This window comes from Mycobacterium sp., assembly GCF_040509115.1.
GTDB lineage: Bacteria > Actinomycetota > Actinomycetes > Mycobacteriales > Mycobacteriaceae > Mycobacterium.
The window spans coordinates 1-55,506 of record NZ_JBEVLO010000071.1 but is presented as its reverse complement, the minus strand read 5'-3'; the positions used below and the strand labels follow the sequence as shown (position 1 = coordinate 55,506).

Here is a 55,506-nt window from a genome sequence, read left to right as displayed (position 1 = left end):
AAGGCCGCGGTCGGCGACGAGGTGATGAGCGGGCGGGGCAATCCCGACGGCATCCACTGGAACTTCGAGGCACACCGGGCGGTTGCCGATCTGATGCTGAAGGGCCTCGCAGAAGCCGGCGTGACCGCCGTGGACGCCGGCGCCTGAGCATGGCTGTCATGGTGGTCACCGATTCGTCGTCACGTCTGCTTCCGGATGAGTTGCAGCGGTGGGGAATACGACAGGTGCCGCTGCACGTGCTCGTTGACGGCGCCGATCTACTCGACGGGGTCGACGAGGTTCCCCATGACGTTCACGATGACGCCCACGCGACGACCGCGGGGGCAACGCCGGCCGCCCTCACCGAGACCTACCGCAAGGCGCTGGCCGACAGTGGGGGCGACGGCGTCGTCGCCGTGCATCTGTCGGCAGCTTTGTCGAGCACGTTCAGCTCCGCGGTGGCCGCGTCGCGAGAGTTCAGTTCCGCTGTCCGCGTAGTGAACTCGCGCTCGGCGGCGGCCGGTGTCGGCTTTGTGGCGCTGGCAGCGGCACGCGCAGCCGCGGCCCGCGGCGACCTCGACGCCGTCGAGGCCTCCGCGCGGGCGGCCGTGACGCGTGGACGTGCGTTCATCGTCGTACACCGCCTCGACAATCTCCGTCGCAGCGGCCGGATCGGCACGGCCGCATCGTGGTTGGGCACGGCCCTGTCACTCAAACCGCTGCTGTGCCTGGACGTCGACGGCCGCCTGGTGCTGAGCCAGCGGATCCGCACGACGTCGAAGGCGCACGCCGCGCTGATCGACGAGGTGGTTGGCGTGGTGGGCGAGCGGGGGGCGCAGATCGCGGTACATCACGTCGACAATCACGACGCGGCCGACGAGATCGGGGCCGCACTGACTTCGCGCCTGCCGCAGGTGGTCTCGCTGTCGATCACCGACATGGGGCCGGTGCTGTCGGTGCACGTCGGCGGCGGTGCCGTCGGGGTGTGCGTGACGGTGGACGACTGAGGAGCTCCTGTGACGTATCTGGAGTTGGCGCGAGCCGAGCGGGAGGGTTTCGCCGACTACCTGGCCGGCCTCTTGCCCGAGCAGTGGTCCAGCCCGTCGCTGTGCGACGGCTGGTCGGTACGCGACGTCGCGGCCCACTGCGTGAGCTTCGAGGGTGTCCCACCCCGCGGTCTGGTGTCCCGATTCCTCAAGGGCCGGTTGCAGACGGACCGCATCAATGCCCTCGCCGTCGCCGACCTTGCGGATCGGTCGACCGACGACATCGTCGCGATGCTCCGCGACAATGCCGAACCGCACGGGCTCGGTGCGGGGTTTGGTGGTCGGATCGCGTTGACCGACAACATGATTCACCAGCAGGACATCCGACGGCCACTGGGCGCACCGCGCACCATCCCGCACCAGCGCCTTGGCGTCGCGCTGAACTTCGTCCGGTACGCACCGACCATCCGCGGCGCCTGGCAGGCCAGGGGACTGCGTCTGATCGCCACCGACCTGGACTGGAGCTACGGCAAGGGGCCGGAGGTGCGGGGCCCCGGCGAGGCACTGCTGATGATCATGGCGGGCCGAGCCGCCGCGCTGCGCGACCTCGATGGCCCCGGCGTGCCGGAGCTGGCTCGCCGCCTGGGCCATCGGTGAGCACGACGCGGGCCAACCGAATGGCGCGAGCGACGGGGTCCGCGCTGATGGGGATGGCCATCGCACTGAGCATGCCGTCGTAGAGCAGGGCGATGTCTTGGGCCGTGCCTGCGGGGTCCACGGCGTCGGTTGCGGCTATCAGCGTGGTCAACCGTTCGATCACGTGTCGCTTGTGGTCGGCCGCCACGGCGAGTCCAGGATGGTGCGGCGGCAGCTGATTGGCGGCCGCGACGTGGGCGCAACCGCGTACGACGCCGGTCTCCCGATACCACCGGTCGGTGGCCACGAAGATCGCCAGCACCCGCTCGACGGGGTCCTGTGCGGCAGCGATGGCCGACTCCCAGACGTCGCGCCACCGCTGATCGCGGTCGGCGAGATACGCCGTGACCAGATCGTCCTTGCCGGAGAAGTTCTTGTAGAGCGAGCCCGTCGCGACCCCGGCCCGCTCGATCACCGCGTCGACACCGGTGGCCGTGATGCCGTGCTCGTAGAACAGTTCGCCGGCGGCCTTCAGCAGCCGGACGCGTGCGGGTTGCCGCGGGGCGGACACCGTGCCAATCTAACAGAGTGAAACGATCGTTCTACTTGATCAGTGCGGGAACGCTCCTGATCGCCTGCTGCTACGGTTTCGCCCGCTTCGCCTATGCCCTGTTCACGCCGGCGCTGTCCGAGGAATTCGCGCTGACGCCGACGGTGGTCGGTGCGATCGGGTCGGGAAGTTACGTGGGGTACTGCGTCGCCATCGTCGCCAGCAGCGTGCTCACCGAGCGGATGGGCGCCCGACGTGTCGCGGTCGCCGCGGGAATCGTTGCGACGCTGGGAATCTCACTGGTGGCCGTGGCGCCGTCGGCATTCGTTCTCGCCGCCGGAGTGCTGGTCGCGGGTAGCAGCACCGGTATCGCCTCGCCGCCACTGGCCGCTGCGGTGGCGAGGTGGGTGCGCTCCGACGTTCGGGACCGCGCCCAGACCGTGGTCAATGCGGGCACCGGAGTCGGGGTGGTGTTGACGGCGCCGATCGCCCTGTTCCTGTTCGGGCAATGGCGCCTTGCCTGGGCCGTCATGGCCGCGATCGCCGCAGTCGTGACGCTCGTGGTGGCCCGCGCGATACCGCCATCGGCGGGAACGGCCGACAGGCCAGTGCCGGACCACGCCTGGCGGGCTGGGACCGCCGGCCTTGTCGCCGCGTCACTGCTGACCGGGCTCGGCAGTGTGGCGGTGTGGAACTTCGGCCGCACGCTTACCGACGGCCTGGGAGACACCACGTCCGTCGTGGCCTGGACGGTGCTCGGCGCGGCGGGAATCGCCGGTGCCTTCGGCGGCGACGCGGTACAGCGGCTCGGACTCGCCAGCGCCTGGCGGGTGGGCATCGCCTCGATGACGGCCGCGACGCTGGTGTATGCGGTGTGCCCGGACGTCGCCGTCGCCGTGGTGGCCGCCGCGGGAGTCTTCGGGGCGGCCTACATCGCGCTGACCGGCCTACTGTTGCTGTGGGCCATCCGCGTCTATCCGGACGGCGCGTCGTTCGGCGTCGGGTTGTCCTTCTTCGTGATCGCCGCTGGGCAGGCCCTCGGCGCACCGGCGGTCGGAGCTCTGGTCGAAATGACCTCGGCCAGAACGGCCTTCCTCATCGTCGCGGCCGTGGGAGTCACGGCGCTGGCGGTCAGACCGGCGAGCGTCCCGTCACCGGTGGTAGATCCTTCAGTGTGACGATCCCCGGCGCCGCGGCGACCACGGCGGGCACCGCGTTCGTCACCGGCATCGCGGTGTAGATCATCCCGAGCCCCATGAAACCGGGCTCTGCCCAGTCCTTCGGCGGCAGACAGTGCAGCACGGTACGCATGTTGGGGACGCCGAAGACCTGAATGACGTGTCCGTGCTCCAACGGCTTGGGTGGGGTGACGTGGGAACCCATCGTCCAGTTGAATCCGACGCTGACGACGTTCTTGTCGCCGACCCAGCCGCGGTGGTAGCCGTAGACTCCGCCGACGGTGTCCTTGGGGATCTGCATGAAGCCGAGGTCGCTGTCGCCGGTCGCCGCGGTGAACTGGACGTCGAACGTCAACCGGTCGAGCTTCGCGCCAATGGCGTCGGCCATCATGGCTGCCGACTCCGCGAACACCTCGCTCTCCCTACGCACGCTCTCGGCGAGATCCGGGGTTTCTGGATCCCGGCCGAACCCCATGGCGGACTGGGTGCCTGCGGACTCGTAGGTCGAGCAGTCGACCGACTCGGTGATGCGGATCTCGTCGACCTTCTCGCACGCTCCGGACAGCACCATGCCAACCATGTTGGTCATGCCCGGATGGGCGCCGCTGCCGAAGATGCTGGACTTCCCTGCCAGGCAGGCCTTTTCGATTCGTTCGCGGTCTTGAGGGGTCTGCTTTCCGCCGGTGATCCAGGCCGCACTCGAGCAGACGTTGATGCCAGCCTCGAGCAGCCTGACCAGGTCGTCGACGTCCGGCCACAGGGGGTTGTAGCAGCAGGCGTCCGGCCGCAACGCGATCAACGCGTCGATGTCGTCGGTGGCCGTCACCCCGGTGGGCTCGGGCCAGTCGGCAAGCTCGGCGGCGTCGGTTCCCACCTTGTCCGCACCATGGGCGTAGACCCCGACCAGCTCCATGTCGGTGCGGCCGATGATGGCGTGCAACGACCGCTTGCCGATGTTGCCGGTGGTCCACTGAATCAGCCGCAGCGGTCGGTCGGTGCTCGTGCTCATGCCGTCGACACTATTCGCCAGATGTCCACCGTTTGGCATGATCGGAGCATGCCGCTGGCCGTCCGTGCGCTCGAATCCAGGTACGCCGAGAACGGATCCGAGGTCGACGCCCCGACGATCACCTACGTCGTCACCGAGCAGGACGACCGACTCGGGTTCTCCGTGCTGGTCGCGCACGGTTGAGTCCACCGGATCTGATTCATCCACAGACCGAGATCCATCCACACCCAAGGCACGTAGGCCTGACGACGGGGCCGCATGGTCCCCTCCCGGATCTAACGTCGCGGCATGCGAACCGAACGACCAGTCGACCGGGTCGAGCGCCGCCTCGGTGCCCGCCGCCACGATGGCGAGGACGCCTCGACCGATGGCGACTCGAACAATGGTGCCTCGACCGACGGTGACTCGACCGACGGTGAGGAATCCGACACGTCACTGTCGCGATGGTTGCCCGAAGCCCCCACGGGCGGGGCACCCGGTTGGCTTGCCGCCGTTAGAGCCGATCCGGGGCGAGCGGGGGTGATCGGACTGGGTGCGGTGGGAGCCATCGCGGTCCTGGTGACGGTGTTCACCTTGATGCGGGACGACACACCGACCGTGATGTCGGCCAAACTCCCTCCCGTCGAGATGGTTTCGTCCCAGGCGCCCACTCCGGTCGCGGCCGGGGCCGACGCGCCCGTCGTGGTCAGCGTGGTGGGCCTGGTCCATCAGCCCGGCCTGGTGACGCTGGAGCCGGGCGCTCGCATCGCCGATGCGTTGACCGCCGCAGGGGGCACGCTCGACGGTGCCGATCTCGTCGGGCTCAACATGGCCCGCAGGGTCGGCGACGGCGAGCAGATCGTCGTCGGCATTGCGGCGCCGCCGGGCTCCCCACCGGCGTTGGGCAGCTCGACCACGGCACCGCCGGAGGAGTCGCAACCCGCGCCGTCGATGGATGAAACATCGGCGCCGGCAGGCGGTTTGATCAATCTGAACACCGCGACGGCAGAGGAGCTCGACACCCTGCCCGGCGTTGGTCCCGTGACGGCGGCCGCGATAGTCGCCTGGCGTGAGGCCAACGGACGGTTCGCCGGGGTGGATCAACTGGGCGAGGTGGACGGCATCGGACCGGCCCGGCTGGCGAAGCTGCGCGAACTGGTTCAGGTGTGACCGGTCTTGCCGGCTCCTGATGGATCACCGGGCGACCGACCTGCGGCTCGTCCCCGCCGCGCTGACCAGCTGGGTGGTCACGGCGGCGGGAATCGTCTGGGGTCCCATCGCCGCCGTGTTCGCGGTGGTCGCCGCGATGGCGGTCGCGATGATCGTGGCGATGGTGACGTACCGGTGGTGGCGTGGCGGCGAACCGTCGACGCCGCCACCGCGATGGCCCGCCGTCGTGGCGGTGGCAACGGTTGGCGTGGCGTTCGCCCTGTCCGTCGGGCTCAGGGTGAACGACGTGCGCCACCATCCCATTTCGGCGCACTTCGGGGCGACGGCCGGCGTCGTCGTCACCCCAACCGAATCGCCACGCTTCCTGGCAGGCACCAGATTGCTGTTCCGGGGCACGTTGCAATCGTTCGACGGACTGCCGATGACCGGCCGCGTCGTGGTGTTCGCATCGGCGGTCGACTTCGGCGACGTGAGCGCGGGCCGCCCCGCGCGGTTTCGTGCAGACGTCGGACGCCCGACGCGCCAGGACCTCACCGTCGCCGTCCTCACGGCCACCGGCGCACCCACTCTGGGCACGGCCAGCGTCGTGCAGCGCGCGGCGGGCGCGGTGCGGGCTCGGTTTGCCGATGCCGCCAGGGCAGCGCTGCCCGCCGACCAGGCGGCGATGCTGCCCGCGTTGGTCCTCGGTGACACGACCGCGCTGGACGGTGTGACGGTGGCCGAGTTCCGTAGCGCGGGGCTGACCCATTTGACGGCCGTCTCGGGCGCCAACGTCACGATCGTGTGCGGCGCGGTCCTGTTGACGGCGGGGCTGGTGGGACCCCGGTTGGCCGTCGCGCTTGCCGCCGTGGCGTTGGTGGCGTTCGTCATCGTCGTCCAGCCCTCCGCGAGTGTGCTGCGGGCCGCGGTGATGGGTGCCATCGCACTGTTCGCGGTGGTGTCGCGGCGGCGCCGCCAGGCCATCCCTGCGCTGGCGGCCAGCGTGCTGGTCCTGATGGTCGGCTCGCCCGAGCTGGCCGTGGACCTCGGGTTCGCGTTGTCGGTGTCCGCGACGGCGGCGCTGGTGGTCGTCGCGCCCGGGTGGGCACGGCGACTCACCGAGCGCGGCTGGCCAGAGCCGCTGGCGGCGGCAGTCAGCGTCGCGACCGCCGCTCAACTCGTCACGGCGCCGTTGGTCGCCGGGCTGTCGGGCACCTTCAGCGTGGTCTCGATTGCCGCCAATCTGCTTGTCGCCGTGGTGATTGCGCCGATCACGATTCTCGGCACCATGGCCGCGGTGCTGTCGACGTCGATCCCGGCCGTCGCACGATTGGTGATCCGTTTCACCGGACCCGAGCTGTGGTGGTTGATGCGGGTCGCGGACGTGGCGGCGGCGGTGCCGGGCGGTGTGGTCCCCACGCCGTCGGGCCTGGTGGGAGTGCTCACCGTGGCCGGTGCCGCCATCGTCGCGGTCGGGGTGTGGCGGCTGCGCGCCGGGCGCCTGGTGGTGGCAGCCGCTCTCGCGGGTCTGATGGCGTGGACGATCGCGGGCCACGGGGACGGACACGGTGTCGGGGCCGTCGGTGGGCCGTGACACGATCGACGGGTGAGCCAACTGCACCTCGTGCTGGGTGATGAAGACCTGCTCGTCGAACGAGCCATTGCCGAGGTCCTGCGAGCCGCGCGCAAGCAGGCGGGCACGGCCGACGTGCCCGTCGACCGCATGCGGGCGGGTGAGGTCAGCACCAACGAACTCGCCGAATTGCTGAGCCCGTCGCTGTTCGCGGACGAGCGGGTGGTGGTCCTCGAGGCGGCGGGAGAAGCGGGCAAGGACGCCGCTGCCCTCGTCGCCAACGCCGCCGCGGATCTGCAGCCTGGCACCGTGTTGGTCGTCGTGCATTCGGGCGCGGGCCGGGCCAAGGCGCTGGCCGATCAGTTGAAGAACCTTGGCGCCGAGGTTCATTCGTGCGCCAAGATCACCAAGCACGGCGACAGGGCCGACTTCGTCCGCCGCGAGTTCCGGGCACTCAAGGTCAAGGTGGGTGACGACACGGTGACCGCGGTCATCGACGCCGTGGGATCCGACATCCGCGAACTCGCCGCTGCCTGTTCACAACTCGTCGCGGACACCGATGGTGCCGTCGACGCCGCCGCGGTACGCAAGTACCACAGCGGCAAGGCGGAGGTGAAGGGGTTCGACATCGCCGACAAGGCGGTGACCGGCGACGTCTCGGGCGCGGCCGAGGCGCTGCGCTGGGCGATGATCGCGGGGGAGCCGCACGTGGTCCTGGCCGACGCGTTGGCCGAGGCCGTGCACGCGATTGCCAGGGTGGGCCCGCTGTCGGGTGATCCCTACCGGTTGGCCGGAGAGCTCGGCATGCCGCCGTGGCGCGTGCAGAAGGCGCAGAAGCAGGCCAGGCGGTGGTCGCGGGATTCCGTCGCGGAGGCCATGCGAACCGTCGCGGCACTCAACGCAGACGTCAAGGGCGCCGCCGCCGACGCGAACTATGCGTTGGAGGCGGCCGTCCGAAAGGTGGCCGAGCTGGCCGGGAGCTAGAAGCTCAGAGCTTGTTCAACGCGCTGGCGAGCGCGGACTTCTTGTTGGCGGCCTGATTCTTGTGGATGACGCCCTTGCTGGCGGCCTTGTCGAGCTTGCGGCTGGTCGAGACCAGGAGCTCCGATGCCTTGTCCTTCTCGCCTGCGTCGACGGCCTCGCGGAAGGCGCGGACAGCCGTGCGAAGGGCGGACTTCACCGACTGGTTGCGCAGTCGGGCGCGCTCGTTGGTGAGAATGCGCTTCTGCTGCGACTTGATGTTGGCCACGCGTAAGTTCCTTCGAGATGTCAGCTTGGGTTTGCATGAGTGTTCACGGGCGCCCGTCTGCGGGCAGCGAGGGTTCAGGTTACCAGCGGGGCGGGCAATTCCCCAAAGTGGTGGGGCTGGCCTGCCGAAACGAAGCGGTTGGGGCAGCATGTCAATGGTGAGCCTTCGAACCCTGCCCTCCGAAAACGGTCGATCCGCCCGAAAGACCGCATCCGCGCCCAAACGGCACAGCGGAGTGTTCGGCGGCTACAACAGCGTCGGAGACTACTCGAAGGCCTTCGACGAAATGTTCGACGCCCAGGGCAACGTGCGCGGCCCGTACAAGGGGATCTTTGCCGAACTGGCCCCTTCGGACGCCTCCGAACTCGCGGCGCGGTCCGAAGCACTCGGTCGGGCGTTCACCGATCAGGGCATCACGTTCTCGCTGTCCGGACAGGAGCGGCCGTTCCCGTTGGACCTGGTGCCCCGCGTCATCTCGGCCGCCGAATGGTCCCGGCTCGAGCGGGGCATCAAGCAACGCGTGAAGGCGCTGGAGATGTACCTCGACGACATCTACGGCGAGCAGGAGATCCTGCGCGACGGCGTGATCCCTCGCCGACTCATCACGTCGTGCGAGCACTTCCACCGCGAGGCCGCGGGCATCGTCCCGCCCAACGGCGTGCGCATTCACGTCGCGGGCATCGACCTGGTCCGCGACGGACAGGGCACGTTCCGTGTTCTCGAGGACAACCTGCGCTCACCGTCCGGGGTGTCCTACGTGATGGAGAACCGGCGGACGATGGCGCGGGTCTTCCCGAACCTGTTCGCCACCCATCGGGTGCGGGCGGTCGGCGACTACGCGTCGCACCTGCTGCGTGCCCTACGCAACGCGGCCGCCTCCAACGAGGCCGACCCGACGGTGGTCGTCCTGACTCCCGGCGTGTACAACTCGGCGTACTTCGAGCACTCCCTGCTTGCCAGGCAGATGGGCGTCGAACTGGTCGAGGGTCGCGACCTGTTCTGCCGCGACAACACCGTCTACATGCGGACCACCGAGGGTGAACGGCAGGTCGACGTCATCTACCGCCGCATCGACGACGAATTCCTCGACCCGATGCACTTCAAGCCGGATTCGGTGCTCGGCGTTGCGGGGATCGTGAACGCCGCCCGCGCGGGCAACGTGGTGATCTCCAGCGCCATCGGCAATGGGGTTGGCGACGACAAACTCGTCTACACCTACGTGCCGACCATCATCGAGTACTACCTCGGCGAGAAGCCGTCGCTGCTCAACGTCGACACGTTCCGGTGCTGGCTGGACGACGAGCGGGAGGAGGTGCTCGACAGGATCGACGAACTCGTCATCAAGCCCGTCGAGGGCTCGGGCGGTTACGGGATCGTGTTCGGCCCCGATGCCTCGGAGAAGGAACTCGCCGTCATCACCAAGAAGGTCCGCAGCGACCCGCGCGGCTGGATTGCCCAGCCCGTCGTGCAGTTGTCCACGGTCCCGACTCAAATCGAGGACAGCCTGGCGCCCCGCCACGTCGATCTTCGTCCGTTCTGCGTGAACGACGGCGACGACGTCTGGGTGCTGCCGGGTGGCCTCACCCGCGTCGCGCTGCCCGAGGGCTCGTTGGTGGTGAACTCCAGCCAGGGCGGAGGCTCAAAGGACACCTGGGTGTTGGCGTCGCGTTCGTCGGTGGCCGACCGTGAGCTCGCGGCAGCCGAGGTGGTGCGGGCCCTTCCCAAGGTCGCGAAGAACGGGAAGTCGGAGAAGGGCGACGGCTCTCCGCAACAGCAGCAGTCGACGGGTCTTCAGGACCAGCAGCAACAACAGCAGCAGACGATGGGCGGGCAGAGCCAGCAACAGCAACAACAGCAGCAGCAGGGCCGGGTGGTCGAATAATGTTGGCGCGCAACGCGGAATCGCTGTACTGGATTGGCCGCTACGTCGAGCGGGCCGACGACACCGCTCGGATCCTCGACGTCACCGTGCACCAGTTGCTCGAGGATTCGAGCGTCGACCCGGACCAGGCGTCGCGGACGCTGTTGAAGGTGCTCGGCATCGAACCGCCGAATACCGAACTCGACCTGTGGTCGCTGACCGACCTCGTCGCATTCAGCCGCGACACCCAGGGCGGTTGCTCCATCGTGGACTCGATCTCCGCTGCGCGCGAGAACGCCCGCGGCGCACGTGAAGTCACGTCGACCGAGATCTGGGAGTGCCTCAACACCACCTACAACGCGCTGCCCGAACGGGAACGAGCGGCCAAGCGACTCGGCCCGCACGAATTCCTGTCCTACATCGAGGGCCGCGCGGCGCAGTTCGCCGGGCTGGCCGACTCGACGCTGTCGCGTGACGACGGTTACCGGTTCATGGTGCTGGGCCGCGCGATCGAACGCGTCGACATGATCGTGCGACTGTTGCTCTCGCGGGTCGGGGACAGCGCGTCGTCGCCTGCCTGGGTCACGGTGCTGCGGTCAGCGGGCGCACACGACACCTACCTGCGCACCTACCGAGGCGTGCTGGACGCCGGGCGCGTCGTCGAGTTCATGATGCTGGACCGGCTGTTCCCGCGGTCGGTCATGTACTCGCTGCGACTCGCCGAGCACAGCCTCGACGAGCTGCATCACCGCAGGCTCAACCGCGTCGGTGCCACCGCGGAGGCGCAGCGCCTGCTCGGCCGCGCCCGCAGCGAGCTCGAGTTCCTGCGCCCGGGAGTGCTGCTGGAATCCCTCGAGGAAACCCTTGGTGGGCTGCAGAAGACCTGCGCCGACGTCGGAGAGGCGCTAGCCGTGGAGTACTTCTACTCGGCGCCATGGGTGGCGTGGACCGACGCGGGACGCAGCGGTTCGGTCGTCATCGAGGAAGGTGAGATCTAGATGTGGCGCATGCGGGTCATCCACGCCACCGGCTACGCCTACAAGTCGCCGGTCACCGCGTCGTTCAACGAAGCTCGACTCACTCCCAGGTCGGACACCCGGCAGAACGTGGTCCTCAATCGGGTCGAGACGGTGCCTGCCACCAGGTCCTACCGCTACGTCGACTACTGGGGGACGGCCGTCACCGCGTTCGACCTGCATGCGCCGCACGCCGAACTGGAGGTGACGGCGTCCTCCGTCGTCGAGACTGACAAGGATGAACTGCCGAAGGAGAAACTGGGGTGGGAGGACCTCGACACCGAGGCCGTGAAGGATCGCTTCGACGAGTACCTTGCGGTGTCGCACTACGCGCCGGGCAGTAGGCGCATGACGCGGGTCGGCCAGCGCATCGCGAAGTACCACGAACCCCAGCAGGCCATCATCGAGGCGGCGCAGTGGGTACACGGCGAACTCGCGTACGTGCCAGGCACCACCGGTGTGCACTCCTCGGGTCTCGACGCACTGCGGGAGGGCAAGGGCGTCTGCCAGGACTTCGCGCACTTGACGCTGATCCTGTTGCGCAGCATGGGAATTCCTGCCCGCTATGTGTCGGGATACCTGCATCCCAATGCCAAGGCCAAGGTCGGCGACACCATCGACGGCCAGAGCCACGCCTGGATCCAGGCCTGGACCGGTGGCTGGTGGAACTACGACCCCACCAACGACAAGGCGATCAACGAGCAGTACATCAGCGTCGGCGTCGGTCGCGACTACCACGACGTGACGCCACTCAAGGGCATCTACTCGGGCGAGGGGTCCACCGATCTGGACGTCGTCGTTGAGATCACCCGGCTGGCGTAGGGGCTGCGACTGCGGGGGCTATTCGCGCCCCGCCGACACCCAGGCGAGATCGCCGAAGCGGGGGCCCGACACTGCGTCCGCCGCGGTGTCCAGCGCCGCCAGCTGATCGTCGACGAGCGCGACGTCCAGGGAGGCGAGGTTCTCATCCACGCGGGCGGCCCGGCGGGTACCGGGGATCGGCACGGCGGACACCCCGAACTCGTCGGCGCGGTACCGCAGCCAGGCCAGGGCGACCTGCGCAGGGGTCGCCTCGCGCTGATCGGCGATGGCACGGATCACGTCGACCAGCGCGAGGTTGGTCGCCATGGCGTCGTCGGCGAACCGGGGCAGTTCGCGCCGGAAGTCCGCCGACGCGGTCAGATCGGCGGCCGACGTCACCGTTCCGGTCAAGAAGCCCTGGCCAAGCGGGGAGTAGGGGACGAACCCCACGCCGAGCTCGGCGGCCGCGGGCACCACGTTGCGCTCGACGTCCCGGCTCCAGATCGACCACTCACTCTGCACGGCGGCGATGGGATGAACGGCGACGGCGGCCCGCAACTCGTCGGCGGTCACCTCGGACAATCCGAGGTGCCTGACCTTGCCCGCCGCGACCAGTTCGGCCATCGCGCCGACCGTCTCCTCGATCGGCACCGAGAGGTCTCTTCGGTGCATGTAGTAGAGGTCGACGACGTCGGTCTGCAGCCGCTGCAGGCTCTCGTCGATGCATTGGCGCACGTAGGCCGCGTCACCGCGGATGCCCGGCGGGCCCGACGTGGGATCGGAGGGGTTGCCGGTGATGCCGAACTTGGTCGCCAGGGTCACCTCGTCGCGCCGGTCGACCAGAAGCTTGGCGATGAGTCGCTCGTTGGCGCCGCCCCCGTAGACGTCGGCGGTGTCGATGAACGTGGCGCCGACGTCGACGGCGTGATGCAGGGTCGCGAGGGATTCGGTGTCATCGACCTCGCCGTACACGGGGGTCAGAGCCATCGCGCCGAACCCGACGGCGCTGACCGTCAGCTCGTCTCCGAGTATCGCGATTTCGATCATGTTCGTCCCCTCGTGTCGGTCCATCCGCCGGTCGCTGCAACCGACCTCGGCACGAATGTGTTCCGCGTGTGGGCTTTCACCGCCGTATGATCGGTCCTAGCCTAATGTGATCCACGTCACCTAGGAGGCGCCCATGAGGATCGCAGACGTGTTGAGGAACAAGGGTGCCGGTGTGTTGACGGTCGCGCCCCAGACGCTGGTCAGCGACCTTCTCGCCGGTTTGGTCACCCGCAACGTCGGAGCGATGGTGGTCCTCGGACCCGACGGGCTGGTCGGCATCGTCTCGGAGCGGGACGTCGTGCGCATGTTGCACGAGCACGGCGCCGCCGCCCTGGGCCGCCCGGTCGCCGAGATCATGACCAGCAATGTGATCACCTGCACGCCGGAGGACTCGGTCGACAGCCTCAGCGGGCTGATGACCACGCATCGGGTGCGTCACGTTCCGGTCGTCGAGAACGGCAGGCTGGCCGGCATCGTCAGCATCGGCGACGTGGTGAAGACGCGGATGGAGGCGTTGCAAGCCGAGCGTGAACAGCTCGAGGCCTACATCACGCAGGGCTGACCTGCCGCGCGCCCACCTGGACTGGAGCAATCCCAGACAGGGTGCCGTACTACTAACGCCAGGAGTATCCGGTCCGCAGCCGCGCCGCGACCACCTCGAAGGTCTCGCGGTCCAGGATCGCGCCCTCGCGGCGGATGCCCTCCTCGGGGACGTCGAGCACCCGGTCGAGGCGTACCCAACTCGCGCGGCCCTCGTAGTCCCAGCTGCCGGTGCCGATGCCGACCCAGTCGCGGTCGGCGCCGTGACGTTCTTGGCTCGACAGCATCAGACCGAGAAGGGTGGTGTCGTCCCTGCCGACCACCAGCACCGGGCGGTCCTTGCCCTTCGAGGCGTCCTCTTCGTAGACCACCCAGGTCCAGACGATTTCGCCTGGATCGGCCTTCCCGTCCAGGTCCGGCGAGTACTGGATCGTCCGAGCCCGCTGCGCGGTCGGGACACTGCCCTTCGTGACGGGGCGGCCCACGGTGATGGCGGGCTGCGTCTCCGTCATCGTGCCGGTGAGCGCGGTGATGCCCGCGTCGGTGATCATCTTGATGCCCTGACCGATGGTGCGCGGCACGCCATCTGGTTTCTGCAACTGGCGGATGACCTTCGGTGCTCCGTTGAACACCAGGTTCTCCGCGAACCGCTGAAACGTCTTTCCGAGCGACGCCATGGGATCGAGCATAGGCACGATTGTGTCGTCACGACGGTTGGTCGATACGCTGGTGGCGCTTCGCGAACACGGGCCGATACACGTCCGGGCCCCACCGACCAGGAGATTCCCATCAGCAGCTTCGCCGACAAGACGTTCACTGCGCCGGCGCAGATTCGGAACTTCTGCATCATCGCGCACATCGATCACGGCAAGTCGACGCTGGCCGACCGGATGCTGGGGATCACCGGGGTCGTCGCGGACCGGGACATGCGGGCGCAGTACCTCGACCGGATGGACATCGAGCGCGAGCGTGGCATCACCATCAAGGCGCAGAACGTGCGGCTGCCGTGGGAAGTCAACGGCGAAGAGTTCGTGCTGCACCTCATCGACACGCCCGGTCACGTCGACTTCACCTACGAGGTGTCGCGCGCGCTGGAGGCCTGCGAGGGCGCCGTCCTTCTGGTCGACGCCGCCCAGGGCATCGAAGCGCAGACGCTGGCCAACCTGTATCTGGCGCTCGATCGCGACCTGACGATCATCCCCGTCCTCAACAAGATCGACCTGCCTGCCGCCGACCCGGACCGCTACGCGGGGGAGATCGCCCACATCATCGGTTGCGAGCCCGACGACGTGCTGCGCGTGTCCGGCAAGACCGGGGTGGGTGTCCGCGAGCTGCTCGACGCGGTGGTCCGGCTGGTCCCCGCCCCGGTGGGCGACGCAGAGGCCCCCGCCAGGGCGATGATCTTCGACTCCGTCTACGACATCTACCGCGGCGTGGTCACCTACGTCCGCGTGGTGGACGGCAAGCTCAACCCGCGCGAGAAGATCAAGATGATGTCGACCGGCACGACACACGAACTGCTGGAGGTCGGCATCGTCTCGCCCGAGCCGAAGGCCACCGACGGCCTCGGTGTCGGCGAGGTGGGCTATCTCATCACCGGCGTGAAGGACGTTCGTCAGTCCAAGGTCGGAGACACGGTGACCTCGGCTCGCAACGGGGCCACCCAGGCGCTGACCGGATACCGCGAGCCCAAACCGATGGTGTACTCGGGGCTCTACCCGGTCGACGGCTCGGACTACCCGAACCTGCGTGACGCGCTGGAGCGGCTGCAGCTCAACGATGCGGCCCTGACCTGGGAGCCCGAGACGTCGGTGGCGCTCGGCTTTGGTTTCCGGTGCGGCTTCCTCGGCCTACTGCACATGGAGATCACCCGCGAGCGGCTGGAACGCGAGTTCGACCTCGATCTGATCTCCACCGCGCCCAACGTGGTCTACCGCGTGGTCAAGGACGACGGCACCGAAATCGTCGTGACCAACCCCTCGGATTGGCAAGAAGGCAAGGTGCGAGCCGTCTTCGAGCCCATCGTCAAGACGACGGTGATCGCGCCGAGCGAGTTCATCGGCACCATCATGGAGCTGTGCCAGTCGCGTCGCGGCGAGCTCGGCGGCATGGACTACCTGTCGCCGGAACGAGTCGAGCTGCGCTACACGATGCCGTTGGGTGAGATCATCTTCGACTTCTTCGACTCGCTGAAGTCGCGCACCCGCGGCTACGCCAGTCTCGACTACGAGGAGGCGGGCGAGCAGGAGGCCGACCTGGTGAAGGTCGACATTCTGCTGCAGGGCGAGGCGGTGGACGCGTTCAGCGCGATCGTGCACAAGGACTCGGCCGCGGCCTACGGAAACAAGATGACCACCAAGCTCAAGGAGCTCATCCCGCGCCAGCAGTTCGAGGTGCCGATCCAGGCCGCGATCGGGTCGAGAATCATTGCGCGCGAAAATATCCGGGCGATCCGCAAGGACGTGCTGAGCAAGTGCTACGGCGGTGACATCACCCGTAAGCGCAAGCTGCTCGAGAAGCAGAAGGAAGGCAAGAAGCGGATGAAGACCATCGGCCGCGTCGAGGTCCCGCAGGAAGCCTTCGTCGCGGCGCTGTCCGCCGACGCCGCCAGCGACAAACCGAAGAAGTAACCGCGTGCGTTGGCTGGCAGGGGCCGCCTCGATCCTCCTGCTCGCCAGCTGCGCGCACACCGTCGATGGCGCCGCTGGTCCGGCTGCGACGGCGGTGACCGTCCTGCCCACCGAGGAGGAGATCACGTCCGCGGTAGGAAATTCGTTGAGCACCTTCGGGTTCCAGCCCTTCGTCGGTGGCGCGGAGATCCTCCCCGATGGCTACCGCACGGAGGCCGATGCGTCTCCGATCGATTGCGTCGGTGTCACGGACACCGCGCCGCGGATCGTCTACGAGCCACTCGGACTCGTCGAGGCGGCCCGGCAGAGTTACTTCAACTGGGACGAGGGGGTCGACACGTCCGGTGCCGACGCGGCCGTGCTGCGGTTGCCGACGGCAGATGCCGCGGCGAGCGCGTTCGACGCGTTCGTGCGGCAGTGGCAGCAGTGCGGAGGGACCACGGTCGTGAAGCACCTCGGGGTGACCGGGAACACCGGAGCCGATTCGACGGTCGATGCCACGGTGAGTGAAGTGGCGGTGATCGGGCCGATGCTGTCGGCGACGGTTCGGACGCGCCCGAGTTCGGATGCACCCAAGGCGAGATACGAACGCGTTCTCGGTGTCCGGGACGACACCATCGTCGAGGTGTCGCTGGCCCTCACCCCGCAGGGTGAGCGAGCGTTGACGCCGCGCGGACAGGCGGCGCGCGTCGCACAGGTCATGCTGGACGAGGTGGGTCGTGGCTGACGGGGCGGGACGCCTGGTCGGTCACAATGGCCGGGTGAGGTCGGTCGGCGGGTTCCTCCGCGGGTGCGCCGCGGCCACGGCCGTCCTGGCCGTGGTTGCGTCCGCGGGATGCGCGGGCACCGTCACCGGAAGCGCGGTCCGGGACGACAACGCCGCCCCCACCGACGTGCCGCCGCTGACCGAGTCCCAGCTCGACGGTGTGCTGCTCGACATCGCGCAGCTGAACGCGATCGTCGGCGCCACGCGACTCGAGGTCGTCATCGCCAGCGACGAGATGTCCACCAATTCCGACGTCGTGTCGGACCCGGACTGCCTTGGGTCGATCTTCGGGGCCGAGGAACTGGTGTACCGATCCAGCGGGTGGATCGCGATGCGTGATCAGGTCGCGCACGAGCCGGGCCCCGACAACGCGCACTGGGTGGAGCAGAGCGTGGTGCTGTATCCGTCGAATGCGCAAGCCAGGGACTTCGTCGGCGGCTCGACGAGCACCTGGCGCGACTGCAGTGGCTTCTCCGTGGCGGTCAACGACGGGTCGAACAGTTCGATCTGGCTCATCGGCGACGTGAGCGTCGACGATGACATGGTCACTCAGGTGGTGGTCCAGGAGGACTCGGACGGCTGGGAGTGCCAGCACGCCCTGACGTCGGTGTCGAACCTGTCGATCGAGACGTTGGCGTGCGCGTTCGGCATCCACGACGAGGCCGTCACGATCGCGCAGAATCTGGTGGCCAGCGCCGCGAATCAGTAAGGACACGCGGCTTGCAACCACGATGATTCCAACCGCAGACATCGGCTCGATCTTTCGGTGTGATCGATCGAAATCGATGTCCAGCAACGGCTTTGGCTCGTAGTGTCCTGGCAGTCACCGGCCAGTCCGGTGGCTGCGGCACGTTTTCGTGGTGGGTTTTGTTCGATCCGAGACCTAGGGTTGCCCTTCGGTCCGCCGCCGGTGTCGCTGGCGAGTGCCTCCATGACGAGTCGGGCGAGAACGGATGCTGCGTTGATCGAGATCGAGAACCTGACGAAGAGGTTCGGCGACCGCACGGTCCTGGACGACATCTCGCTGTCCGTACCCAACGGCGAGATCCTGGCCGTCGTCGGACCCAGCGGCGCTGGCAAGACGACGCTCTCGCGGTGCGTGAGCTTCCTCGAGCGGCCGACCAGCGGCACCGTCCGGGTCGACGGCAAGGACTTCACCAGGCTGGAGGGCTCCGAACTGCTCACGGCGCGGCGCAGCGTCGGCGTCATCTTCCAGACCGCGCCCTTGCTGCGGCGCCGGACGGTGGCCCAGAACGTGGCGCTGCCACTGGAATACCTCGGCGCCACCGATGCGTCCATCGACAAGCGCGTCACCCAGCTACTGGACAGGGTCGGTCTCGGCGACCGAAGGGACTACCTGCCCTCCCAGCTCTCGGGTGGCCAGAAGCAGCGCGTGGGGATCGCAAGGGCGTTGGCCCTCGGCCCGTCGTATCTACTGTCCGACGAGGCCACCGCGGGCCTGGATCCGACCACCACCAAGGCGATCCTCGATCTCCTCGGGCATCTGCGCGACGAGTTCGGCCTCGCCATCATCCTCATCACCCACGAGATGGAGGTCGTCCGCGAGATCGCCGACTCGGTGGCCCGCATCGATGGCGGCCGCATCATCGAGAGCGGTGCCGTCGACGACGTCATCCTCGATCCGACGTCCTCGCTTGCACGCGAGCTGCTACCCGACCGGCCGAGCGTGCCGTTCCGCGGATCCGGTGAGGTCTGGGAGGTTTCGTACGCGTCGCGGGACGTGCCGTTGGACTGGCTCACGTCCATCCACACCGTTCCTGGCATCTCGGGGGCCCAGGTGAGTGTGCTCAGCGCCAGCGTCGAGGCGATCCGCGGCGTTGCCGTCGGCCGGGCGTTGCTCGCGATCTCGCCAGGCGCGCCAGAAGGCTTCCAGGCCTACCTCGCCGACCGCGGGCTCCACGTCACCGCGGTCGACCGCGCGTCCGCCGAGGCGAAGTCCGCGGAGACGGCCGCATGATCCTCGCCGCCCAAGAGGACTTCAGCACGCCATGGGCCAACGTTCCCGATCTGCTCCTGCCCGCCTACGGCGAGACGTGGTTGATGGTCGGCGTCACCATGGCCCTGGTCCTGCTCATCGGTACCCCGGTGGGCATCACCCTGCACAACACCTCCGACTTCGGGCTCTTCCCGAACCCCAAGGTGTTTCGCGTGCTGAACACGATCGTCAACATCGGCCGGTCGCTGCCGTTCCTCATCCTGATGACCGCGATCATCCCGGTGACGCGGTTCTTGGTCGGGACCACCATCGGCATCTCGGCAGCGATCGTCCCGATGACCGTCGGCGGGGTGCCGTTCTTCGCGCGACTGGTGCAGAACGCCCTCCGTGACGTCCGCGCCGACGTCACCGACATGGGCCAGGTCTCCGGAGGCAATCACGTTCAGCTGATCCGAACCGTCCAGCTGTCCGAGGCGCTGCCGGCTCTCGCGGGTGCGTTGACCGTCAACGTCATCGCGATGATCGAATATTCGGCCATCGCGGGCTCGATCGGCGCAGGCGGCGTCGGCAATCTAGCGATCACCTACGGCTACAACCGATTCGACCACAACATCATGATCGCCACGGTCATCACGCTGATCCTCACCGTTCAGGTCGTCCAGTTCGCAGGCGACCGCCTCGTCAAATCCCTCACCCGCTAAACCCACTCGCGCAAGGAATACCGTGACCAATCTGACAAGTTCAGCCGCCGACGAGATCGAGATCAAGAAGAAGAACCGCCTGCCGTGGATCATCGGCGCCGTCGTGCTCGTCGTCGCCATCGTCGGCGGCATCGTCTATGCCAAGTTCGCCAACGAGGACAAGCCCTTCGGGCCCAACCTCAAGGTCGCGACGTGGAGCACCGACATCGCCGCGGAGAACCTGCTGAAGTTCATCACCGACGAGGTGGCTCCCAGTCACGGCATCACGATCGAACCGGTGAAGATCGACAACCTCATCGAGATCAACCGCGCCGTCGACGCGGGCACCGTCGCAGGCAACTTCTTTGAGCACCAGCCGTTCCTGAACGACGCCATCGCCGCCAACGGGTTCAAGCTGACGCTTGCCGCGCCGACGTTCACCTGGGATCAGGCCACGTACTCCGACAAGTACCGCAGCTGGGACCAGGTGCCGAACGGTGCCAAGATCGCCCTGCGCGACGACCCCGCGGGCCAGGCGATCGCGTTGCTCGATCTCGCGTACGACAAGCAGATCACCCTCAAGCCGGGCAAGGACACCCTTGAAGGCCTGCCGCAGCTGGCCGACATCGAGTCCAATCCCAAGGACTACCAGTTCGTTCAGGTGCCGATCGGCCAGTTGGCGCGCAGCCTCGCCGACGTCGACGCCATCGTCGTGCACATCTCCGACGTCTACGCCGCGGGACTCACCGAGCAGCAGATCATCGCGCGTGAGCCCGCCCCCAAGGGCAGCGAGGGTGGCCTGGTCGTCAGCGACAAGCACCTCGACGATCCCAACGTTCAGAAGCTGATCGCGACGTTCAAGGATCCGAAGATCGCCGAGTTCCTGCAGACCACCGACAACGAGTTGATCCGCAACACGCTCGGCCCGATCGGATGAGCAACACCCCACCCAAGAGGCCGCTGTACTACTCGGCGTTCGTGATGAACACCGCGTCCCATGTGCTGCACGGACTCTGGCGTGCGCCCGAGGCGCGCAACCACCAGTTCAACTCGCTTCGGCATTGGACGTCGGTGGCGGCGGAGGTGGACAAGGCAGGCTACGACCTGATCTTCTTCGCCGACGTATTCGGGTTGCGCGCGCCGTGGAACGGCAACTGGCGCAAGGCCGTCGAGGGTGGCATCCAGATTCCGGTCAACGACCCGTCCGTCCTCGCCTCCGCGCTCGCCGCGGCGACCGAGAACCTCGGGATCGTCTTCACCAGCTCGATCGTGCAGGACCACCCGTTCAACTTCGCCCGCCGGATGTCGTCGTTGGACCACTACACCGACGGCCGGCTCGGGTGGAACATCGTCACCAGCTTCAACGAGAACGTGTTTCGCAGCTTCGGCCACGAAGGCACGCTCAACCACGACGAGCGCTACCAGTGGGCCTACGAGTACGTCGACGTCGCCTACAAACTGTGGGAGGGGTCGTGGGACGACGACGGCCTGGTGCAGGACAAGGAGGCGGGCATCCATGCCGACCCGTCGAAGATCCACAAGATCAACCACGTCGGGGACCGCTACAGCGTCGAGGGTCCGCACTTCGTTGCGCCGTCGCCGCAGCGGACTCCCGTGCTGTTCCAGGCGGGTTCGTCCCCTGCGGGACAACTGTTCTCGGCGCGCAACGCCGAGGGCGTCTACATCAGCAGTCCGACGCCGACCGATGCCCACAAGCTGACCGCCGAGACGCGCGCCCTTGCCGCGCAGAACGGGCGCAACCCCGAGGACATCACGTTCGCCCAGGGGCTCTCCTTCGTGATCGGCGAGACGCACCGTGATGCGGTGCGCCGCAACGACGAGCTCAAGCGATACCTCGACCTGGAAGGCATCGCGCTGCACGCCCTCGGCGACGCGGGGATCGACGCGGGGAGCCTGCCGCTGGACACCCCGATCAGTCAGCTCGGGGAGTTCACCGGGGTGAAGAGCTTCATCCGCTGGGCGTCCGAGGTGTCCGGCAACGACGATCCGACGATCCGCGACATGGCGTGGGTGATGGAGGGCGCGAATCGAGTGGTTGGCACCGCCGACGAGATCGCGGACCGCCTCGAGGAATGGCGGGAGGCGGGTGTGGACGGCATCAACGTCTATCACGCGACGGTTCCCGGCTCGTTCCGTGAGGTCGCGGACCGACTCTTCCCGACGCTACGGGAGCGGGGCCTGATCTCGACCGACAAGTCGGGAACGTTGCGGCACAAGCTACTTGGCCGTGGCGACCGGCTGCCGGATCGGCACCCCGCGGCTTCCTACCGTGGTGCATTCGGCGACAACGACCTGCTCAACGGGGTCGAGGAGGCCGTCGGCGCGCTCAGCTGAGCTACTTTAGGTCCGGGCCGATCGAAAGTGGTCGAGCCGGGTGCCGATCGGGTAAGAGTGAGAAACGAGCCATCGGCGAACCGCAGGGAGCCCTCCATGACCACACCGTCCATCAGCCCTACCGAGCTTCTCGACCGCCTGAACTCCCAGGCGCCCGCCGACGACGGCGCGCGCCACCTCGTCTCGCGACCGGGCGACGGCGATGCCGTCGAGGGCTAGCCCGGCGCGAACGCGGGGCGCTCGACCCGAACGCGTCGTCGTCGTCGGCGGCGGTTTCAGCGGCGCGCTGTGCGCGGTCAACGTCGCGCGGCTCAGCGATCACCCGCTGCACATCGTCGTGGTCGACCACGGGGGATCGGTCGGCCGGGGCGTCGCGTACGGCCTGCGGCGGCCCGAGTACCTGCTGAACGTCGCGGCGCGCAACATGTCCGCCTTCCCGGACGAACCGGACCACTTCCTGCACTGGTTGCAGACGCGTTCGGAGTTCGAGCGCACGCCAGAAGTCGAACTACGCGAGCGCTTCGTGGCCCGCCAGATCTACGGCGACTACCTCCGGTCGATCGTGCAGCACCACCTGCAGAGTCCCGGCGATCCGACGCTTGCCTCATCGGACTTCGTCGTCGGCGACGCGGTCGACGTCGAACCGTCCGACGGCCAATGCGTGGTGCGCCTGGCGGACGGGTCGGCGCTGCGGGCCGACCGCGTGGTGCTGGCCACCGGCAACGAACCGCCCGCGCCCCTGCCCGGTGCCGAAGAGCTTGCCGCGCACCGTGGTTGGGTCGGCAACCCGTGGGAGCGCTGGGAACACCGCCTGCCTGGACAGGATGGCGGTATCGCCATCCTCGGGACGGGTCTGTCGGCGGTCGATGCCATCATCACCCTGCGCGACGTCGGATGGCTGGGGCGAATCCACGCGATCTCCCGTCACGGCTGGTTTCCGCACGCGCACTTCCGCGGCATCGAGTACCCGGACTTTCCGCCACCCGACGTCGATCTGGCGGCGTTGGCACTCGACGAGTTGCTGGTGCTCATCAAGGAGCACTGCGCGATCCTCCACGAGCGCAACGCCAACCCGGCGATCATCGTCGACAAGCTGCGCCCGCACACGCAGCGCATCTGGAGTGGCTTCAGTCATGACGAGCGTCTGACGTTCGCCAAGGAGCATGCCGCTCGCTGGAACGTGTTCCGGCACCGGATCGCACCGGACATCCATTCCCAGCTCACCAGCTCACAGCTCACCGGACAGTTGCAGGTGCATGCCAACGGCATCGTGAAGTTGGAGGCGGTGTCCGACGACCGCATCCTGGTCCACGTCGAGGACGGTGAGCCGCTGGCCGCCGATCTGGTGATCAATGCGACCGGGCCGTCGACGAGGTTCACCGCGACGCGATCGACCTTGCTGCAGAACCTGCTTCGCCGCGGACTCATCGCTCCCGACGACACCGACATGGGGGTCCGCGTGGACTCCGATCACACGGTGCTGACTGGCGGGGGCGACCGGTCACCCTGGCTGCTGGCCATCGGCCCGATCCTGCGTGGCACCTACTGGGAGACCATTGCCGTGCCGGAGTTGCGCGTGCAGGCGCGACGGGTGGCCGAGACCCTCCTCGGTGCCGCGCACGTGCCAGAGGAGCTAGGTCAGCTACAGCTCGAGTACATGATCTGAGCCGTCCTCCTAGCGGGCGGCTCCCGGCACATGGCGACGGGCCACCTCGAGCCAGGCGTCGAGCTCCGGCGACGTCTCGTAATTGGAGTCGAGTAGGTACAGCGATGGCGCAGGCACACTCGCGCCAATCTCGACGAGCACGGGTCGCAACGTCAGTTCGGGTGCCAACGCGTGCGCCAGCGACCCACCGAGCATGAGCGGGAAGGTGGGAATCTGCCCGAGTTCGCCCGCCCCGAACTGGTCGAGGAACAGCTTCAACAGCCCCGTGTAGGTGGCCTTGTAGGTGGGCGAGGCGACCACCAGCAGGTCGGCGGACTTGACGGTTTCCTTGGCCTCCGCCACCTTTGGATCGCCCCAGCCCAGTAGGCCCGCGCCGAGGTCGACCACATCGATCACGTGCGTGGGCGCAGTGCCGGTCAGCTTGGTCGCGACGAGTTCTGCGGCCGCTCGGGTTCGGGAATTCGGCTTGGGATTGCCTACCACTACGACGCTCATCGGTCAGAAGTACCCGTTCTGCGGAAGAGGTGATCCGTTGACCAACAACGAACCGACGGCAGTCGCCTTCAGGAAGGTCGGGTTGTGGGTCGACACGGTCCGGATGTTGCGCCAGTGCCGGTCGTGACCGTAGCGCAGCTGCGTGGCGGAGGCGCCTCCGACGTCGAGGAGCCGGGCCGCGGCGGCATACGAGAAGCGGTCGACGGCGATCTTGGCCTGCGCCGCCGCGAGCGACGCCGCCCTGGCCGCGTCGGGGTCGAACTCGCCGTCGACCTCGCTGTCGGAGGCCGCCTGCAGCGCCTGCGCCGCGGTGAGCACGATTGCCCTTGCGGCGAAGGCGTCGGCGGCGATCTCGCCGACGACTTGAAGCACCTGTGGATCGTCGGAGGGGAGTGGCTGGCTGGCGTGGCTGAAGTTCCGCTCTCGTCTGCGGGTCAGCGCCACCGCGTCGGACTGGATCGCGGCCAGCACTCCAGCGGTGAGGGCCTGCAGGTAGAGCTGGTAGAAGGCGCCGAAGTAGGTGGGGCTGGCCTCGACGTCGCGGGCGTGGCCCCGCTGCGTCTCGTCGGCGCGGACGGCCACGTCGTCGAAGCGGGTGGTTCCGGTGCCGGTGAGGCGCTGACCGAAGCCGTCCCAGTCGTCGACGACCGTGACCCCGGCCCGGTCGACGGGAACGATGACGCTGTAGGTGGCCCCTTCCTGGTCGACTGCCTGCACGTTCACCCAGGTGGAGAACAGCGTCCCCGTGGAGTAGAACTTGACTCCGTCGAGGCGGAATCCCCCCGAACCGTCCGGGGTCAGGACGGTGTTCAGCTGGGTGGTGCCCGCCTTCCGTCCGACGGCAATGTCGTTCTGCTCGCTGACCGCGTTGCCGAAGAGGTTGCCGTCGGCCACCAGGCTCAACCATCTCCGGCTGGCCGTACGGTCCGGATTGTGCAGCTGCTCTTCGACGAAGCCGAAGTGGGACCGAAGGATGTGTGCGACGTTCGAGTCGGCCGCGGCGAGATCGATGACCAAGCCGAACAATTCGGGCAGGCTAGCGCCAGCACCGCCGTCCTTGGCGGGCAGCCTGAGGCGTCCGATTCCGGCGTCACGCAACCAACCGATCTGCTCGTGCGGAAGAACGCGGTCCCGCTCGCGTTGAGCTGCACCCTTGGCGATCTGGTCGAAGCCCTCGGTGATCTGGTCGAAAATCTGGCTGAGCGTTGACGATTCGGGCGTGGCGGACTCGCGGATCACGCTCGTCACGAAGCACCGGGAAGGTTGAGGGGTGGCACGACGCCCGAGGCTAGTTGCCGGTCACTGGGCGGCCGATGGTTTGGGCCAGCATGATTCTTTCGGGGGCCTGCCCCGCCCAGGCCGACGCGCAGGGACGGCGCGTCGAATCGTCCGTTGGGTTGACCCACTGAATCCGACTGTGTCGCAGGTGATGTCGCAGGTGATGTCGTGGCGTGTCGGCTACGCCCGACGCGACCGAGGCCGAATCGAACCGGGGGCGCCTGCCGGGTGAGCCGCTCCGACGGGGGGTGCTGGCGAGCGGCTCGGTTGTGATGCTGTGGAGTTCCTGGTAATTGTGAGTCATGACGATGCGCCACGCACTGGTCACGCGCCGTGCCGTCGACCTGCTCCGCGTCGCCTCGGCTCTTTGTCGCTGAGCCCCGCGTCCCTCTCGTCCTACGTCCGCCTTCTCATCTGCTGGGCGCCTGCGCGCGCGATCCTGACAACCCACCATCTGGAGCAGTTCCATGAAGACCATCGTTCTGATTGCCATCGTCGGCTTCGCCGCGCAACTCGTGGACGGCAGCCTCGGCATGGCCTACGGGGTGACGACGACGACCCTGCTGTTGGCGATCGGCACCAATCCCGCGGCAGCGTCGGCGACCGTTCACCTCGCCGAGATCGGCACGACTTTGATCTCCGGTGTGTCGCACTGGAAGTTCGGCAACGTCGACTGGGGTGTGGTCCGCAAGATCGCGATCCCCGGTGCGATCGGAGCGTTCCTCGGCGCCACGATCCTGTCCAATCTCTCGACCGAGGCGGCGGCGCCCGTCATGGCGGCCATCCTGCTGGTGTTGGGTCTGTACATCCTGGTGCGCTTCACGTTCCAGGGCATCCCCCGCCACAACCTGGGCAAGCCGCTGCGCAAGCGCTTCCTGGCACCGCTGGGATTCGTGGCAGGCTTCGTCGACGCCACCGGTGGCGGTGGCTGGGGTCCGGTGGGCACCCCGGCGATTCTGGCCAGTGGGCGCATCGAGCCGCGCAAGGTGATCGGGTCGATCGACACCAGCGAGTTCGTCATCGCGATCGCCGCGAGCCTGGGCTTTCTGGTCGCACTCGGCTCCCAGGGCGTCAACTTCGCGTGGGTGCTCGCCATCCTGGCGGGCGGCGTGCTCGCGGCGCCGCTGGCCGCCTGGCTGGTCCGGCACATCCCGCCGCGGCTGCTGGGCGCTTCCGTCGGCGGCATCATCGTGCTGACCAACACCCGCAGTCTTCTGCGCAGCGACCTCGTCGAGGTGGGCCCGCAGGTGCAGAACATCGTCTACGGCGTAATCGTGATCGCATGGGCCGGCGCATTCGCCTACTCATTGCGGGAGTACCTCAGGGATCGCGAGCACGAGTCGTCGGACTACGTCTCCGCCATCGCGGAGACCGCGTCGGCGAACGAGGGTGACGCGAAGGTGGCCAGCTGAGCGGCCCATTGGTCGTTACGCGACGCCGAGGGTGTCGGACACGGCGTCGTAGAGGTCGTGGTATTCGGGGGTGAACCGCAGTTCGCGCGGATCGCGGGGCCGGTCCAGCGACACGGTGAACTCCTCGAGGATCCGGCCAGGGCCCGGGGTCATCACCACGACCCGGTCCGCCAGCAGCAGGGCCTCGTCGACGTCGTGAGTCACGAACAGCACCGTCGTGCGCAGCTGTTCCCAGAGACGCAGGAAGTCTGCGCCGATCTCCCGACGGGTCAGCGCATCCAGCGGTCCGAACGGCTCGTCCATGAGGAACACGGTGGGGTCCGACGCCAGCGTCCGCGCCAACGCGACACGCTTGCGCATGCCGCCGGACAGCTGGCTCGGCGGGTACTCGGCGAACTCGCTCAGTCCGACCCGCTTGAGCAGTGCGGTGACGCGCTCGTCCTGCTCGCCGCGGGGTCGGCCCGCCACCTGCAACGGCAGTCGGACGTTGTCGTGGACGGTCCGCCACGGCAGCAGGGCGTCGTTCTGGAACAGCATCCCCACCCCAAGGGGCGGGTCCTCGACGACGCGGCCGTCGATGCGGACCTCCCCGCCGGTGGGCCGCACCAGTCCGGCGGCGGTCTTCAGCAGCGTCGACTTTCCGCAACCGCTCGGCCCCACCAGGGCGACGAACTGTCCAGAGGCCACCGAGAGATGAACGTCGTCGAGAGCCAGCCGCCGACCACTGCGGGTGCGGTAGGCCAGGCTGACGCCGTCGAAGTCGACGGCGGTCACGGTGCACTCAGCAGACTGAAGTCGAAGGCCTCGGAAAAGGGCGGTGCGGCACCGGGTTCGACCTGACCGACCTGTTCCAGTAGTGCGATGGTGTCGTCGTAGACGGCGGCGTCAAGGACGAGGCCCCTGGGTGCCTGTTCCAACGTCGTCTTCAAGACCTGGTCCAGGGTGTCCTGGCTCAGCCCCGGGGCTTGCTTCTTGGCGGCGTCCAGGCTGGCGGCGAAGTCGGTGCCACCGCGCTCCTGGGTGGCCCGGACACCCTTGACGAAGGCCGCGAGGGTGTCACGGTGCTCTTGCGCCCAGGATTCCTTGGCGATCACCGCCAGTGCGACATAACGGAATTCGGGCTTCCACACGACGCGGAAGTTGCCGGACTGCACCATTGTCGTCAGCAGCGGGTCGCTGACCATGCCCGCGGCCGCACCACCCTTCTCGATGGTCGCCTGCATGGTCGCACCGGTACCACTGCCGACCACACGGAGCCCCTTGTAGTCGACACCGGACTCGGCGGCGGCGCGCTGGAGTTCGGTGTCCGACAGGCTGCCGGGGGCGGTCACCGCGACGGACTTGCCCGCCAGGTCCGCCACCCCCTGGATTCCGGATGACGATGCCGTCACCAGGGAATAGGGGGGCACCTGGCTGGTCACGGCATAGCCCTTGACGTCCAGATCCTTGATCCGGTTGCGGATGATGTGCTCGCCGGCTCCGACGAATGCGTCGATGCTTCCACCGCTGAGAGCCTGCACGGCATCCGATCCGCTGTCGAAGCACACCTGCTCGGCGGTCGTGCCACCGAGTTGGCCTTCGTCGATGGCAAGCGTTGCCAAACTGAGCCCACCGCAAACGATTCCGACCTTGATGGTGTCGGCCTGGGAACCACCCGAGCAACCGGTGGCGGTGAGCACGGTGACCGCCAACGCGCCCGCGATGGACTTCACGATGTTTCTTGGCATGATTCTCCTGACGATGTGTCGGTGGGTCAGCGGGGTATTACCCGGCGTTCCAGGGCTTTCAAGAGTTGGTCGAGGGCGATGGCGACGACCGTGATGACCGCCAGCCCGGCGAACACGCCGGTGACGTCGAGCAGATTCGACGAGTACTTGATGTAGTAGCCGAGTCCCTCACTGGCAGCGATCAACTCGGCGATCACGGCGCCGATCAACGCGATGCCGATCGACAGGCGCAGCCCGGTGATCAGCCACGGCACCAGCGACGGCAGGACGATCCAGCGCAGTGTCTGAGCGCGGTTGGCCCGCAGTGAGCGGGCCACGTCGACGAGGTCGCGGTCGATCTGCTGGACACCCTGATAGACGTTGTAGAAGACGACGAAGAGCACCATCGTCACCACCATGGTCACCTTGGACAGCAGACCCACCCCGAACCAAATGATGAACAGGGGAGCCAGCACCACGCGCGGGAGGCTGTACAGCGCCATCATGTAGGGCAGCAGCCATCCGCCGAGCAACACCGACGAGCCCAGCGCGATACCGAGGACGGCCCCGAGTGGTACGCCGATCGCCATGCCGAGTCCGACTTCGACGAGGGTCTGAGTGAGATGCGGCCACAGCTCGCCGCTGCGCACCAGGTCGACCAGCCGCTCCGCGATGGCCAGCGGGGAGGACACGTAGAACGACCTGACGAATCGATCCGACGACAGCTGCCACGCCCCGACGACGAGGACGGCGATCGCGATCCGGCCCCCGACGACGACGAGTCTGCGGCGCAGGGCGTCCCTGCGGTCCTGGGCGGAGAGCTCCTCGGATGTCGCGCCGTCCCGGTCGGGCACGGCAGCCGCGCGGGGGCGCAACGCCCGACTGAGTGGTCGACTCACGTGACACCGCCGACGTCGATCGAGTCCTTCGCAACCGGGCGGGCGGGATCGGCACTCCACGCCGAGAAGGAGCCGACGTACAACGGTGCGGCGATGCCCAGATGGGCCAGTGCGGCGACCGCGTGCGCGGCCGCGACCCCGCCCCCGCAGTAGAGGCCTGGCACGTTCGACCCACCGTCGTCGACGCCATAGATGGCGCGCAGGGTGTCGTCATCCCGCAGAGTGCCGTCGGCACCGACCGTGGCGCCAGAGCCGACGTGGCGAGCGCCGGGGATGTGGCCCTCGCGGAAGGCGTCGGCGGTCCGGGCGTCGACGAGGCGCCCTTCGGCCGCCAGTGCCGCCGACCCGTCGGCGTCGAGTTGGGAGAGATGGCCCCCGGTGACGGTGACGTCGCCCTCGGGGACGTCCGTCGCGAGCGGCCCCGTCGGATGGCCGGCGGCCAGCCATGCGGGCAGGCCACCGTCGAGGATGCCGACGTCGGGAATGCCTGCCCAGCGCAACACCCACCACGCCCGCGCGGCGACGAAGCTGCCGTCGTAGTCGTAGACGATCACGGACGTGCCGTGGCTGATGCCCCAACGACGCAGTGCGGCCTGCAGGGCGCCGACGTCGGGCAGTGGGCGCTTGCCATCGGTGGCCGGGGCATCCGGGCGGGAAAGGTCCTCGGTCAGGTACGCCACCACGGCGTCGGGCAGGTGCCGCGCGGGTCCGTCCTCGTTCGGTTCGCGTCGAACTTCGATGAACCGCACGGCAGTTGGCTCGGCTCGCAGGCGAGCGGCCACGTCGTCGGCGCCGACGAATACGGGGCGGGTCATGACGGCACCGCCGCCGACGTCGGGGTGACGAATTGGCTTGCCGGCCGCGTCAGGCCGAGGTGATCGCGCAGCGTCGTTCCGGTGTACTCGCGACGGTGGAGACCGCGGCGCTGCAGCTCGGGGACGACGAGATCGACGAATCGCTCGATGTTGTAGGGCACCCGGGGTGGGAAGATCATGAATCCGTCGGCGGCGCCGGTGGTGAACCACTCTTCGAGGGTGTCCGCGACTCGTGTCGGCGAGCCGACGACCTCCTTGAACATGCCGCCTCTGACCACCGCCGCGGTGACCTCGGCCAGGGTCAGATCGTCGTGGCCGTAGAGGTCGGCCGCAGCGGAGACCACGGCACGCGCGCCGGGTGACGACGCGGTGAGGTCGACGACGTCACCGAGGCGGGCGTCGTCGGGATGGCCGGACAGGTCGACGCCCACCGCCTCCGATAGCTTGGCCCGCCCCGCGGGGCCGGTCTGCAGTAGGTGCTGCAGAGTCGAATATTGTTCGCGCGCTGCGGCATCGGTGTCCTCCACGTAGACGGCCACCCCGGGGACGATGAGCTGCTCGGCCGACGTCCGCCCGTATCGGGGGAGACGTGACTTCAGGTCGTCGTAGTAGGCGCGGGCTCCCTCCAGGCCGAGGGTGGAGGAGTTGGTGAACCGTAGGTCGGAGTATCGCGCCCCCAGTTCGCGTGAGCGCTCCGAGGCGCCCGCGTTGATGATCGGCAGCCGGCCTTGCACGGGTCGCTCGATGTTCAGCGGACCGTCGACGGAGAAGAACTCGCCCTTGAAGTCGATCGCGTGCACGCGGTCGGGGTCGACGAACCGCCCGGTGTCGGCATCCGCGATACGTGCGTCGTCTTCCCAACTGTCCCAAAGCATTTGCAGTACCTGGATGTATTCGGCGGCCCAGTCGTAACGTCGGTCGTTGTCCCAGTGCTGGTCTCGCCCGAAGTTGCGAGCTGCCTCGACGTTCTTGCCGGTGACGATGTTGAGGCCGACGCGTCCGCCGCTGAGGTGATCGATGGTGGCGGTGGCCCGGGCGACGTTGTAGGGATCGGAGTAGGTGGTGTTGACGGTGGTGATCAGTCCGATCCGCGTCGTGACAGCGGCGATGTGCGAGGCCAAGGTGAGTGCCTCGGGTCGCAGCACCTCGTTGGGGTTGGCGAACTGCGATCCGGTGAGGCCGACAAGTCGGTCACCTATGAAGAAGAAGTCGAACACGCCGCGCTCCGCCGTCTGCGCGGCCTGCCGCAGCAGTTGGGGATTGGAGTTGCCATCGCTGTGGGAGCCTGCCAAGCGCCAAGCGGCGGGATGGAAACCGGTCGGCCAGATCGTCAGGCCGAGATGCATGCGGCGGTCATCAACCATGGGAGAGTTCACCTTTCGCCCAAAATTGGGCAGTCATCAATACGCGCTTGGATAGCTACCGCAGGCGCGAGAGGGTGCCAGCGGTTTGCACGTGGGGAGGGTGCGGCCGCCTAGAACGGCTGGCGCTGCGGGTCAGCGACGACAGAGACAGCTGTTGACGAGCAGCAGGTCGACATAGCGCCTGCGAACCAGATGGGAGGCGTCGGCGAAGACCCGCCGCGGACATCGCGAGGCGCCGAGGCGAGAACCGCTCGAGAGAGCGGCCTGCTGCAGCCATCGCTTCACGTACGCAAGCGTATACGCTAGATTCGAGCAGCGTCAACCGAGCGGCGCGGGCGAAAGGGGTTGCGAGATCGCATGAGCAGCAATGTATTCACCGGTACGTCCCGAGCTGACGCACACTATCTGCGGGTGAAACAGGATCTGCTCGACGGTCGATTCGAGCCCGGCACGGTGCTGCTGGAGACCACCCTCGGCCAGCTGTACGGGGTGTCCCGAACGCCCATGCGCGACGCGTTGGCACGGTTGGCCCACGACCGCTTGATCGATCGCAACGAGCGCGGCTACGTGGTGCGTGAGCGCTCGGCCGAGGAGATCGAGGCGATCTACGAAGCGCGCATCCCCCTGGAATCGACGGCCGCGGCGCTGGCCGCCGAGCGGCGCGGCCCGATCGACGTCGATCGGCTCGACCACCTGCTCGTGTTGCGCCGCGACGAGCGGGATCACACTGTTCATCCGCGCCTGAATGCCGATTTCCACGTGGCCCTGCGCGACGCCGCCCGCAGTGCCGTGATCGCGTCGTCACTCGGTCGGCTCGACGACATGCTCACCGAATACCGCCCGGACCGCTCGCCATCGGCGAACACCGAGCGAGGTCTGCACGAGCACGAGGACATCATGGCGGCGATCAGGGATGGCGACGCTGCCCGCGCCCGCGACTCGATGACCAGCCATCTCGCGCGCATGCGGGATCAACGCATCGCCGCCCACGTCCGCAGGACCACCGGCCGTCAGCGCTGATTTCGCTGCCGACGGCACACCGGATTCGTCGTACGATCAGCCAGATTCAAAGTCTTCACCAGGAGATGTTGTCGCCCTACGTTGTTCGCGTAGCACGTCGCCAGCGGTGCGATACGGGAATGGGTGATGCGAGCGTGGATACGGCCAACTGGGCTCCGAGTGCCTCCGAGTGGCGGCTGCGCGCCCGCTGTCGAGGCCTGCCCCCTGACACGTTCTATCCACCCGACAAGGAGAGGCGCAGCGCCCGCAGGGAGCGGGAGTTGCGCGCGAAGAAGATCTGCCTGACCTGCCCGGTAGTTGAGCAGTGTCGACGTCACGCGCTCGACACGCAGGAGCCACACGGCGTCTGGGGGGCGACAACGCCACTGGAGCGTGAGCGGTGGGCCAACGAAGTTCACACAGCCGCTGGAGCGTGACGGGTCAGCGGGCCCGCGCGGACGTCGCGGGCACCGGCGACTATCCGGAGAAGCGCTCGTCGAGCCAGTCCGACATCGCGGCCCCCGCGAGCGTCGCCGCAGGCGGATCACCCTCGCGCAGGGGGGCACCGAAGTGCGTGCCCGGCACGCGCACATGGCTGTTGTCGTCGCCGGCGAAGGCATCGACGATCGCCGCCGCGTCGGCGGGAAAGCAAGCTTGATCACCGGTGAGTTCCACCAAAAGAGTGGGAACCGCGACCCCGCGGGCACACCGCACCAGTCCCGCGCGGCTGGAGATGGCCGACCACGTTGACAGCCACGCCTCCGGCGTGGTGTTGCGGCCGAACCCGACGATGCCGTAATTGGTCAGGTCGGGTCGACGGCCGAACAGCGAACCGTATGGGCGCTCGTTGGGATCCAGCGTGAGGTCGACCCCGCGGAGATCGGCATCGGTGCGATGCACGGTGATCACCCCGGTGGCCAGCGCTTCGCGCCGGTGCTTCGCGTCGCCGGTCTCCTTGAACTTCATTGCCGCCTCGCGCGAGCGACGAAGGCGCTGTCGTGCCACGGCGTCGATGCGTTCGACGCGCCGGTACTGCGCCGCCCGGTAGGCGTCGATGAACTCGGGCGGGTAGCTGGACGGCTCGGGAGGTGGCCGGAACCCGTTGTCACTGTCATACGGGTTCAACGACTCCACCATGGACAGTGGGTCCAGTTCGTCGGCCACCGACGGGTCGATCATCCGGAGAAGCAGCTGGCCTTGCCCCGGATGCGGCGCCATCAGCACTAGGCCGTCGGGTACCGGCATCACGGCCTCGGAAAGAGGAATCTTCTTGCCGCCCGGAGTGTCGGAGATGCGTTGCGCTGCAGGAAGATCGGCCTGCTCGATGTAGTAGGCGGCCAGTGCACCACCGCCGGAGTGCCCCACGGAGACCACCCGGTCGAATCCGCGCTCGCGGAGGAAGGCGTGTCCCGCGGCCATGTCCAGGAGGGCTTGCTCGTGTAGCAGGGTGAGGTCGTTCAACCCGCCGCGGGTGTTCTGAGTCCACACGGCGAAACCACGGGAGAGCAGCTCTGGCACCAGTACGTGGTGCGAGAAGTCCTGCCTGGGATGCATCAGCACCGCCACGGTGGTCGCACCGGGTACCACCCGCAGCAGTCCGTTGACGGATGCGCCATCCGCGGTCTGCAGCGTGTGGGCGGAGATCGCCGTGGCGGCGGGCATCGACGCAGGCTCGACGTAGCGGTCCGCGCCGATGCTCGGCACGGGCGGCGCCGTCACCGTGCCACCACCCGTAACGCGTCCTTGTCGTGCTGGACCACCTCGGAACCCTCCAGTCCGGCGATGGCGCTGTACCACACGGCATGACGGCATCCCGTGGCGCGACGATCGATCACGATGTCGCCGTCGGAACTGAGCCGAAAGTAGGGTCCCACCTTGTCGATGGCTATTTCCGGGTTCCGTGTCGCGACCGCGACGAAGCCGTCGTTCTCGGGGACCTCCAGCACGTACATCCTGCTCATGAGTGCACCAACTTTCGCTGGGTGTCCCATTGGCCGGCGCGTTCCACGATGAGTTCGGCCTTGCGGGCGAGCAGCTTGTCCATGCTCGGGTCATCGCCGTCGGCGACGTCGCAGAGTGCCTCGATGGTCAGCTCGGCATCGAGATCCTCCTGGGCAGTGACGGGCCGCAACGCTCGGGTGATCTCCACCATGTAGCCGTTGGGATCGTGGGTGTAGATCGATTCGATGGTTTCGTGCATCACCTGCATCTCCACCGGCCAGTCGGACTCGTCGAGGCGGCGACGGTATTCGAGAAGATCTTCCTCGTCGGCGACATGGATGGCCAGATGCCGGGAATTGACGAAGAACTCCGGCGTGCCCTTCGGCAGACGAGCCCACGAATCCCCGGGGGCGTCGGGGTCGCCGAACGGCTCGAGTCCGAAGTAGTAGAAGAACGCAATGCGGTCGTCGTTGCCGATGTCGAAGAAGAAGTGGATGAAGTCCGGATGTTTCTCCGGTCCCCACCCTGCCGCGCAGATCGAGTGCACGACTGGGAATTTCAGCACATCACGGTAGAACCGGACGGTGCCTGACGGGTCGAACGTCGGGAATGCAGTGTGATCGACACCTTGCACGCGGTGAATTGGCTTTTCAGACATGTTGACTCCTTGCTTGGAAGGTCAGACCGGTAGCGCGGCGTCGGCACGCAGCAGCGCCCCGGCACCAGGGATGTCCACGGGCAGGCCAAGGCCGCGCAGTAGGCAGTAGACGCCGGCGGTCGAGGCCGACAACGCCGGAAGGCCCAGTTCCCGCTCGGCGGTCTCGACGATGCTCAGCGACGGCATCTGCACACATGCCGAGACCACCACCGCCTCGGCTCGCGTCAGGTCGAGGTCGTGGGCCGCCTCTAGTACCCGCTCGGCGGCGATGCAGCCCACTTCGGCGTTGTCGGCGACTTCCAGCGCCCGCCAGTCGACCACCTCGATGCCTTCGTTCTCGAGGTAGGCGACCACTTTCTCGGCCATCGGCCGCAGGTAGGGCATGACCAGCGCCACCCGTTGCCAACCCGCGTCCTTGAGCGCAGTCACCAGCGCCCCGGCGCTGGAGAGCACCTTCGTGCGTGAGCCGCCTGCGGCGAGCTGTTCGGCGATGGCCAGTTCGACGTCGTGGTGCTCGCCGAGTCCGGTCGCCATGATGGCGACCAGACAGGCATAGAGCACCGCGTCGACGCCGGCGTCACCAATCTCCAGCACGCAGCGCTCACGTTGGGCATTCATCGCACGCAATTGCTCGGCGGTGACCGAGTGCAACCGCATGCGGCTGGAATGGAACGTGAACTCGACGCCGGGTACGCGCGACAGGATCGCCGGCATCTCCGTTTCCACGGTCACGTTCGAACTCGGGACGATCAATCCGATGCGCCGGATATCGGGCATTTGGCTGCTCACCTCACCTTGACTTGACGTATACGACAAGTCTCAGACACAAGCGTGAATATGTCAACATCTCCGTCAAGTCTTGACGCGGCGCGGGTCTTTTGACCGTTGTGTCGAGTCCGGGCGCATAATCGGTGACATGGCAAAACCGACGCTGCGCAGCGGAACCCGACACGACCTGGTGCTCGAACAGCTAATGGATGCCGCCGAGACGTTGTTCGTCAGGCAAGGGGTGGCTGGGACGTCGCTACAGGAGCTGGCGGAGGCGGTGGGGCTGACGCGCACCGGGGTCTACCACTACGTCAGCGGCAAGGAAGAGCTGCTCGAACACTTGGTCCGCGGATTTTCGTTGGCCGCCGCCAACGAAATTCAGGCGCTCGCCGACGACGTAGACCGAGACGCCGGTGTGCGATTGCGCGAAGCCGCAATCGCCATGGCGGCCCGGGTCGCCGCGCATCCCCAACGCTTCAGGTTGCTGTTGACGAGTGAAGAGGCATTTCCCCCCAACCTGGCCCGGCAGCACCGCCGTGCCCGGCGCAAGACGTTGGCGGCCATGTCGTCGTTGGTCAGTCAGGGCATCAAGGACGGTTCCATCAAGCCCGTCGACCCAGAACTCACCGCGTTCGCATTGGCAGGCGTCGCGAACTGGGTGGCGTTCTGGTACCCACGGCACGAGCCCGCCGCGCAACAGACTCCGCAGCAGGTCGCCACGGCATTGACTGACATTGCCTTGAACGGAATTCTCACCGGGGCAAAGGAACCGAGTGGCGAGCATGCGGTCTCGCAGGCAATGGCTGTGTTGCACGAGGACCTGCAGCGCTTACAGCATCTGCTCGACGCCGCGGGCGTATCCGGCCCTGACGGCGGCCATCCGGAAACGTCGTGACGTGACCCACCGCTGCGACTGATGATCGGCCCGCCTGGTCCAGGTCCGCCTACGATCGGTCAGGAGTAGACACAACCGTCTAAATATTGACACACACCTTGACACTGAGACTAAACCGTCACTACTTTGACTGTTATGTCACATTCGATCCGCCGCAGCGAGGCACAGCACATCGAGATGACCGATGGCGTAGTGCCCTATCCGTCGGAGGCCGTCCGCCGTTACCGCGCCGCCGGTGCGTGGCACGAGTCCTCGCTAGCGGCCGAGATCGACTCGGCGCTACGGGCCCATGCTGACAACGTCGCATTGGTCAGCGGCGACACTCGGTGGACGTACCGGCAGTTGCGCGAACGAGTACGGGCGTTTGCCTCCGGCGTACTCGATTCGACATCACTTCGACCGGGCGACGCAGTGATGTTCCAGATGGGCAATGTCGAAGAGACGGTGGTCAGTTACCTCGGGGCGTTGGCGGCGGGACTTCGGCCGGTCTGCACGTTGCCACAGCATGGCGTACGTGAAGTCGGTCTGCTCGCCCGCCACGTCGGGGCGACCGGCCTCATCACTCAATCCGATTTCGGTCGGCGGCAACTACCGGCAATCGCCGCCACGCTACTCGGGGAGGGAGCCGTCGAGGTCGTCATCGAGGCGCGCGGCGCGGAGATCGCGGGCGCGGTGGGCTACGAGGCGCTGGTGGCCCGTGGACGCGAGATCGGCCCGACACCGGTCGTCGTCGACCACGACGACGTCGCGTTGTTCCAACTCTCCGGCGGTACCACGGGGCTACCCAAGGTGGCCCCGCGCCTCCACGAGGAGTACGCCTACAACTCCCGGCGGTGGGCTCAAGTGCTGGGGTGGGGGCCGGGCACCGTTGCGCTCTATCCGCTTCCGTTGATGCACAACGCGGGAATCGCGTTGGCACTGCAGCCCATCCTGCTCTCCGGCGGGACGCTAGTGCTGGCGCCGTCGGCCGACGTGCACACCATCCTCGATCTGATCGAGGCGCAGCGCCCCGACACGCTGCCGCTGATACCGCCCGCCCTGGCAATACGCCTTCTGGAGGAGCCCCGAACGCTCTCGGTCGATCTGTCGTGCATCAAGGACTTCATCGTCGGTGGACAGCGACTGGCAGTCGACGTCGCGACGCGACTCCGAAGCGAACTCGGTATCGATGTCCGCCAAATGTTCGGAATGGCAGAGGGCATGTTCACCCTCACCTCGACAGGCGCGGGTGAAGCCGAACGATATCGGACTGTGGGACAGCCCATCTCAGATCTAGACGAGGTGCGCATCGCCGATCCGGCCACCGGGCTAGAGGTCGACGATGGCGTGGTCGGCGAATTGTGCGTCCGCGGGCCCTATACGATCCGCGGCTATTTCCGGGCGGCCGAGCACAACAACCGTTCCTTCACTGCTGATGGCTTCTATCGCACCGGCGACCTCGCTCGTCGGCACCGTATCGACGGCCGCATCGCGTACTCCATCGACGGCCGCATCAAGGACGTCATCAATCGCGGTGTCGAGAAGATTCATGCGGAGGAGGTCGAAGAGCTCATCCTGACCCACCCCGACGTCACCAACGCAGCACTGGTGGCAATGCCCGATGCCGTTCTCGGTGAACGGGCTTGCGCCTACCTCGTCATGGATCCCGACAGTGCACCACTGACCATCGCCAGTCTCGGTGAACACCTGACTCGGTGTGGTCTGGCGAAATACAAACTGCCCGAACGGGTGGAGATCGTGGCGACCTTCCCGTTGTCCAACGTCGGGAAGGTCTCAAAGAAGGACCTCCGCACCGACATCGAAACCAAACTGCAACGCGAGGCGAACCAGGAGACAGCGCTATGAGCACCAGAAGGATCGCCGTCATCGGAGGCGGCCCAGCCGGCTTGTTCGCCGCTCGCCTGGTCAAGCGGGCCGACCCCGCGGCCGAGGTCATCGTGCACGAGCGAAACGGCCTGAACACCAGCACGTTCGGATTCGGGGTTGGCCTGACCGAATCGACGATGTCCAAGGTGGCGGCTGCCGATGCCGACGTCGCCGACCGCATCCGAGCCGCCGGCTACGCCGGGCACAATTTGGAACTGCACAAACCGGACGGCGGGGGCACGCAGCGCGTCCTCTTGCACGGCGCGCGCAACCTTGCGATTGGTCGGGCCGAACTGCTCGACGTGCTGCGGGCCGCGGCGATCGAGGCCGGCGTCGACTACCGGGCCGGATCGAAGGTCGACCTCGCCAACATCGACGCCGACGTCGTGATCGCCGCCGACGGTGTGCGAAGCGCGGTTCGCGCCAAACTCTCGACCGAACTCGGCGTGCACGAGACACTCGGCCGCGGACGGTACATGTGGTGCGGAGTCGACTTCGCGGTGGACTCGGCGTTCTTCACGGCGCGCACCGGCGACGACGGCGGGTTCTTCGTCGCGCACGCCTACCCATATCGCGCCGACCGCAGCACCTTCCTGATCGAAGCCGACGACACCACCTGGCGCGCCGCCGGCCTCGACGTCCACGACGCACGTACCGGACCGGGGCAGACGGACGTCGGCAGCATCGCGGTCCTGGAGGACGTCTTCGCCGACGACCTTCGTGGGCGCCGCCTCCTCACGAATCGAACTCGCTGGGCACGGTTCTCCACGCTCGGTCTCGACACTTGGTCCAACGGCAACGTGGTGCTAGTGGGGGACGCCGCCCACACCGCTCATTACACGCTGGGCTCGGGAACGAAGTTGGCACTCGAGGACGCGATCGCGCTGTCGGACGCCCTGGCCGGCCACGCCGTCATTGCCGAAGCCTTCGCCCACTACGAGCGACACCGCCGCCCGGCGATCGACCGCTTCAAGCACCTCGCCGGTCGAAGCCAGCGGTGGTGGGAGACCTACCGAATGCGGGTAACGGCACCGGCGGAGCGCGTCGCGTTGTCCTACATGACTCGATCCGGGAACCTCGGCATCGTTGACTACGCCCACGATCACCCGGACGTAGTCGGGGCAGCGCTGAAGCTTCTCGGCACTGAACCACCCCGAGATCCTGATCTGATGCAGGACTGGGTACTGGCCGGCCGCGTCACGACTCCCGCTGAGCTGCAACATGATTCCGAGCTCGTTGCGCAGATCGTGTGGTCGGAGACAGATCCCTGGAGCGAGTCGGCCGACGTCGTCGTCAACGGGCTCCGCACCCGCCACCCAGGTGCAGTGACCTACCTGGTCGGCGCCAACGACGAGGCCGCCGTCGGCGGCCGCCTCGACATCGCCGAGAGGATCAAGCTCGAAACCTCACGGCGGGTCGTCGTCGCGCTGCCGGAGACGGCGCGCGCCCAGGGCGCCGCCGCCATCGCAACGGGTCGGTGCGACGCCCTGGTCATGCGCGAGTAGACACCCACCGCGCGGCACAGCCGCTCGATCGGTCGGAATCCCACACGTAGTCGGTGCGGCCCGCTCCCGCCTGGCCTACTCAAACCACCACCGCAACGGATGAGGACAAGCGATGACGACACCTATCGACGCACCGCCGAGGCAACGGATCGTGGTCGTCGCAATCTGCTTCGCGGCCATCATCTTCGATGGCTACGACCTGATCGTCTACGGGTCGACCATTCCGGCTCTGCTGAACTACGAGCCATGGTCGCTGACCCGCGCAGACGTTGGCGCCATCGGCAGCTACGCACTGCTGGGGATGTTCTTCGGGGCCATCACCGCAGGCACTCTCACCGACCGGTTCGGCAGGCGGGCCCTCTTCCTCGGATGCCTGATCTGGTACTCGGCCGCGATGATCGCCGTCGCGATGGCACCGACACCAGAGCTGTTGGGACTGTTCCGGTTCGTGGCCGGGCTCGGCTTCGGCGGCATCGCTCCCGTGGCCATCGCTCTCGTCGTCGAGATCGCTCGCCCGCACGAACGAAACCGGCTCAACGCCGTGATGCTTGCCGGGTTGCCGGTCGGGGGAGTGCTCGCCGCGCTGCTTGCCATCCTGCTACTCGAGCACGTCGGCTTCCGCGTGATGTGGGGGATGGGCGCATCGGCGTTGATTCTCGTCGTTCCGTTGGCGTGGCGGTACATTCCGGACACCGCACGACGGTCGGGCGGCGAGACGTTGCACTCCTCCCCGGCGCACACGCCGCGGCGGCAGCTGACGTCGAGACGGACGCTGATTGCGCTGACGTGCTTCGCGATCGCCAACTTCGTCGGCTTTCTGCTGGTGTTCGGCCTCAACATCTGGCTGCCCGAACTCATGCGAGCCTCCGGCTACGGCTTGGGCTCGGCCCTGTTGTTCCAGCTCGTCCTCAACGCCGGTGCGATCGTGGGAGGCATCTTCGGGTCGGCGCTCGCCGACCGTTTCGGGAGCCGACGGGTGGCGGCCAGCGCATTCTTGCTCGCCACCCTCGCGACGTCCGGCATGGCCATGAATCCGCCGCAGCTAGCCATGTACGTGGTGGTCTTCATGGCAGGGGCCGGCTCCATTGGAACCCAGATCGTGCTCTTCGGTTATGTCGCGACGTACTTCTCTGCTGACATCAGGGCTACCGCCCTCGGCATCTCGACGGGAGTGGGCCGCCTGGGCGCCGTCACCGGGCCCCTGCTGGGCGGGGCGCTGCTGTCGGCGAATGTGTCACTGGGATGGATCTTCTCGATCTTCGGGGTGATCGCCCTCGTCGGAGGGCTCTTCAGCTTGCTGGTGCCGCGGGTACGCTCCCAGCGCGTCGTTGCGCCCCTCGCGGTCGGGGTTCACAGCGCGTGATGCTGCGCGCGAGACACCGGCGACGTGTTGCCGAGGCGCTCGGAGTGACGCCTTGAGGCGGCCCGGTCACCTGGGGTTCTTCTCGCCCGCCTCGACCGCCACGGCCAGCTTGTTCTCCGCGGGTGCCACGGGGCAGGTCGCGAAGTCGGTGAACGAGCACGGTAGGTTGGCCGCCCGATTGAAGTCGATCGTCACTTCGCCCCCGGTGATCGGTGCGGCGACCGAAAGCGACCTGGCGCCAGGGTAGGTCGTCACGCCGCTGGTCTCGTCGGTGAACAAGACCTGCAGCGCGCCGTCCCTGCCACGAAAGGCGACGAGACGCCGTGCCGATCCACCCAGCTGGAAGTCCAGAACGCCGACGGCGTCGTGGTGATGTTCGAGACCCTCGACGACGGCACCCGTCGTGACCGTCCGCACCTCGTCGTAGGGCGTGAACGTGCCCGTGACACTCCACTGTTCGCGCGCAGGGTAGGTGGGGATGCCGTGGTACTCGGCGAGGTGGGGAGACTTCGGATCGTGGACCCGCAACGCGACGGACCCGGTTCGACGGATGACCTCGATGCGGCGTTCGCCGTCCGCGACGAACAACCCGGGCGCGCCTTCGATCGGCTCGACCCGCTCGGTGCCCTCCACGCCTTCGACGTAGGCCGCGTCGGCGTCGGCGCGCCACCGGCCAGGCAGGTCGGCGATGGTCTCGAATTCCTCGGTGAGCCAGAATAGGCCGGTAATGCTCACCCAGCCGAGTGGATCGCCGTAGTAACTTTCGCGATCACTGTGCCACTGATTCCAGGCAGCCTCGAAGGTGTCTGCGGACGTGCTGACGGTGGTGGTCATGGTGTTCACTCCTGATCGTGGGTCGGGCATCTTCGTCGGTCGGGCATCTTCGTCGGTCGGTCGGGCATCGTGGTTCGGGCGGAACAATCAGCTGGCGGCGCTGCTGTCGGCCCGGCCAGTTCGTCTCCGCGTCAACGGCTCTCGTAGGCCGAGGTGTCCACGCAGGGTCGTGGACGTGTACTCGGTTCGGTAGGCACCACGATCCTGGAGTTCGGGAACCAACCAGTCGACGATCTCGTCGAGTCCGCCAGGGACCAGATACGGCGAGATGTTGAAGCCGTCGGTCGCGCCGGCCCGCACCCAACGGGTCAGTTCGTCGGCGACTTGGCCCGGTGTGCCAACGAATCCCGACCGCAGCGATGTTTCGATGGCGACCTCGCGCAGCGAGAGGTTCTTCGCCTCCGCGAGCGCCCGCCACTCCTTTGCGATCGCGATCGGGTCCTTGCCGTCACGGGCGGCGCCCCGGGTGACCGAGATCGGCGCGGGCACCGGATCATCGGCGGGAAGCGGCCCGTCGGGGTCGAGATCGGACAGGTCACGGCCCCACACCAGTCCGACGAGGGAAAGTGCCGTCTGTCCGGTGTACTGACCGTCGAGGACCCAGCGTCGCTTCTCTTCGACCTCGGAGGCCTTCTCGGCCAGCACGATCTGAGTTCCCGGCAGGATCTTGATGTCGTCGGCGGGTCTGCCCGCGGCCCGCAACCGGGCACGGATGTCGTTGGCGAACGCAAGAGCGTCGTCGAAGTGCGTGCCGTGGCGCGAGAAGATGACGTCGGCGTTGGCCGCCGCGAAGTCGCGGCCCGCAGGCGAGTCGCCGGCCTGGAAGATCACGGGATGGCCCTGGGGGCTGCGGGGCACCGTCGCATCGAGTGACACGTCGAATTGCGACGTGGTGACTGCCAGATGGCGCACGGCATCTGGTGCGGCCCAGGATTCGCTGCCGGTCGTCGTCGCGATGGCATCCTCGGCCCAGGAGTCCCAGATTGCGCGGGCGATGCCGATGAACTCGCCCGCTCTCTGGTAGCGCAGCGCGTGGTCGAGGAACCCGCCACGCCGGAAGTTCTCCCCCGTCCACGCATTGTCGGTGGTGACGGCGTTCCACCCGGCCCTGCCGCCGGACAACAGATCCAGCCCTGCCAGGCGGCGCGCGAGGTCGGCGGGCTCGTTGTAGGTCGTGTTCTGAGTGGCGACCAATCCGATGTGCTCGGTGATGCCTGCCAGCGCGGACAGTTGTGCGATCGCGTCTGGGCGGCCCGCGATGTCGAGGTCGAGGAGCTTGCCCTGTTGCTCGCGCAGGCGAAGTCCCTCGCCGAGGAAGAAGGCGTCGAAGAGTCCGCGCTCCGCGGTGGTCACGATGCGACGGAACGTCTCGAAGTCGATCTGCGAGCCGCTTGCAGGATCCGACCAGATCGTGGTGTGGTTGACCCCCTGGAAGAACACCCCGAAGTGCACCTGGGCGCCGTTCGAGTACTCGGGTGAACTCATCAAACCTCCGAATAGCGGTTGGCGGGGCGGCTCAAGCCAAGGTTCCCCCGCAGTGAGGACCCTGGGACCGGGCGGTGCCCGATGCCGGATCGGAACAGCGCGGGAAGGACGTAGCGGGCCAACACCGGCAAATCCTCGTCGATCACCGTCGGAAAGATCCGCACACCCTCGGTGTGATCGGCGAGATCGGTGAGCAGCTCGACGAATCCCGTTGGTGAGCCCGAATATTCGAGACGAGGGGGCGTCGTCGCCTGGTGATGCCGGTTCAATGCGGCGAGGCGTTCGGCGGCGCTGGCATCCGGCGTGTCGAGGGTGACCTCGATCTCGACGAACGTCAGCCCGTCGCTGGCCCGCGCGGCATCGACGGCCTTGCCGTGCTCCGGTTCCGTGACGAGCACGACGTCGACTTGCTCTCGGTCGGCTTGCGTACCGAACACGACCAATTGACCCTGCGGCGGGCGCGGCACGATGGCGGGGCCCTTCACCGAGAACGACTCGCCCTCGAAGTCGACGTAGTGCACCTTGTCCCGATCGAGGAACCGGCCGCTCGCGTAGTCGCGGATGACGGCATCGTCCTCCCACGAGTCCCACAGCCCGCGAACGACCGTGATCGAGTCCCGTTGCTCTCGATCGAGTTCGGCGCCATCGACGATCGCCGGCCGTCCCCACGCGGCGGCCGCAGTCGGCGTCTCGATGCGCCGGGCAATCCAACCGCCCCGGCCGCGTGAGGCGTAATCCAGGGTCGCCAGCTGCGAGGAGGTGTGAAACGGCTCGGCGTAGGTGGTCTCGACGACGGGGACGAGGCCGATCGTCGAGGTGGTAGCGGCCACGAACGACGCGCGGTTCACCGCGTCGACTCGCCCTCGAATTCCGCTGTCCGGCGCGAGGATCGAATCCTCGAACGTGGCGAAGGTGAATCCCGCGTTCTCGGCCGCAGCCACCCTGCGCGACAACGTGCGTCCACTGAGGGACGCGCTCGGTGGATGACCGGCGCGGCGCCAGGCCGCGGGGTGGGCGCCCTCTCCATCCAATTCGACGGCCACACCGAAAATGCTCACGAAACCACCTCTTTCGCATGTGCTTGGGCAATCAGCGGCCGACTCGGGATGCGTTCGCGGAGAGCGGGAGCGACGGCGGACTGGAACAACTCGAGGCTGCGACGCTTCTGATCGACCGATATGCCGTCCGCGTCGGCGCTGAGGTGGATGACCTCGTGGCCAAGCTGATCGTGGTATCGCCCCACCTTGTCGATGACCTGCTCGGGACTGCCGACGAGGGCCGAACTGCGGGCGACCAGATCCTCGATCGACTCGAACACCACCGGCATGCCTGCCCGACGCTGGGCAGCGAGTCGCGCCTCGAACGTCGGCCGGTACGTGGCCAACGCCTCCTGCGACGTGGGGGCGACGAAGAATCCCGCGGTTCCCGCCCCGACGAGGGCATCCTCGGGCCGCCGCCCGTAGAACTCCCATCTCCGTCGGTAGTGCCGGACCAGCTCGGCGTACGGCTCGATGGGATGGGTGACGTTGGCGGAGAAGATCGGATCACCATGCCGGGCGGCCAGATCGACGGACTCCGTGCTGGTCGCGCTGCCGTGCCAGATGCGGATGCGCTGCTGAAGGGGGCGGGGGACGGCCTTGGCGTCGCGCAACGAAGGACGAAAACTTCCCGACCACGTCACCTGGTCGCTGTCCCACAGCGCGCGGAACAGCTCGTAACCCTCCCGGTTGCGGTCCCACTGATCGGCGGTGGTGACGTGAAACAGCTGGGCCTGCGCTGCGCCGTTGCCCTTGCCGATGATGAGCTCGAGCCGTCCCCCGGACAGATTGTCCAGCGTCGAGTAGTCCTCGAAGGCACGCACCGGGTCGAGCAGGCTCAGTGTCGTCACCCCGGTGAACAGGCCGATCGTCGACGTCCGCGCGGCGATGTGGCTCAGCACCACCGGTGGCGATGACGAGATGAACGGGTCCTCGTGACGCTCGCCGACGGCGAACCCGTCGAAGCCGAGCTCCTCGGCGAGCACGGCGGTGTCGACGACGTCACGAAGCCGGGCGGCGGCAGTCTTCCTCTCGCCGGAGACGGGGTCTGGGACGTGCGAGATCAACGTCAAGAGAAGGAACTTCACGACACGCCACCGCCGGAGCCCAGGTCCTTCTCGAACGCATGGGCACCGACCTGTTCGGCGGGCAACGAGCGGTCGTAGAGCGGCGTGTACCCCGCTGACAAGTAGAGCGCCACCGCCTCGGGTTGGCGCCACCCGGTCGTCAGGTAGACGCGGGTGTAGCCCCGTTGCCGGGCGATGTGCTCCAGTTCGGCGACGACGAGTCTGCCGTAGCCCCGCCCACGGTGTGCCGATGCCGTCCAGATGCGCTTGAGCTCGGCCGTCGTGGTGTCGTACCGGCGGAACGCGCCGCCCGCGATCGGCACTCCGTCGGCCAGTGCGACGATCAGCGTCCCACCCGGCGGCTCGAACTCCTCGGCCGGATACGCCCTGAGGTCCGCATACTCCGAGCCCACCATGGGCCCGTAGCGAGCCCCGTACTCGAACGCCAGTTCGTCGAGCAGGGGGGCTGCGAACGCATCGGATTGCCGGACGGCAACGAACCGTGGCGGGTCGACGCCCGCGTCCGTCGTCGTCATGCCTGAACTCCTCCATCTGCCCAGCGGGATGCGAGGGCACCGGTTGGCTCGTACTGAGCCAGAACCGAGCCGCCCGCGATCTCATTCCCGCGAGTCGGCGACCCGCTGGCCTTCACTCAGACGGCACCGTCACGATCCTCCAGCCGGAATCCCACCTTGAGCGTCACCTGAAAGTGGGCCACCTGTCCGTCGGCGATCTCTCCGCGCACCGAGACGACCTCGAACCAGTCCAGTCCGCGCAGCGTTTGCCCGGCCCGCGTCACGCCGTTGCGAATGGCGGCATCGACGCTGTCCGGCGAGGTACCGACGATCTCGACGACTCGGTATGTGTGCTCGCTCATCGCATCTCCCTTGTTCGATCCGCCGTCTCCCGGCGGCCCGCGACCGCTGATCGCGTCGGCTACGAGTCAAGCGCACCCAGGGCACGTCGCGCGGGCGTTCGGCTCGGGCAGATTTCATCACCCGGCTTCAAACCACGGTGATTTCAATCGGCACTCGAGGGCGGTCGTGGACGCCGCCACGACGAAAGACCGTGGCCGCCAACTGATCGAGGTCGACGGCGGTCGCCGCGGCCGGCCCGACGCCCGGGTCGCCAAGCGATGACGAGACCCCCGACTCGACGTCGCTGAACTAGCCTCGCGTCGGAGTCCGAATGTCTGGAGTGCTGACGCGATGACCAAGGAAGAGCTGCTCCGCGCGTGGTGGCCGTGGATCGCGTTGGCGCTTGGCATCGTCGTCATTGCCGTCGGCGGGATGCTGTTCTCTGCCACAGCAATCAGTTAGGAACACGTGCCAAAGCCAGCCAAGAACCGCCCGCTGTACTACTCGGCGTTCGTGATGAACACGCCGTCACACGTCATCCACGGGCTGTGGCGAGATCCCAAGGCCGCCAACCACGAGATCAACTCACTCAAGCACTGGGTCGACCTCGCCCGCTACCTCGACGGCGCCGGATACGACCTGATGTTCTTCGCCGACGTCAGCGGGCTGCGCTCGCCATGGAACGGCTCGTACGAGCTGGTGGCCAGGGAAGGCATGCAGATCCCGACGAACGATCCATCGGTGCTGATCTCGGCGCTGGCCACGGCCACCGAGAACCTCGGACTGGTGTACACCAGCTCGATCGTGCAGAGCCTGCCGTTCGACTTCGCGCGGCGCATCTCCACCCTCGACCACTACACGGGTGGTCGGGTGGGCTGGAACATCGTGACCAGCTTCTCGGACAACACCTATCGCAACTACGGGCACGACAAGCTCATCGAACACGACCTGCGCTACGAGATCGCCGAGGAGTACGTCGACGTCCTCTACAAGCTGTGGGAGGGGTCCTGGGACGAGGATGCCCTGCGGGCGGACAAACAGGCCGGGATCCATGCCGACGCAGCAAAGATCCACAAGATCAATCACGTCGGTGAGCACTTCTCAGTGGAGGGTCCGCACTTCGTCACCCCGTCGCCGCAGCGCGTTCCCCTGCTGTTCCAAGCCGGTGCATCGCCGGTGGGGCAACGTTTCTCGGCGCGCAACGCCGAGGGCGTGTTCATCTCGAGTCCGGATCCCGAGTCGGCCCGCGGGCTGATCGACGAGACCAGAGAACTGGCGGCGGGGTACGGCCGAGATCCCTACGACGTCAAGTTCTTCCAGGGCCTCTCGCTGGTGGTCGGACGGACCTCCGAGGAAGCCAGGGAGAAGGAGGCCCAGATCGAGGAGCTGTCCAGCATCGAAGGCGTGCTGTGCCACATCCTCGGCGATCTGGGGATCGACGCCGGCGCGCTGCCCCTGGAGACGCGACTGTCCGACCTCGGCGAGTACGGGGGGATTCAGGGCTGGTCCCGGTGGGCGGGGGAGGGCGCGGGCACGTCCGAGCCCACGATCGCCGATCTCGGCCGCGCGTTCGAGCGCAGCAGCCGCATCGTGGGGTCGCCCTCTGAGATCGCCGACAAGCTCGAGGAGTGGCGCGACGCGGGCATCGACGGGGTGAACGTCTTCCACGCCGTGCGACCGGGCACCTTCTCCGACATCGCCGAGCTGCTGTTCCCCGAGCTCCGCAAGCGTGGATTGCTCTCCACCGACAAGTCGGGGACGCTGCGACACAAGCTCTCCGGCGGTGGTTCCGACCGCGTGCCCGATACGCACCCCGCCGCGAAGTACCGCGGTGCGTTCACCGACAACTCGTTGGCCGACAAGGTATCCGAGCCGTTGTCGCTGCCCGCGCGAGTCTAGGGGTCAGCTGAGCGCGGTGCCGTCACCGTGGACCACGGACTCCACGGCACCGCGCAACTCCTCCAGCTCCTGGCGCTGCGCGGGGGTGTAGTCCCGTGCGGTGTCGTCGAGCACGCACACCGTGCCGACCACGGTGCCTGCCGCGTCGTGGACGGCGAGCCCCAGGTAGTTGTGCAGACCGAACTCGACTTCGTCCTCGTTGCCCGCGAACGTGTCGTCCGACCGCGAGTCCCGCACGAAGAGATCCTCGTTCGTGTCGACGATGCGTTCGCAGTACAGCGGCACCCGGCTGGCGTCATCGCCCGCCTTCCTTCCCGCCGCGCCGACGGTGTAGTGCTTGGTGGCCTCGCCCGCGGTTGCGGCGACCACCATGGAGTCGGGTTCGGACCGCATCACCAGGACGGACTTGACGCCCAGCAGCTCGGCCACCTTCTCCAACTGGGGGGCGAGCGACGAGAGGCCTGCGGTGGTGTCGGTGCGATTCGGCTCGGAGGTCATCGCACGATCATGGCTCGTCATCGCCGCCCGTGTCGACCTGGGTCAGACGAGACCCCGCGCCCGCAGCACTGCACCCGCGCCCTCGGCGAACCAGTAGGCCTCCTCGACGTGCGGTTGCCCGGACAGGATGAAGTGGTCGATGCCCAGGTCGTGGTACTCGGCGATGCGGTCGGCTACCTCGGCGTGACTGCCCACCAGAGCGGTACCCGCCCCGCCGCGCACCAGCCCATAACCGGCCCACAGGTTCGGGGAGACCTCGAGCTGCGAGGTGCGCCCTTCGTGCAGTGCTGTCATCCGTTGCTGCCCAACTGAATCCGATCGGGCGAGTACCCTCTGCGCCGACTCGATGCGTTCATCGTCGATGGCGGCCAAGAGACGCTCGGCGTGAGCCCATGCTTCGGCCGAGGTGTCCCTGCTGATCACGTGCAACCGGATGCCGAACTGCAGGGTCCTGCCGTAGCTGGCGGCGCGCGCTCGCACTCGAGCCAGTCGCTCGGCGATCTGGATTGGGGTCTCACCCCATGCCAGGTACGTGTCGACGTGCCGAGCCGCGACGTCCTCAGCGGCAGCGGAGGCGCCGCCGAAGAAGATCTGCGGGGGATCCCAGTCGCCATAGTCGACGTTGGCGCCCTCGATCCGGTAATGCTCGCCATCGAGGTCGAAGGTGTCGACACTGGACGCGGCGGCGACGCCCCTGAGCACGCGGAGGAATTCGCCGGTCCGTTGATAGCGCTGGTCGTGATCGAGGTAGTCCCCGTAGCGGGCCTGCTCGACCGGATCTCCGCCCGTGACGATGTTCAACAGCAGTCGCCCGCCGGAGATCCGCTGAAAGGTGGCCGCCTGATGGGCCGCCAGTGTCGGCGAGATGAATCCGGGACGGAAGGCCACCAGGAACTTCAGCCGGGTGGTGACCTGGCTCAGCGCGGCCGTCGTGACCCATGCGTCCTCGCACCAGGAGCCCGTCGGTGTCAGCACCGACTCGAAGCCGAGAAGCTCCGCCGTGCGGGCGATCTCGCCGAGATAGGCGATCGTGGGCGGTCGGATCCGGCTGGCCGACGGGCCGACGGCGAATTGGGAGTCGTCGCCCGACCCGACGATCTCCCTGCTGTCGCCGTTGGTGGGCAGATACCAGTGCAGATGAATGCTCATGCGTCGTCAGGAGCTCGCGACGGGGGTCAGGCGGCTGCGCCTGAGCAATTCTCCCCACGCATTGAACGCCTCGATGTCCTCGGCGGACGATCCGGAGGTACCCGTCGCCAGCGCGACCAGCGCACCGGCCAGACTGCCGATGCCGATGCCGGTGTCCTTCACCACGCGGACGAGTTCCGCGAAGGCCGCGTCGGGCGAGCAGCCGCGCTGGCCCACCAGAATCCCGATGGCCAGGTCGATGACCTTGCGAGACGTGTCGCGACGACGTGATGCCGGGTTGCTCATCGGACCATCATCGCGCGCGGCATCCGCCGTGGACAGAGATCAGCGCACCGTGATTCGACGTCGGTCCGATCAGGTAGGTCTCTCCGCGATGCGGCGCACGGCCTTCAGGAACACGTCGATCTCGTCGAACGTGTTGTAGAACGCGAACGAGGGCCGCACCGTCGCCTCCAGGCCCAGCCGACGCAGGATCGGCTGCGCGCAGTGATGCCCGGCCCGCACCGCGATGCCATCGGCATTGAGGGCCTTGCCCACCTCGAGCGGTTCGTGCCCGGCGAGCACGAACGACAAGACGCTGGCCTTCTCCTCGGCCGTGCCGACGAGTCGGACGCCCGGGATGTCGGCCAGTCGGGGCGTCGCGTACTCCAGTAGCGCGTGTTCGTAGGCCGCGATGCGCTCGACACCGATCCGTTCGACGTACCTCAGGGCTTCTGCAAGCCCCACCGCGTCGGCGATGTTGCCGGTGCCCGCCTCGAACTTGTTCGGAAGGCCTTGATAGAGCGACCTTTCGAGCGTGACGTCGGCGATCATGTTTCCCCCGCCCTGCCACGGCGGGGTCTCCTCCAGTGCATCCTCGCGCCCGTAGAGGACGCCGATGCCGGTGGGTCCGAAGATCTTGTGCCCGGAGAACACCAGGAAGTCCGCGCCGAGATCCTGGACGTCGATCGGGATGTGCGGAATCGACTGGGCAGCGTCGATGAGGACGCGTGCGCCGTAGCGATGCCCCAGTTCGACGATCTTCTTGGCGGGCGTCACGGTGCCGAGCGCATTCGAGACATGAGTGGCCGCAACGAGTTTGGTCTTGGGTCCCAGTAGCTGCTCGAACTCCGACAGCAGCAGATTGCCGGCATCGTCGACCGGTGCCACCCTGAGCACCGCCCCCGTCCGTTGTGAAAGCAGCTGCCACGGAACGACGTTGGCGTGGTGCTCGAGATGGGTGATGACGATTTCGTCGCCCTCGCCGAGGTGTTTGCCACCCCATGCGTAGGCCACCAGGTTGATGGCCTCGGTGGTGCCGCGGACGAAGATGATCTGCTCACTCTTGGGCGCCCCGATGAAGCGCCGGACGGTGCTACGGGCGTCTTCATAGGCGTCGGTGGCACGCGCGGCCAGTTCGTGGGCGGCGCGGTGGATGTTCGAGTTCTCGTGCGCGTAGAAGTAGGCCAGTCGGTCGATGACGGACTGCGGCTTCTGGGTGGTCGCCGCGTTGTCGAACCAGATCAGGGGCCTGCCGTTGACGGTTTCCCGCAGGATCGGGAAGTCCGCCCGCACCGAGTCCACGTCGAAGATCTCGTGATCGTCACGAAGTTGTGGGATCGGCTCGGCTACGGGGAGTTTCGCCACCGAAGAGAGAAAGCCGTAGTTGACCTCGTCCCCCGCGGGCTTGGCGGGCGCGGCCGTCAGGCCCAGATCGGCCACGGACGGAGCACCCGGCAGCCAGGTGGGCGCCGACCCGCGCGATGCCATGGGAACCGCCGGAGAAGTGCCTGCCAACACCCCCGGCACCGTCGGCACGATCCCCGAACTGGGCACCGCGAACGGGCTGAAGGCGCTGCCGACCGTGTACCCCGAGGACGGCCCGGCCGTCGTGTCGGGGACCGATCCGCGCGGCGCGACCGGTACCGACTGCGGAATGCCGTCCGGCCCAGGCGAACTCGGTGCCGGTACGTCGAGGCCACCCAGCGGCAGCAAGGGAACGGGCGGCGTCAGCGTGTTCGACGCGCCCGCCGCCGTCACCGCAGGCGCGGTCGCCGCGGTGGTGTCACCGCCGCCGCCGCGAGGTGCGACCGGCGTGGTCACGGGCGGGCTGTCGGGGCCGGGGCGGCTGGCGGGCGGTGCGGCGGGGAACGTACTGGCGGCGAACAGCTGAGTGGCAAGCGCGGCGAGCTCCGCCTCACCGATCGGCAGGTCGCTCTCGGCGTCTACCGAGCGGTACTCACTCGTACTCATAGAACTGGTCCACCGCCACGTCGTCGAGCACTGCCAGGGCATCGTCGGTCAACACGGCAAGTGACGAGTACAGCGTGACGAGATAGGACGCAATGGCGCTGCGGTTGATGCCGGTGAAGCGCACCGACAGTCCCGGCGCCTGCTCGCCGACCAAACCCGGCGGGAACAACCCAACCACGCCTTGGCGCTCCTCGCCCGTGCGCACCAGGATGAACTTGGTCTTGCCGTCCTCGACGGGCACCTTGTCCGACGGCACCAATGGAATGCCACGCCACGTGATGAATTGCGCGCCAAACAGATTGACGACTGGCGGCGGCACGCCACGGCGCGTCGCCTCCCGGCCGAACGCGGCAACGCCCAAGGGATGGGTCAGGAAGAAGCTCGGCGTCTTCCACACCTTCGTGATGAGTGAGTCGAGATCGTCCGGCGTCGGTGCCCCGCCCAGCGTCTGAATCGTCTGCTCGGGTGTCACCTGCGACAGCAGGCCGTACTCGGCGTTGTTGACCAGCTCGGACTCCTGATGCTCCTTGATGGTTTCGATGGTGAGCCGGAGCTGCTGGGTGATCTGGTCGTGCGGGCTGGAATAGAGGTCCGACACCCTGGTGTGGACGTCGAGGAGGGTGGAGATGGCGCGCAGCGTGTACTCGCGCGGGCTGGTCTCGTAGTCGACGTAGGTCTGCGGCAGCGGATCGTCGTCGCCTGCGCCCTCGTCGGCGTGGATCGCCACCTGCTCGGGGTTGACGACTCGGTTCACCCGGTAGATGCCTGCCTCGACGGGCACCCAGCTCAGCAGGTGCAGGAGGAAGCGAGGGGTGATCGTCGAAAGCTGGGGGACGGTCTTGGTGGCGTTCGCCAACTGCCGGGCGGCGGAATCGCCGAGGGCCTGCGACTCGTTCTGGGCGGACGTCATGTCTACCTCCTGGGTCTGAAGAGGGTTCGTGCCGTGCGGCACCGTGCGGGTCGTCGGGCTTCGTGCGGATCGTGAGGCTTTGTGCGGGTCGAGTTTTCGTGCCCAACCCTATGCTGCGCCGGTGCCCTCGACAGCGTTACCGCGCACGCCGACGAAAAGTAGAGGTTTGAGGTACGCGGCGCATCACGTATGGTGGTCGCCATGCAACAGTCCGCACTGCCGCTGCGCTATGCCTTTGCGCGCTGCATCGTGCCGTTGTGCTGTTGTTGTTGATTTTCTGAAGCCCTCGTTGTCCTGCGCTGACGCCCGCCCTCTCGGCGGTGCCATGTCGCGCGATCAGCACTCAGAAGGTCGACTCGATGAACGTCATCTCCCTCCCCGCACGTGCCAGTGCGCCGATAGCCGTCAGCCGCCGCGAGGTCGCGGGCAACGCTGACGTCAGCCGTCTGACGCGTTACCGCATGGGCACCTACTCCCACACCGTCGGCACGCTGACGTTCACCGACGGCTCGGTCGCTCGGACGGACCTGATCAGGCTGAACCCCAACGTCGAGGCGTACTCTCTGGACTTCGGGGGGATCGCGCCGACGCGGCCCTCGCACTACCGGGCTGCGGGCTGGACGGCCGTCGCGAACATCGGCGCGCGGGCCCACGAGCCGGAGGTCGATTGGATCCTCCGCAACTCCTTTCCGACGATCCGGCCCGCGGAGTTGAGCAACCGGCTCCGGGCCGCGGGCTATCCATTGGGTCCGGCCAACATCGCCGAGCACGAGGCGATCGCCGCCACGCAGGCTGCCATCTGGTACTTCACCAATGGCATGGAGCTGGACCGCCGCCCCCGAAACGTCCCCGCCGCGGTGCGGCGACGCCCGGACTCGGTGGTGTTCGAGTTCGACGGTGCCCATCCGCTGGGCGGCTATACCGTCGACGTCCGGTCCGGGCGGGCCGTGGGCCTGCGGCTGCAGAAGTCCGTCGACGGATCGAACTGGCGCGACGTGACGTCGTCCACGCTGACCACGGCTGGGCCGGGTACCTACCGCAAGGCACTCGGTGCGGGCAGCACGCTCTCCAGGCACACCGCGGGCAAGGCCGCTCAGGGATACCGGTACTACCGTCTGCTCACCAACGGCGCTCGACTGGGCGAGGTGACGTTCTGGCTCGACGGAGTCAGCCACTTCCGCAACCTGGATCGCGTGGTTCATCTGTACGACCACCTGCTCGCGGGCGCCCGCTGGGCCAGGCGTCACGCCGTGGCGCCCGAGCTGTCGGTGGTCGACGCCGTGGTCGACGGTGGCTTGATCGGCCCGCTCCGGTTGCATGCCAATCAAGTTGCGGCCCTGCAAGTTTCGCATGGCACGCTCCTGGATGCCGACGGCGCCGCCGTGACCGACTGCGAGCCCGGCGCCCAGTTCTACGTGCGTCCGGCCCCGGGCCGTCAGGCGGTGACGGTCACGGCCACCGTGCCCGCCCGCGCCGACGGCTTCGGCGGCCGGGTCATCACCGGAGTGGCAATCGACCATGCCAATAGCCGGGATGCCAATAGCCGCCTCACCCCGGTGGCGTTGGCCGTGCCCGCGCCGCTGGTCGTCGACTTCCACCTGCAGTGGGCTGCGGGCGCGGAGACCCAGCTCCCTCAGCTGCGCGCCGTCGGTAGCTGACCCGTCATACCCGTCACACGGGGGCGTTGGCCGGCTGGAACACCCCGGTGCTGTCGGCTTCCTCCTCGGCGCGGATCACGTGCACGACGGCGTTGATCAGGGCCAGGTGGGTGAAGGCCTGCGGGAAGTTGCCGAGGTGTCGGCCGGTTCGCGGCTCGATCTCCTCCGCGTAGAGATGCAGCGGACTGGCGAACGACAGCAGCCGCTCGCACAGATGCTTTGCCCGGCTGATCTCACCGATCTCGACCAGCGCCGACACCAGCCAGAACGAGCAGATCGTGAACGATCCCTCCTCTCCTGACAGGCCGT

The 55,506-nt window shown here is 67.5% G+C and carries 60 protein-coding genes (1 of these 60 only partly in view); 31 read left to right on the top strand and 29 right to left on the bottom strand.

The features are described from left to right. The 3 genes in view from octT to ABW137_RS05580 are tightly spaced (at most 18 nt apart) and all read left to right on the top strand, a layout consistent with a single transcriptional unit that may run on beyond the window. A protein-coding gene (gene octT, locus ABW137_RS05590; RefSeq protein ID WP_526397712.1) for a diglucosylglycerate octanoyltransferase crosses the window boundary here: on the top strand, positions 1-147 show its final stretch. The gene continues 594 nt to the left of window position 1, outside the view; the window shows 147 of its 741 coding nt (coding positions 595-741); the start codon falls outside the window, past its left edge; it ends in the stop codon at positions 145-147. 2 nt (positions 148-149) lie between these two features. Further along, a complete protein-coding gene (locus ABW137_RS05585; RefSeq protein ID WP_526397710.1) occupies positions 150-986 on the top strand; it encodes a DegV family protein in 837 nt (278 codons plus the stop codon). An 18-nt stretch (positions 987-1,004) separates the two neighbouring features. Beyond that, a complete protein-coding gene (locus ABW137_RS05580; RefSeq protein ID WP_526397820.1) occupies positions 1,005-1,622 on the top strand; it encodes a maleylpyruvate isomerase family mycothiol-dependent enzyme in 618 nt (205 codons plus the stop codon). On the opposite strand, the gene ABW137_RS05575 is transcribed toward ABW137_RS05580, so the two are convergent. Next, positions 1,540-2,172, bottom strand: a complete 633-nt coding sequence (locus ABW137_RS05575) for a TetR/AcrR family transcriptional regulator (protein ID WP_526397708.1) — start codon at positions 2,170-2,172, stop codon at positions 1,540-1,542. The genes ABW137_RS05580 and ABW137_RS05575 overlap by 83 nt on opposite strands. 17 nt (positions 2,173-2,189) lie before the next feature. On the opposite strand from ABW137_RS05575, the gene ABW137_RS05570 reads away from it, so the two are divergent. Further along, complete coding sequence (locus tag ABW137_RS05570; RefSeq protein WP_526397706.1) at positions 2,190-3,329, top strand: MFS transporter; 1,140 nt, start codon at positions 2,190-2,192, stop codon at positions 3,327-3,329. On the opposite strand, the gene ABW137_RS05565 is transcribed toward ABW137_RS05570, so the two are convergent. Beyond that, entirely contained in the window at positions 3,283-4,338 is a 1,056-nt protein-coding gene (locus ABW137_RS05565) for an NAD(P)H-dependent amine dehydrogenase family protein (RefSeq protein ID WP_526397704.1), read from the bottom strand. The genes ABW137_RS05570 and ABW137_RS05565 overlap by 47 nt on opposite strands. A 48-nt stretch (positions 4,339-4,386) precedes the next feature. Between ABW137_RS05565 and ABW137_RS05560 the strand changes: the two genes are divergently transcribed. The 4 genes from ABW137_RS05560 (at position 4,387) to holA (ending at position 8,023) form a co-directional block, all read left to right on the top strand. Further along, on the top strand, positions 4,387-4,521 hold the full coding sequence (locus tag ABW137_RS05560) for a hypothetical protein (RefSeq protein WP_526397702.1): 135 nt from the start codon (positions 4,387-4,389) through the stop codon (positions 4,519-4,521). Positions 4,522-4,626: 105 nt separating this feature from the next. Then, complete coding sequence (locus tag ABW137_RS05555) at positions 4,627-5,487, top strand: ComEA family DNA-binding protein (protein ID WP_526397700.1); 861 nt, start codon at positions 4,627-4,629, stop codon at positions 5,485-5,487. A 19-nt stretch (positions 5,488-5,506) separates the two neighbouring features. Next, on the top strand, positions 5,507-7,060 hold the full coding sequence (locus tag ABW137_RS05550; protein ID WP_526397698.1) for a ComEC/Rec2 family competence protein: 1,554 nt from the start codon (positions 5,507-5,509) through the stop codon (positions 7,058-7,060). 21 nt (positions 7,061-7,081) lie between these two features. Further along, a complete protein-coding gene (gene holA, locus ABW137_RS05545; RefSeq protein WP_526397818.1) occupies positions 7,082-8,023 on the top strand; it encodes a DNA polymerase III subunit delta in 942 nt (313 codons plus the stop codon). Between the two features lie 4 nt (positions 8,024-8,027). Here holA and rpsT read toward each other — a convergent pair whose 3' ends face one another. Next, positions 8,028-8,288: a 30S ribosomal protein S20 gene (rpsT, locus tag ABW137_RS05540; protein ID WP_526397696.1), complete on the bottom strand. Its 261-nt coding sequence runs from the start codon at positions 8,286-8,288 to the stop codon at positions 8,028-8,030. 286 nt (positions 8,289-8,574) lie between these two features. Between rpsT and ABW137_RS05535 the strand changes: the two genes are divergently transcribed. The 3 genes from ABW137_RS05535 to ABW137_RS05525 are packed head-to-tail and all read left to right on the top strand — an operon-like array spanning position 8,575 to position 11,987. Continuing rightward, positions 8,575-10,170, top strand: a complete 1,596-nt coding sequence (locus ABW137_RS05535; protein WP_526397816.1) for a circularly permuted type 2 ATP-grasp protein — start codon at positions 8,575-8,577, stop codon at positions 10,168-10,170. Beyond that, positions 10,170-11,147 (top strand): alpha-E domain-containing protein, encoded by a 978-nt coding sequence (locus ABW137_RS05530; RefSeq protein ID WP_526397694.1) that lies wholly within the window; start codon positions 10,170-10,172, stop codon positions 11,145-11,147. Before ABW137_RS05535 ends, ABW137_RS05530 begins: the two co-directional genes overlap by 1 nt. After that, entirely contained in the window at positions 11,148-11,987 is an 840-nt protein-coding gene (locus tag ABW137_RS05525) for a transglutaminase-like domain-containing protein (RefSeq protein ID WP_526397692.1), read from the top strand. It abuts the gene before it with no gap. Positions 11,988-12,005: 18 nt separating this feature from the next. Here ABW137_RS05525 and ABW137_RS05520 read toward each other — a convergent pair whose 3' ends face one another. Further along, positions 12,006-13,013, bottom strand: a complete 1,008-nt coding sequence (locus tag ABW137_RS05520; RefSeq protein ID WP_526397690.1) for an aldo/keto reductase — start codon at positions 13,011-13,013, stop codon at positions 12,006-12,008. A 133-nt stretch (positions 13,014-13,146) separates the two neighbouring features. Here ABW137_RS05520 and ABW137_RS05515 point away from each other — a divergent pair, with 133 nt between their 5' ends. Then, a complete protein-coding gene (locus ABW137_RS05515; RefSeq protein ID WP_526397688.1) occupies positions 13,147-13,575 on the top strand; it encodes a CBS domain-containing protein in 429 nt (142 codons plus the stop codon). A gap of 52 nt (positions 13,576-13,627) precedes the next feature. Here the strand turns inward: ABW137_RS05515 and ABW137_RS05510 are convergent, their stop codons facing one another. Then, positions 13,628-14,230, bottom strand: a complete 603-nt coding sequence (locus tag ABW137_RS05510) for a type II toxin-antitoxin system PemK/MazF family toxin (protein WP_526397814.1) — start codon at positions 14,228-14,230, stop codon at positions 13,628-13,630. A gap of 105 nt (positions 14,231-14,335) precedes the next feature. Here ABW137_RS05510 and lepA point away from each other — a divergent pair, with 105 nt between their 5' ends. The 9 genes from lepA (at position 14,336) to ABW137_RS05465 (ending at position 23,607) form a co-directional block, all read left to right on the top strand. Further along, positions 14,336-16,183 (top strand): translation elongation factor 4, encoded by a 1,848-nt coding sequence (gene lepA / locus ABW137_RS05505; protein ID WP_526397812.1) that lies wholly within the window; start codon positions 14,336-14,338, stop codon positions 16,181-16,183. 4 nt (positions 16,184-16,187) lie between these two features. Further along, positions 16,188-16,910 carry a sensor domain-containing protein gene (locus ABW137_RS05500; protein WP_526397686.1) on the top strand — a complete coding sequence of 241 codons (723 nt, stop codon included), beginning with the start codon at positions 16,188-16,190 and terminating at the stop codon, positions 16,908-16,910. Further along, a complete protein-coding gene (locus tag ABW137_RS05495; protein ID WP_526397684.1) occupies positions 16,903-17,658 on the top strand; it encodes a sensor domain-containing protein in 756 nt (251 codons plus the stop codon). Before ABW137_RS05500 ends, ABW137_RS05495 begins: the two co-directional genes overlap by 8 nt. Before the next feature lie 252 nt (positions 17,659-17,910). After that, positions 17,911-18,927 (top strand): methionine ABC transporter ATP-binding protein, encoded by a 1,017-nt coding sequence (locus ABW137_RS05490; RefSeq protein WP_526397810.1) that lies wholly within the window; start codon positions 17,911-17,913, stop codon positions 18,925-18,927. Then, complete coding sequence (locus tag ABW137_RS05485; RefSeq protein ID WP_526397682.1) at positions 18,924-19,607, top strand: methionine ABC transporter permease; 684 nt, start codon at positions 18,924-18,926, stop codon at positions 19,605-19,607. The genes ABW137_RS05490 and ABW137_RS05485 overlap by 4 nt, the downstream gene beginning before the upstream one ends. A gap of 22 nt (positions 19,608-19,629) precedes the next feature. Next, positions 19,630-20,523, top strand: a complete 894-nt coding sequence (locus tag ABW137_RS05480) for a MetQ/NlpA family ABC transporter substrate-binding protein (protein WP_526397680.1) — start codon at positions 19,630-19,632, stop codon at positions 20,521-20,523. Further along, complete coding sequence (locus ABW137_RS05475) at positions 20,520-21,941, top strand: NtaA/DmoA family FMN-dependent monooxygenase (RefSeq protein ID WP_526397678.1); 1,422 nt, start codon at positions 20,520-20,522, stop codon at positions 21,939-21,941. Before ABW137_RS05480 ends, ABW137_RS05475 begins: the two co-directional genes overlap by 4 nt. Before the next feature lie 96 nt (positions 21,942-22,037). After that, a complete protein-coding gene (locus ABW137_RS05470) occupies positions 22,038-22,160 on the top strand; it encodes a hypothetical protein (RefSeq protein ID WP_526397676.1) in 123 nt (40 codons plus the stop codon). Beyond that, positions 22,144-23,607, top strand: coding sequence for an FAD/NAD(P)-binding protein (locus tag ABW137_RS05465; protein ID WP_526397674.1), 1,464 nt, complete (start codon positions 22,144-22,146; stop codon positions 23,605-23,607). Before ABW137_RS05470 ends, ABW137_RS05465 begins: the two co-directional genes overlap by 17 nt. A 9-nt stretch (positions 23,608-23,616) precedes the next feature. Here the strand turns inward: ABW137_RS05465 and ABW137_RS05460 are convergent, their stop codons facing one another. Both ABW137_RS05460 and ABW137_RS05455 read right to left on the bottom strand, forming a co-directional pair. Further along, complete coding sequence (locus ABW137_RS05460; protein WP_526397672.1) at positions 23,617-24,102, bottom strand: NADPH-dependent FMN reductase; 486 nt, start codon at positions 24,100-24,102, stop codon at positions 23,617-23,619. A 3-nt stretch (positions 24,103-24,105) separates the two neighbouring features. Then, entirely contained in the window at positions 24,106-25,350 is a 1,245-nt protein-coding gene (locus ABW137_RS05455; protein WP_526397670.1) for an acyl-CoA dehydrogenase family protein, read from the bottom strand. Between the two features lie 332 nt (positions 25,351-25,682). On the opposite strand from ABW137_RS05455, the gene ABW137_RS05450 reads away from it, so the two are divergent. Both ABW137_RS05450 and ABW137_RS05445 read left to right on the top strand, forming a co-directional pair. Beyond that, positions 25,683-25,757 (top strand): putative leader peptide, encoded by a 75-nt coding sequence (locus tag ABW137_RS05450; RefSeq protein WP_526397808.1) that lies wholly within the window; start codon positions 25,683-25,685, stop codon positions 25,755-25,757. Between the two features lie 90 nt (positions 25,758-25,847). After that, a complete protein-coding gene (locus ABW137_RS05445; protein WP_526397668.1) occupies positions 25,848-26,792 on the top strand; it encodes a sulfite exporter TauE/SafE family protein in 945 nt (314 codons plus the stop codon). A 15-nt stretch (positions 26,793-26,807) separates the two neighbouring features. Here the strand turns inward: ABW137_RS05445 and ABW137_RS05440 are convergent, their stop codons facing one another. The 6 genes from ABW137_RS05440 to ABW137_RS05415 all read right to left on the bottom strand — a co-directional run bounded on the left by ABW137_RS05440 (position 26,808) and on the right by ABW137_RS05415 (position 31,861). After that, positions 26,808-27,566 carry an ABC transporter ATP-binding protein gene (locus tag ABW137_RS05440; protein ID WP_526397666.1) on the bottom strand — a complete coding sequence of 253 codons (759 nt, stop codon included), beginning with the start codon at positions 27,564-27,566 and terminating at the stop codon, positions 26,808-26,810. After that, positions 27,563-28,519 carry an ABC transporter substrate-binding protein gene (locus tag ABW137_RS05435; RefSeq protein WP_526397664.1) on the bottom strand — a complete coding sequence of 319 codons (957 nt, stop codon included), beginning with the start codon at positions 28,517-28,519 and terminating at the stop codon, positions 27,563-27,565. The genes ABW137_RS05440 and ABW137_RS05435 overlap by 4 nt, the downstream gene beginning before the upstream one ends. Positions 28,520-28,545: 26 nt before the next feature. Next, entirely contained in the window at positions 28,546-29,397 is an 852-nt protein-coding gene (locus ABW137_RS05430; protein ID WP_526397662.1) for an ABC transporter permease, read from the bottom strand. Then, positions 29,394-30,212 (bottom strand): sulfurtransferase, encoded by an 819-nt coding sequence (locus tag ABW137_RS05425; RefSeq protein ID WP_526397660.1) that lies wholly within the window; start codon positions 30,210-30,212, stop codon positions 29,394-29,396. Before ABW137_RS05425 ends, ABW137_RS05430 begins: the two co-directional genes overlap by 4 nt. Then, the gene (locus ABW137_RS05420; protein ID WP_526397658.1) at positions 30,209-31,576 is read right to left on the bottom strand and encodes an NtaA/DmoA family FMN-dependent monooxygenase; all 1,368 of its coding nucleotides are present in this window, start codon (positions 31,574-31,576) and stop codon (positions 30,209-30,211) included. Before ABW137_RS05420 ends, ABW137_RS05425 begins: the two co-directional genes overlap by 4 nt. Positions 31,577-31,708: 132 nt before the next feature. Then, on the bottom strand, positions 31,709-31,861 hold the full coding sequence (locus ABW137_RS05415) for a hypothetical protein (RefSeq protein ID WP_526397656.1): 153 nt from the start codon (positions 31,859-31,861) through the stop codon (positions 31,709-31,711). A gap of 126 nt (positions 31,862-31,987) precedes the next feature. Here ABW137_RS05415 and ABW137_RS05410 point away from each other — a divergent pair, with 126 nt between their 5' ends. Both ABW137_RS05410 and ABW137_RS05405 read left to right on the top strand, forming a co-directional pair. Then, the gene (locus ABW137_RS05410; RefSeq protein ID WP_526397654.1) at positions 31,988-32,596 is read left to right on the top strand and encodes a GntR family transcriptional regulator; all 609 of its coding nucleotides are present in this window, start codon (positions 31,988-31,990) and stop codon (positions 32,594-32,596) included. A gap of 65 nt (positions 32,597-32,661) precedes the next feature. Continuing rightward, positions 32,662-33,012, top strand: a complete 351-nt coding sequence (locus ABW137_RS05405) for a WhiB family transcriptional regulator (RefSeq protein ID WP_526397652.1) — start codon at positions 32,662-32,664, stop codon at positions 33,010-33,012. A gap of 40 nt (positions 33,013-33,052) precedes the next feature. Here the strand turns inward: ABW137_RS05405 and ABW137_RS05400 are convergent, their stop codons facing one another. From ABW137_RS05400 to ABW137_RS05385, 4 genes are read right to left on the bottom strand one after another with little or no spacing between them, the layout of a single operon-like run. After that, positions 33,053-34,237, bottom strand: a complete 1,185-nt coding sequence (locus ABW137_RS05400; RefSeq protein ID WP_526397806.1) for an alpha/beta fold hydrolase — start codon at positions 34,235-34,237, stop codon at positions 33,053-33,055. A gap of 53 nt (positions 34,238-34,290) precedes the next feature. After that, positions 34,291-34,536, bottom strand: coding sequence for a hypothetical protein (locus ABW137_RS05395; protein WP_526397651.1), 246 nt, complete (start codon positions 34,534-34,536; stop codon positions 34,291-34,293). Beyond that, the gene (locus ABW137_RS05390; protein WP_526397649.1) at positions 34,533-35,174 is read right to left on the bottom strand and encodes a VOC family protein; all 642 of its coding nucleotides are present in this window, start codon (positions 35,172-35,174) and stop codon (positions 34,533-34,535) included. The genes ABW137_RS05395 and ABW137_RS05390 overlap by 4 nt, the downstream gene beginning before the upstream one ends. 21 nt (positions 35,175-35,195) lie before the next feature. Beyond that, on the bottom strand, positions 35,196-35,951 hold the full coding sequence (locus ABW137_RS05385; protein WP_526397804.1) for a maleate cis-trans isomerase family protein: 756 nt from the start codon (positions 35,949-35,951) through the stop codon (positions 35,196-35,198). Between the two features lie 139 nt (positions 35,952-36,090). On the opposite strand from ABW137_RS05385, the gene ABW137_RS05380 reads away from it, so the two are divergent. The 4 genes from ABW137_RS05380 (at position 36,091) to ABW137_RS05365 (ending at position 41,571) form a co-directional block, all read left to right on the top strand. After that, positions 36,091-36,837: a TetR/AcrR family transcriptional regulator gene (locus tag ABW137_RS05380; protein ID WP_526397647.1), complete on the top strand. Its 747-nt coding sequence runs from the start codon at positions 36,091-36,093 to the stop codon at positions 36,835-36,837. Positions 36,838-36,972: 135 nt separating this feature from the next. Then, complete coding sequence (locus ABW137_RS05375) at positions 36,973-38,682, top strand: AMP-binding protein (protein ID WP_526397645.1); 1,710 nt, start codon at positions 36,973-36,975, stop codon at positions 38,680-38,682. Beyond that, positions 38,679-40,208, top strand: a complete 1,530-nt coding sequence (locus ABW137_RS05370; protein WP_526397643.1) for an FAD-dependent oxidoreductase — start codon at positions 38,679-38,681, stop codon at positions 40,206-40,208. Before ABW137_RS05375 ends, ABW137_RS05370 begins: the two co-directional genes overlap by 4 nt. A 112-nt stretch (positions 40,209-40,320) precedes the next feature. Beyond that, positions 40,321-41,571 (top strand): MFS transporter, encoded by a 1,251-nt coding sequence (locus tag ABW137_RS05365; RefSeq protein WP_526397641.1) that lies wholly within the window; start codon positions 40,321-40,323, stop codon positions 41,569-41,571. Between the two features lie 66 nt (positions 41,572-41,637). On the opposite strand, the gene ABW137_RS05360 is transcribed toward ABW137_RS05365, so the two are convergent. The 6 genes from ABW137_RS05360 to ABW137_RS05335 form a co-directional block, all read right to left on the bottom strand. Then, positions 41,638-42,405, bottom strand: coding sequence for a DUF1684 domain-containing protein (locus ABW137_RS05360; RefSeq protein WP_526397639.1), 768 nt, complete (start codon positions 42,403-42,405; stop codon positions 41,638-41,640). Positions 42,406-42,492: 87 nt separating this feature from the next. Continuing rightward, positions 42,493-43,890 (bottom strand): NtaA/DmoA family FMN-dependent monooxygenase, encoded by a 1,398-nt coding sequence (locus tag ABW137_RS05355; protein WP_526397637.1) that lies wholly within the window; start codon positions 43,888-43,890, stop codon positions 42,493-42,495. Next, a complete protein-coding gene (locus ABW137_RS05350; RefSeq protein WP_526397635.1) occupies positions 43,890-44,948 on the bottom strand; it encodes an LLM class flavin-dependent oxidoreductase in 1,059 nt (352 codons plus the stop codon). Before ABW137_RS05350 ends, ABW137_RS05355 begins: the two co-directional genes overlap by 1 nt. Further along, positions 44,945-46,015, bottom strand: a complete 1,071-nt coding sequence (locus ABW137_RS05345; protein ID WP_526397633.1) for an LLM class flavin-dependent oxidoreductase — start codon at positions 46,013-46,015, stop codon at positions 44,945-44,947. The genes ABW137_RS05350 and ABW137_RS05345 overlap by 4 nt, the downstream gene beginning before the upstream one ends. Then, positions 46,012-46,530 (bottom strand): GNAT family N-acetyltransferase, encoded by a 519-nt coding sequence (locus tag ABW137_RS05340; RefSeq protein ID WP_526397631.1) that lies wholly within the window; start codon positions 46,528-46,530, stop codon positions 46,012-46,014. Before ABW137_RS05340 ends, ABW137_RS05345 begins: the two co-directional genes overlap by 4 nt. A gap of 116 nt (positions 46,531-46,646) precedes the next feature. After that, entirely contained in the window at positions 46,647-46,871 is a 225-nt protein-coding gene (locus tag ABW137_RS05335; protein ID WP_526397629.1) for a dodecin, read from the bottom strand. A 496-nt stretch (positions 46,872-47,367) separates the two neighbouring features. Between ABW137_RS05335 and ABW137_RS05330 the strand changes: the two genes are divergently transcribed. Beyond that, positions 47,368-48,750 (top strand): NtaA/DmoA family FMN-dependent monooxygenase, encoded by a 1,383-nt coding sequence (locus ABW137_RS05330; protein ID WP_526397802.1) that lies wholly within the window; start codon positions 47,368-47,370, stop codon positions 48,748-48,750. Positions 48,751-48,753: 3 nt separating this feature from the next. Here ABW137_RS05330 and ABW137_RS05325 read toward each other — a convergent pair whose 3' ends face one another. From ABW137_RS05325 to ABW137_RS05305, 5 genes are all read right to left on the bottom strand, one after another. Further along, positions 48,754-49,248, bottom strand: a complete 495-nt coding sequence (locus tag ABW137_RS05325) for a GAF domain-containing protein (RefSeq protein WP_526397627.1) — start codon at positions 49,246-49,248, stop codon at positions 48,754-48,756. 42 nt (positions 49,249-49,290) lie between these two features. Continuing rightward, positions 49,291-50,397 carry an LLM class flavin-dependent oxidoreductase gene (locus tag ABW137_RS05320; RefSeq protein ID WP_526397625.1) on the bottom strand — a complete coding sequence of 369 codons (1,107 nt, stop codon included), beginning with the start codon at positions 50,395-50,397 and terminating at the stop codon, positions 49,291-49,293. 6 nt (positions 50,398-50,403) lie between these two features. Next, on the bottom strand, positions 50,404-50,682 hold the full coding sequence (locus ABW137_RS05315) for an ANTAR domain-containing protein (RefSeq protein WP_526397623.1): 279 nt from the start codon (positions 50,680-50,682) through the stop codon (positions 50,404-50,406). 69 nt (positions 50,683-50,751) lie between these two features. Beyond that, complete coding sequence (locus tag ABW137_RS05310) at positions 50,752-52,629, bottom strand: family 2A encapsulin nanocompartment cargo protein cysteine desulfurase (RefSeq protein ID WP_526397621.1); 1,878 nt, start codon at positions 52,627-52,629, stop codon at positions 50,752-50,754. After that, positions 52,616-53,539 (bottom strand): family 2A encapsulin nanocompartment shell protein, encoded by a 924-nt coding sequence (locus ABW137_RS05305; protein ID WP_526397619.1) that lies wholly within the window; start codon positions 53,537-53,539, stop codon positions 52,616-52,618. The genes ABW137_RS05310 and ABW137_RS05305 overlap by 14 nt, the downstream gene beginning before the upstream one ends. Positions 53,540-53,898: 359 nt before the next feature. On the opposite strand from ABW137_RS05305, the gene ABW137_RS05300 reads away from it, so the two are divergent. Further along, positions 53,899-55,197: a thioester domain-containing protein gene (locus ABW137_RS05300; protein WP_526397617.1), complete on the top strand. Its 1,299-nt coding sequence runs from the start codon at positions 53,899-53,901 to the stop codon at positions 55,195-55,197. Positions 55,198-55,210: 13 nt separating this feature from the next. On the opposite strand, the gene ABW137_RS05295 is transcribed toward ABW137_RS05300, so the two are convergent. Next, positions 55,211-55,506 (bottom strand): glycoside hydrolase family 15 protein (locus tag ABW137_RS05295; protein WP_526397615.1); only part of this gene is annotated, 296 nt, incomplete at its 5' end.

What these genes read in the sequence shown, in the direction of transcription:
- ABW137_RS05390 (WP_526397649.1), bottom strand. Translation starts at nt 35,174, where the DNA reads ATGTCTGAAAAGCCAATTCACCGCGTGCAAGGTGTCGATCACACTGCA.
- ABW137_RS05525 (WP_526397692.1), top strand. Translation starts at nt 11,148, where the DNA reads ATGTGGCGCATGCGGGTCATCCACGCCACCGGCTACGCCTACAAGTCG.
- ABW137_RS05405 (WP_526397652.1), top strand. Translation starts at nt 32,662, where the DNA reads ATGTTGTCGCCCTACGTTGTTCGCGTAGCACGTCGCCAGCGGTGCGAT.
- ABW137_RS05560 (WP_526397702.1), top strand. Translation starts at nt 4,387, where the DNA reads ATGCCGCTGGCCGTCCGTGCGCTCGAATCCAGGTACGCCGAGAACGGA.
- ABW137_RS05585 (WP_526397710.1), top strand. Translation starts at nt 150, where the DNA reads ATGGCTGTCATGGTGGTCACCGATTCGTCGTCACGTCTGCTTCCGGAT.
- ABW137_RS05465 (WP_526397674.1), top strand. Translation starts at nt 22,144, where the DNA reads ATGCCGTCGAGGGCTAGCCCGGCGCGAACGCGGGGCGCTCGACCCGAA.
- ABW137_RS05530 (WP_526397694.1), top strand. Translation starts at nt 10,170, where the DNA reads ATGTTGGCGCGCAACGCGGAATCGCTGTACTGGATTGGCCGCTACGTC.
- ABW137_RS05330 (WP_526397802.1), top strand. Translation starts at nt 47,368, where the DNA reads ATGAACACGCCGTCACACGTCATCCACGGGCTGTGGCGAGATCCCAAG.
- ABW137_RS05565 (WP_526397704.1), bottom strand. Translation starts at nt 4,338, where the DNA reads ATGAGCACGAGCACCGACCGACCGCTGCGGCTGATTCAGTGGACCACC.
- ABW137_RS05475 (WP_526397678.1), top strand. Translation starts at nt 20,520, where the DNA reads ATGAGCAACACCCCACCCAAGAGGCCGCTGTACTACTCGGCGTTCGTG.
- ABW137_RS05340 (WP_526397631.1), bottom strand. Translation starts at nt 46,530, where the DNA reads ATGACGACGACGGACGCGGGCGTCGACCCGCCACGGTTCGTTGCCGTC.
- ABW137_RS05515 (WP_526397688.1), top strand. Translation starts at nt 13,147, where the DNA reads ATGAGGATCGCAGACGTGTTGAGGAACAAGGGTGCCGGTGTGTTGACG.
- ABW137_RS05510 (WP_526397814.1), bottom strand. Translation starts at nt 14,230, where the DNA reads ATGGCGTCGCTCGGAAAGACGTTTCAGCGGTTCGCGGAGAACCTGGTG.
- ABW137_RS05380 (WP_526397647.1), top strand. Translation starts at nt 36,091, where the DNA reads ATGGCAAAACCGACGCTGCGCAGCGGAACCCGACACGACCTGGTGCTC.
- ABW137_RS05360 (WP_526397639.1), bottom strand. Translation starts at nt 42,405, where the DNA reads ATGACCACCACCGTCAGCACGTCCGCAGACACCTTCGAGGCTGCCTGG.
- ABW137_RS05365 (WP_526397641.1), top strand. Translation starts at nt 40,321, where the DNA reads ATGACGACACCTATCGACGCACCGCCGAGGCAACGGATCGTGGTCGTC.
- ABW137_RS05355 (WP_526397637.1), bottom strand. Translation starts at nt 43,890, where the DNA reads ATGAGTTCACCCGAGTACTCGAACGGCGCCCAGGTGCACTTCGGGGTG.
- ABW137_RS05385 (WP_526397804.1), bottom strand. Translation starts at nt 35,951, where the DNA reads ATGCCCGATATCCGGCGCATCGGATTGATCGTCCCGAGTTCGAACGTG.
- ABW137_RS05370 (WP_526397643.1), top strand. Translation starts at nt 38,679, where the DNA reads ATGAGCACCAGAAGGATCGCCGTCATCGGAGGCGGCCCAGCCGGCTTG.
- ABW137_RS05335 (WP_526397629.1), bottom strand. Translation starts at nt 46,871, where the DNA reads ATGAGCGAGCACACATACCGAGTCGTCGAGATCGTCGGTACCTCGCCG.
- ABW137_RS05400 (WP_526397806.1), bottom strand. Translation starts at nt 34,237, where the DNA reads ATGCCCGCCGCCACGGCGATCTCCGCCCACACGCTGCAGACCGCGGAT.
- ABW137_RS05395 (WP_526397651.1), bottom strand. Translation starts at nt 34,536, where the DNA reads ATGAGCAGGATGTACGTGCTGGAGGTCCCCGAGAACGACGGCTTCGTC.
- ABW137_RS05300 (WP_526397617.1), top strand. Translation starts at nt 53,899, where the DNA reads ATGAACGTCATCTCCCTCCCCGCACGTGCCAGTGCGCCGATAGCCGTC.
- ABW137_RS05535 (WP_526397816.1), top strand. Translation starts at nt 8,575, where the DNA reads ATGTTCGACGCCCAGGGCAACGTGCGCGGCCCGTACAAGGGGATCTTT.
- ABW137_RS05310 (WP_526397621.1), bottom strand. Translation starts at nt 52,629, where the DNA reads ATGAGTACGAGTGAGTACCGCTCGGTAGACGCCGAGAGCGACCTGCCG.
- ABW137_RS05325 (WP_526397627.1), bottom strand. Translation starts at nt 49,248, where the DNA reads ATGACCTCCGAGCCGAATCGCACCGACACCACCGCAGGCCTCTCGTCG.
- ABW137_RS05320 (WP_526397625.1), bottom strand. Translation starts at nt 50,397, where the DNA reads ATGAGCATTCATCTGCACTGGTATCTGCCCACCAACGGCGACAGCAGG.
- ABW137_RS05445 (WP_526397668.1), top strand. Translation starts at nt 25,848, where the DNA reads ATGAAGACCATCGTTCTGATTGCCATCGTCGGCTTCGCCGCGCAACTC.
- ABW137_RS05420 (WP_526397658.1), bottom strand. Translation starts at nt 31,576, where the DNA reads ATGGTTGATGACCGCCGCATGCATCTCGGCCTGACGATCTGGCCGACC.
- ABW137_RS05470 (WP_526397676.1), top strand. Translation starts at nt 22,038, where the DNA reads ATGACCACACCGTCCATCAGCCCTACCGAGCTTCTCGACCGCCTGAAC.
- ABW137_RS05425 (WP_526397660.1), bottom strand. Translation starts at nt 30,212, where the DNA reads ATGACCCGCCCCGTATTCGTCGGCGCCGACGACGTGGCCGCTCGCCTG.
- ABW137_RS05460 (WP_526397672.1), bottom strand. Translation starts at nt 24,102, where the DNA reads ATGAGCGTCGTAGTGGTAGGCAATCCCAAGCCGAATTCCCGAACCCGA.
- ABW137_RS05315 (WP_526397623.1), bottom strand. Translation starts at nt 50,682, where the DNA reads ATGAGCAACCCGGCATCACGTCGTCGCGACACGTCTCGCAAGGTCATC.
- ABW137_RS05305 (WP_526397619.1), bottom strand. Translation starts at nt 53,539, where the DNA reads ATGACGTCCGCCCAGAACGAGTCGCAGGCCCTCGGCGATTCCGCCGCC.
- ABW137_RS05375 (WP_526397645.1), top strand. Translation starts at nt 36,973, where the DNA reads ATGTCACATTCGATCCGCCGCAGCGAGGCACAGCACATCGAGATGACC.
- ABW137_RS05555 (WP_526397700.1), top strand. Translation starts at nt 4,627, where the DNA reads ATGCGAACCGAACGACCAGTCGACCGGGTCGAGCGCCGCCTCGGTGCC.
- ABW137_RS05550 (WP_526397698.1), top strand. Translation starts at nt 5,507, where the DNA reads ATGGATCACCGGGCGACCGACCTGCGGCTCGTCCCCGCCGCGCTGACC.
- ABW137_RS05520 (WP_526397690.1), bottom strand. Translation starts at nt 13,013, where the DNA reads ATGATCGAAATCGCGATACTCGGAGACGAGCTGACGGTCAGCGCCGTC.
- ABW137_RS05485 (WP_526397682.1), top strand. Translation starts at nt 18,924, where the DNA reads ATGATCCTCGCCGCCCAAGAGGACTTCAGCACGCCATGGGCCAACGTT.
- ABW137_RS05435 (WP_526397664.1), bottom strand. Translation starts at nt 28,519, where the DNA reads ATGCCAAGAAACATCGTGAAGTCCATCGCGGGCGCGTTGGCGGTCACC.